Source organism: Streptomyces sp. NPDC090106 (assembly GCF_044747265.1).
Taxonomy (GTDB): Bacteria; Actinomycetota; Actinomycetes; order Streptomycetales; family Streptomycetaceae; genus Streptomyces.
The window spans coordinates 56,201-112,522 of record NZ_JBIVDS010000019.1; the positions used below are offsets into that span (position 1 = coordinate 56,201).

A 56,322-nucleotide genomic window follows, 5' to 3' on the forward strand; every position below is an offset into this window, starting at 1 on the left:
CTCTCACAGCACTCTCTCTTGCTTACCGCATCCCTATGGTCATCCATGATGCGGACGTCGCGCCAAGTGGATAGACGCCGCGCGGGGGGTTTGTGACGGTACTGGTGCAGAGCGAATCCGTCGAGGGCCCAGCATTCCCAAGGGGCGTTCCTCGTACGGCTGCTGACTGTGAGTGAAATATGATTCTTCACGGCGTATGGGTGACGGGCGGGGCGTACGGGTGAACAGGGTGGTGGATACGATGCCGCAGCTGAACGCCGTAAGCGCCCCGGGGGATCACCATGTTCGGAATCGTCAGACCGTGCAGCCACCGTCTCGGTGAGCGTCTCAAGACCGAGTGGATGGCGCATCTGTGCGGGCTGTGTCTCGCCCTGCGCAAGGACCACGGCCAGTTCGCGCGGATCGTCACCAACTACGACGGGCTGCTGATATCGGTTCTGACGGAGGCTCAGACCGCGCGGACCGACCGGGGACGGCGTACGGCGGGGCCGTGCCCGTTGCGCGGGATGCGCACCGCGTCCGTCGCGAACGGCGAGGGCGCGCGGCTGTCGGCGGCCGTCTCGCTGGTGCTCGCCTCGGCCAAGGTCCGTGACCATGTCGCCGACGGGGACGGGCTGCTGGCCCACCGGCCCGTGGCCCTCGCCGCGCGCCGGGTCGCCTCGGGCTGGGGCGCCGCGGGTGCGCGCAGCGGCTCGGCGGTCGGCTTCGACACGGGACTGCTCGTCGATGCCGTCGACCGGCAGCTCGGCATCGAGACCCTCGCCGGACCCGGGACGCCGATCCTGACGGTCACCGAACCGACCGAGACGGCCACGGCCGCCGCGTTCGCGCACACCGCGGTGCTGGCCGGGCGGCCCGGCAACGCGCTGCCCCTCGCCGAGGCCGGCCGGCTCTTCGGACGGCTCGCGCATCTGCTGGACGCCGTGGAGGACCGGGAGACGGACGCCGCGTCGGGCGCGTGGAACCCGCTGACGGCGACGGGGACGTCCCTGGCGGAGGCCCGGCGGCTGGCCGACGACGCCCTGCACGGCATCCGGCTCGCGCTGCGGGAGACGGAGTTCGAGGACGCCCGGCTCGCCCATGTGCTGCTCGTGCACGAGCTGCGGAACTCCGTGGACCGCGCCTTCGGCACGTCCTCGTGCGGACACGGTGACGGACACGCCGACGGGCAGGGGGGAGCGTCGGCCGTCGCGGACCCGGCGCTGATGTCCTCGCCGTACGCGCCGCCCGGGCCCGGTGGTCCGGGTGGTCCGGGATGGCAGCCCCCGCAGCCGCCCCGCCGGGACCGGCGCGGGCTGCTCGCGGGCTGTGCGGTGTGGCTCGGGCTCGCCTGCACCTGCCAGATGTGCTGCGGGGAGTTCGAGGACCCGTGGAGCAGACAGCGCAGGGAAGGACTGTGTCAGCAGTGCGACGGCTGTGGCGACTGCTGCAGCGGCTGTGGTGACTGCTGCAGTTGCTGCGACTGCTGCGGGAACTGCTGCGACGGCTGTGACTGCGGCTGCGACTGCTGAGCGCCGGTTGAGGGGAAGCGCGTGTGAAGGCGGGGAGAAGAAGGAGAAGAGCAGGCAGCGGGAGAAGGTCGGCTCAACAGGAACAGGACCACACTCGACCGAAGTCGATGTGGGAGCGCGTGACCAGACGCTGCTGCGCATGCATGGGGCAAGTGGAACAGGCATCCGGTTGGTCCGTCAACGAATTGAGACGTACGGCTCACAGTTCGGACAGCCTTGACAGTGAGGGGAAACGAGCACGTAGTCTCGACGGGCGGCCCTGCTGAGGGGCTCGGCCGCGCTGTTCCTGTGTGAAGGCATTCCACCGAGTTCGTCTCGATTCGTCGCGACTCGACGCCATGGAGCCTTCCCATGTCCTCCGACATCCTTGTCAACACCTCCACCGCGCGGAACACCGTCGCTCTGCGGGGCGTCCCGCCGCGCCGCTTCTCGCTGGTGATCGTCGGGGCCGGGCCGCGGGGGACCGGCCTGATCGAACGGATCGCCGCCAACGCGCCCGAGCTGTACGACGGTTCGGGCCTCGACATCCATCTCGTCGACCCGCACGCGCCGGGCTCCGGGCGCATCTGGCGCGCCGCCCAGTCGCCGCTGCTGTGGATGAACTCGCACGCCGAGGACATCACGATGTTCACCGACGAGACCGTGCGCATGGAGGGCCCCGTGCGCCCCGGCCCCACCCTGCACGAATGGGCCGGCGTCGACGGCCGCACCTTCGCGGACCGCCAGCTCCAGGGCGCCTATCTGCGCTGGGTGCACGAACAGGCGGTGGCCGCGCTGCCGTCCACGGTCCGGGTCCACCACCACCCGAGACGGGCCCTGCGGGTCGACGGGCCGCGCGAGGGCCGCCAGCAGGTCTGGCTGGAGGGCCGCCCCCGCCCCCTCCTGGCCGACCTCGTCGTCCTCGCCCTCGGTCATCTGGACGCCGAACTCGACGACGAACAGGCGGACCTGGCGCGGTACGCCCGCGAGCACGACCTTGTCCACCTGCCGCCCGACTTCACCGCCGACAGCGACCTGTCCGCCCTCGCACCCGGCGAGCCCGTCCTCGTCCGCGGCTTCGGACTCGCCTTCGTCGACCTGATGGTCCTGCTCACCGAGGGCCGCGGCGGACGCCACGAAGGGGACACCTACCTGCCTTCCGGGCGGGAACCGGTGCTGTACGTCGGATCGCGGCGCGGAGTGCCGTACCACTCGAAGATCGGGTACGAGTGGACGGGGGAGAGGCCGCCGCTGCCCCGGTTCTTCGGGCCCGCCGAGGTCGACGAACTCCTCGCCCGGCCGGGCGGGTTCGACTTCCGGCGCGATGTGTGGCCGCTGGTGGAGAAGGAACTGGGGTTCGCCCACTACCACCGGCTGTTCGCCGAGCACCCGGACCGGACGGCCCTGGGATGGGCCGAGTTCGAGGCCCGCTACGCCGCCGGCACGGACCTGGGCGCCCTGGTCGCCGCCGCCGTCCCCGACCCCGCCGACCGGCTCGACCTCACCGCGCTCGACCGGCCCCTCACGGGGGCGCGGTACGACTCCGCGGAGGAGTTCCAGGACGCCCTGCGCGGCTACGTCGAGGACGACCTGGGACGCCGTCACACCCCCTCGCACAGCCCGGACCTGGCGGTCTTCCTCGGGCTGCTCTCCGTCTACGGGCAGCTCGTCCGGCTCGGCGACATCGGGCCCTGGTGGCACGGCTTCTTCAGCTACCTGGCCTCCGGGCCGCCCGGACCCCGGCTGCGGCAGATGCTCGCGCTGTCCCGTGCCGGACTCCTGAGGTTCGTGGGCGCCGACATGGCCGTCACCGCCGAGGACGGGGTGTTCCGGGCGACGAGCACGACCGTCCCCGGCGCCGTCGTCGAGGCGCGGGCGCTGGTCGAGGCGCGCCTGCCGGACCCGACCGTCGGACGGGCCCGGGACACCCTGCTGCGCGAGCTGGACGGCGCCGTCGAGACCCCGGACGGGCTGCTGCGCGTGGACCCCGCCGACGGCCGGATCCTGGACGGCGCCGGCCGGCCCCACCCGCGGCGCTTCGCCCTCGGCCCGTACACCGAGGGCCGCGCCCCCGGCGCCTTCACGCGGCCCCGCACCGGCGGCCCCGCGTTCCGGCAGAACGACGCGACGGCACGGGCCGCGCTGCGGCTCCTGAACGCGCTCGCCGGCACCGGGGAGCCCGACGCGAGCCCCCGGAACGTCGCGTGACCCGCCCCGCGCGGGCCCTCCGGCGCGCCGCGGCCGTCCCCGTACCCGATCACCCGCGCCGCGACCGCACCCGGGCGCTCCTTCCGAAGGTGCCGTGATGCTGCATCTCTCCGCCGGTATCGACCGGCCGTCCGCGTACGACGCCGACGGCTACGTCGAGCTGGCCCGGCTCGCCGAGCAGGGCGGCCTCGACTTCGTGACGCTGGACGACTCCTTCGCCCGCCCCGGGCCCGACGCGCTCGCCGTGCTGTCCCGGGTGGCGCCCGCCACCGGCAGGATCGGTCTGGTGCCGACCGTGACGACCACGCACACCGAGCCCTTCCACGTGCAGGCCGCCGTCGCCACCCTCGACTGGATCAGCGGGGGCCGGGCCGGCTGGCGGCTCGACGTGTCGGTCACCGAGGGCGAGGCCCGGCTCTTCGGGCGCCGGCACGCCGCGCCCGTCGACGCGTTGTGGCGGGAGGCGGGCGAAGTCGCCGACGCCGCCGGGCGGTCGTGGGACAGCTGGGAGGACGGCGCCGGGACCCGGGGCCGGCCGGCCGGACGTCCCATCGGCCGGGACCGGCTCCACCACGCCGACCTCGCGGGCGGGACCTTCCCGGTCCGCGGCCCCTCGATCGTGCCCCGCCCCCCGCAGGGCCACCCGGTCCGCGTGGTCGACGCCACCGAGGGGCACCCCCGCGCCGTGGCCGCCCGGTACGCCGACGTGGCCCTCGTACGGGCCGCGAGCACCGCGCACGCCGCCGCCGTCCGCACCGAACTGCGTTCGCTCGCCGAGCGGTTCGGACGGGACCCCGGTGAACTGCGCGTCCTCGTCAGCCTCCTCGTCGATCTCGGGGGCGGCGAGCACGCGGCCGAGCCCGGGCACGGCGGCGGCGGACCCCGGCCGACCGCGCAGGGTCCGCTGTACCGGGGCGGCCCCGTCGACCTCGCCGACCTGATGGCGTCCTGGCACGGCGAGGGCGTCGCCGACGGCTTCCATCTCACGCCCGTCGAACCCCGCCGCGACCTGGAGCGCCTCGTCAACGGCACGGTGGCGCTGCTCCAGCACCGGGGGATGTTCCGCACCTTCTATCCGGGCAGCACGCTCCGTGAGCACCTGGGACTGGCCCGGCCCGCCAACCGGTACGCGAGGGACGCCTCATGAGCGTGCGGAAGCAGATCCATCTCGCGGCGCGCCTCCCCGGCGTCGACGGGACCACCGTCCGGGCCGATCCGCGCTCGCGCTCCCCGATCGCGTTCTCCTCCCTCGCGCATCTCGCCCGCACCGCCGAACGCGGCCTGTTCGACTTCTTCCTGCTCGGCGATGAGCTCGGGCCGCGCGAGCACACGGGCCGCGTCCACGGCCCGGATGCGGCCGGACGCCCCGAGCCGGTCACCGTCCTGAACGCGCTCGCCGGTGTGACAGAGCACCTCGGGCTCGCCGCCACCGTCGACGTGACCTTCGACGAGCCCTACGGACTGGCCCGCAGGTTCGCCACCCTCGACCATCTCAGCGGCGGCCGGGCGGCCTGGAACCCGGTGACCTCCTCCGTCGCCCGGGCCGCCGAGTTCGTCGCCACGGCAGGGGAGTTGTGGGACTCCTGGACGCCCGAGGGGGAGGCCAGGCCGTTCGCGCACCGGGGGCGGCACTTCGACATCGCGGGCGCGTTCGGGGTGCCGCGCTCACCGCAGGGGCATCCGGTCGTCATCCAGGCCGGGGACCGCGAGGAGGAACGGGAGTTCGCCGCCGCCACGGCCGACGTGGTCCTCTCCCGGCACAGCGCGCTGGAGGCCGGGCAGGTCTTCTCCGCCGACGTCAAGCGCAGGCTCGCCAGGTACGGGCGCGGCCCCGGCGACCTGAAGATCATGCCGGGGGTCGGCGTCGTCCTCGGTGACACCGCCGCCGAGGCACGTGAGAAGGCGGCCGAGATCCGGCGCCAACAGGTCACACCGCAGGCCGCGTTGCTCACCCTGGAGCGGATCTGGGGCACCGACCTCTCCTCGTACGACCCGGACGGGCCGCTGCCCGAGACCGACCCGCTGCCCGAGACCGACCCGGTGCCGGGGATCACGCAGGGGCGGACCCGGCGCGCGGACACCGTCGCGCTCGCCGAGAAGTGGCGGGCCCTGTCCAAGGAGAAGGGGCTGTCGATCCGGCAGACCGTGATCGAGGCGGGCGGCCGGCCGCTCTTCGTCGGCACCCCGGGGGCGATCGCCGCCGAACTCGACGCGTTCGTGCGGAAGGACGCCTGCGACGGCTTCGTCCTCGTCCCGCACCTCGCTCCGGGCGGCCTCGACGACTTCGTCGACCAGGTGGTGCCGCTGCTCCAGGAACGGGGCGCGCACCGCACGGAGTACGGGGACACGACCCTGCGCTCGCATCTCGGGCTCACCGGTCCGGCAGGGGAGGACTGAGCGCGCGAACGGCCTCCCGGGCGGTGCGCGAGGGGCGTTTTTCGGCGAGGCGGCGAGGGACCGCGCGCCGCCCGCCCGACTGGCCCCGCACGCCGCGTCCCCGCCTTCCCGCTGCCAGGCAATACGCCGGACAACGCCTGTGCCGCAAGGGATCTGCGGCTGCTTCGAACGGCCGTCGAAACTTGGGAAACTCATGGGTGGTTCAAAGGTTGACGGCCGAAAGGCGCCCTTGCGCCTACCGGGCGGTCGGCCGAATACTCCCCCTCAGCGCTTGTCAGGGGCACGGCGTGTTCGAAATCCGGACGCCCGGACTCCCGGCTGCGCCTCACGGGCCCCGACCCCACGCGGGCCCCCGGCTTCCCTGGGAGGGAACGAAAAGTGAGGATCAAGCGCACCACCCCCCGCAGTGGCATCACGAGACGGACCCGGCTGATCGCCGTCTCCACCGGACTCGTGGCCGCCGCCGCGATCGCGATCCCCAACGCGAACGCCGCGGACGTGTCCACCTTCAGCTCCACCCAGCTGAAGAGTGCGAGCGGTTCCGTGCTCAAGGCCGACATCCCGGGCACCGCCTGGGCCGTCGACAGCAAGACCAACCGTGTCGTCGTCACCGTCGACAGCACGGTCTCCAAAGCGGAGATCGCCAAGATCAAGCGGCAGGCCGGCGCCAACGCCGGGGCGCTGACGATCAAGACGACCCCGGGCAAGTTCAACAAGCTGATCTCCGGCGGCGACGCCATCTATGCGAGTAGCTGGCGCTGCTCGCTCGGCTTCAACGTCCGCAGCGGCAGCACCTACTACTTCCTGACCGCGGGTCACTGCACCGACGGCGCGGGCAACTGGTGGTCCAACTCCGCCCGCACCACGCTCCTGGGCGCGACCGCGGGCTCCAGCTTCCCGACCAACGACTACGGCATCGTCCGGTACTCGACCAGCTACCCGACGTCGTCCATCTCGGGCACCGTCGGCAGCGTCGACATCACCAGCGCCGCCACGCCCTCCGTGGGGACGACGGTCTACCGGCGCGGCTCGACCACCGGTACCCACAGCGGCCGGGTCACCGCCCTCAACGCGACCGTGAACTACGGGAGCGGCGACATCGTCTACGGCATGATCCAGACCACGGTCTGCGCCGAGCCCGGCGACTCCGGCGGTCCGCTCTACTCCAACAGCGGTATCGCCTACGGTCTGACCTCCGGCGGCAGCGGCAACTGCACCTCCGGCGGGACGACCTTCTTCCAGCCGGTCACCGAGGCCCTGAGCGCGTACGGCGTCAGCGTCTTCTAGTCGCCGTCCTCGCGTCGCCCGGTGCCCCGGCACCGCCGCGTCGCCCCCTCTGCCCCGGCTCACGAGCCGGGGCAGAGCCATTCCAGTACGGCGGGCAGCGCCTCGATCGCCCCGAAGTGACCGGCGTCCGGCTCCAGGACCGGGCGGGCTCGCGGGACGCGCCCCGCGAGCCAGGTGAAGTGACCGACCGGGGAGAAGCCGTCCAGCGCGCCCTGCCACAGCAGCACCGGGCGGGTGACGGACCCCGGGTCGAAACCCCAGCCGCTCAGCACCGCGAGATGGTCGTCGAGCCAGCCGTCCGCCGAGGTCCGCACCGCCTCGCGGTAGCCGCGCAGCAGCAGGTCGCCGACGGACGGGGCGGCCACCACCCGCCGGTCGGCGTCGGTGAGGTCCTCGCGCAGGGCCACCAGCAACTGCGCCGGGTCCCGGCGGATGTCGGCGGCCCGGGCGGCCAGCCGGCCCGCGAAGGCGAGCGGATCGGTCAGCGCCAGGGCACGTTCCTCGACCTGGGACCCGGCCATGCCCTCGAACCAGCGCAGGTCCACCGCGTCCGGCGGTGCCAGGGACGCCAGTGCCGCCACCCGTCCCACCCGTGCGGGCAGCAGCGCGGCACAGGCCAGGGCGTGCGGGGCGCCGCCCGCGCGGCCCAGGACGGCGAACCGGTCGAGGCCGAGCGCGTCGGCGAGGTCCGCCACGTCCCGCGCGGTGTCCGCGATCCGGCGCCCCGGGTCACGGTCCGAACCGCCGTAGCCGGGACGGTCGTAGGCGACGAAGCGCACCCCGGGGCGCGCGGTCATGACGGCCTCGGGCAGCGCTCCGGTGCGGGAGCCCGGGGTGTCGTGCAGCACCACCACGGGAGTGCCGTGCGGGTCGCCGTGCTCCGCGACCGTCAGCCGCCGTCCGTCCCGTGCGCGTATCGCGTCGACCACCCGTGTCCTCCGTCTCCCCATCGTGTACAGCGCGGAGTTACCGTCGAAGTACACACCTTGTGCGCCTGACGCGGACCCTGGGGGGCCGACATGGTCGAGGAGTTGGTGGCGGCGGGCGTGACACTCGCCTCCGCCGGAGCGGTGTACGTGATGGCCGCCGCCCGCGTCGTCAAGCAGTACGAGCGGGGCGTGGTGTTCCGCCTCGGCAGACTCCGGCCCGACGTGCGCGGGCCCGGGTTCACGATGATCGTGCCGGGCGTCGACAAGCTGCGCAAAGTCAACATGCAGATCGTGACGATGCCGGTGCCCGCGCAGGAGGGCATCACCCGGGACAACGTGACGGTACGGGTGGACGCCGTCGTCTACTTCAAGGTGACCGGGCCGGCCGAGGCGGTCGTCCGGGTCGAGGACTACCGGTTCGCGGTCTCGCAGATGGCACAGACCTCGCTGAGGTCGATCATCGGCAAGAGCGAGCTGGACGATCTGCTGGCCGACCGCGAAAAGCTCAACCAGGGGCTGGAGCTGATGATCGACAGCCCGGCCGTCGAGTGGGGCGTGACCATCGACCGGGTCGAGATCAAGGACGTCTCGCTGCCCGAGACCATGAAACGGTCCATGGCCCGGCAGGCGGAGGCGGACCGGGAGCGGCGGGCCCGGGTCATCAACGCGGACGCCGAGCTCCAGGCGTCGAAGAAGCTCGCCGAGGCCGCCAAGGAGATGTCCGAGCAGCCCGCCGCGCTCCAGCTCAGGCTGTTGCAGACGGTGGTGGCGGTGGCCGCCGAGAAGAACTCGACGTTGGTGCTGCCCTTCCCGGTGGAGCTGCTGCGGTTCCTGGAACGGGCGCAGCAGTCGACGCAGCAACCGGTGCAGGAGCAACGTCCCTCGTCCGAGAAGCGGTTGGATCCGGGCAGCGGAGGGTCGAATTCAGGACAGGACTAGACCTCACGGACCGCTGATGGGTTACTCGCTCGTAGTATTTGCACTGCGAAGATCCCTGGTGTGACTGTGCGCGGTCAAAGGCATGGCCGTGCGCGGGCGTGTGTAATCGCGTTCTATGTGCGTCCTGAAGTCAACCTTGTGCGCTCCCTGTGGGGTTCGGAAGAGTGGGCGCTCGTCAACCAGCCTTCCGGCCCGAGAAGTCCCCACAACGGATCGGGTCGACCCCCCACAGGAGGACGCGAGTTGAAGCACCGACGCATACCCAGGCGGCGGGCCGCCCTGGCCGGCGCGGGAATCGCCGCACTGGTCGCAGCGGGAGTCACCTTCCAGAGTGCGAACGCCAGTGAGCCCGTGCGAAGTTCCGCACCGAAGACCCTCTCGGCCCTCGCGGCCGGAAACCTCGCCTCGACGCTGGGCGAACAGCTCGGCGGCGACGCGGCGGGAACGTACTACGACGCGAAGAGCAAGTCCCTCGTCGTCAACGTCCTCGACGAGGCCGCCGCCTCCGTCGTGGAGAAGGCCGGCGCCGAGGCGCGGGTCGTCCGGAACTCCCTCGCCGAGCTGAGGAGCGCCGGCACCTCGGTCCGCGAGGCCGATGTCCCGGGCACCTCCTGGGTGACCGACCCCACCAGCAACAAGGTCGTCGTCACCGCCGACCGGACCGTCTCCGACGCCGAGTGGGCCTCGCTCACCAAGGTCGTCGACGGACTCGGCGGCACGGCCGAACTCCAGCGCACCAAGGGGGAGTTCAAGCCCTTCATCGCCGGTGGCGACGCGATCACCGGGGGTGGCGGGCGCTGCTCCCTCGGCTTCAACGTCGTCAAGGGCGGGGAGCCGTACTTCCTGACCGCGGGGCACTGCACCGAGGCGATCTCCGAGTGGTCGGACTCCAGCGGCGTCATCGGCACGAACGAGACGTCCAGCTTCCCGGACAACGACTACGGGCTCGTCAAGTACACCTCCGAGGTCGAGCACCCGAGCGAGGTGAACCTCTACGACGGGTCCGCGCAGGAGATCACCGGCGCGGCCGACGCGACGGTGGGCATGTCCGTGACGCGCAGCGGGTCGACGACCCAGGTGCACGACGGGACCGTCACCGGGCTGGACGCCACCGTGAACTACGGCAACGGGGACATCGTCAACGGGCTGATCCAGACCGACGTGTGCGCGGAGCCGGGGGACAGCGGCGGGTCGCTGTTCTCGGGAAGCAGCGCGGTCGGACTCACCTCCGGCGGCAGCGGTGACTGCACCTCCGGCGGGGAGACGTTCTTCCAGCCGGTGAGCGAGGCGTTGTCGGCCACGGGGACGTCGATCGGCTGACGGTCCGGTCCGGCAGACGGTTCACGCGGTGCGGGCGGGGAGGTGTTCCCCGCCCGCACCGTCCGTGTTCCGCCGCCGTGTTCCGCCGCCGGGCGGGGCCTACCGCGTCTGTTCCCGGGGCCCGCGTGCGCGCAGCATCGCCGCGGTCAGGGTGATCGCGGTGCCCGCCGCAGCCCAGGCCGAGAGGACCAGGAGCGGCGCTGTCGTGGCGTTGCCCTTGAAGTAGGCGATGGAGCGGGCGACCCAGGTGCCGGCGCCCGGGGGGAGGGCCGGGCCGATGGCGTTCCAGAACGGGGGCAGCATCGGCAGCGGGAAGGCGCCGCCCGCGCTCGGGTTGCCGGCGATGACCACGAGCAGGATCGCCAGTCCGATGCCGACGACCCCGAAGAGGCCCTGGAGGGCGAGCGTGGCCGCGCCCACCGCGAAGGTGACGAGCGCGCCCAGCCCCCAGAAGGCCATGACGCTGCCCGGCAGCGCGCCCAGGACCGGGCCCACGATCACCGCGCCGCCCAGTCCGCCGGCGATCGAGACGAGGGCCATCACGAGCAGCCGGATCACCGCGCGGCGCGCGTTGGCGGGCTTGGCGCCGGTGCTGATCGCGAGGATCGAGGCGGTCAGATAGCCGCCGACGCACCAGCCGACGACGACGTAGAAGGACGACAGCCCGTCGAAGTCCTGCGAGGAGGCCGGAGCCACGTCCACCGTGGTGAGGGTCCGCCGCTGGGAGGCTTCGAGGGCGGTGAGGTACTTCTCCAGGGTGGTGGCGAGGACCGTGCCGCCGCCGGACGCCACCAGGAGCGTGTCCTTCGTGCCGGTCGCGCGGACGACCAGCGCCCCGTCGATGTCCCGGTTCATGATCTGCTCGCGGGCCGTCGCCTCGTCGGTCACCGTCCGGGGGTCCAGCGGTGCGCCGGGCAGCTTCGCCAGCCGGGCCACCGTCTGCTCGGCCGCGGCGCGCGGCGCGACCACCCCGAACGGCACGTCCCGGGGCTTCGGGGCGTGCAGCGCCCCCACGTACGAGGCGATGAACAGCAGCTGGAGGGCGAGCACCCCGAGCACCAGCAGCGTGGCCCGCGGGGTGACCGCGTCCTTGACCTCGGAGAGGAAGCCGCCGCCGTTCGGGCCGCCGTCACGGATGCTGTTCTGTGTCATGTCCTCACAGTCCGAGGTCACGGACGTTTCCGCAGGTGGGAGGCGGCCGAACGGTTGTCGTACAGATGTTCGGAATTTGGTCTATGGTGGAGGAGAGGTAGCTGGGAACTGATGTTCGAAAACGGGAGGCGCGGATGCCAGGGTTCACGCATCTGCACACCGTCTCCGGGTTCTCCCAGCGCTACGGCGCCTCCCACCCGGAGCGCCTGGCCGAGCGCGCCTTCGAGCGGGGCATGGACGCCCTCGCCCTCACCGACCGCGACACCCTCGCGGGCACGGTCCGCTTCGCCAAGGCCTGCGCCAAGGCGGGGGTGCGCCCCCTGTTCGGCGCAGAGCTGGCCGCGCAGGAGCACGAGCCCGTACGGCGGGAGCGGCGCCGCACCCCCGTGCGCGGCGGTGCCTTCATCGACGAGTCGACACCCCGGGTCACCTTCCTCGCCCGGGACGGCGCCCGCGGCTGGGCCGATCTGTGCCGTCTGGTGACCGCGTCCCACGCCGCCGCCCGCACCGCCGGGGACACCCCGCTGCTGCCCTGGGACCGGAACCACGGCGACGGACTGACCGTGCTGCTCGGCCCCGCCTCCGACGTCGGCCGCGCGCTGGCCGCCGGACGCCCCGACCGCGCCGCCCGCCTCCTCGCTCCCTGGCGGGAACGGTACGGCGACGCGCTGCGCCTGGAAGCCGTGTGGCACGGGCGTGAGGGCACCGGGCCCGGCTCGCTGCGGCTGGCCGCCCGTACCGTCGGCTTCGCCGCGGAGCAGCGGGTGCGCCCGGTGCTCAGCAACGCCGCCCGGTACGCCGACCCCGGCCAGGGCCCGGTCGCCGACGTCCTGGACGCCGCCCGGCGGCTGGTCCCCCTCGACCCGGCGAAGGAGGGGGACTCCGGCGAGGCCTGGCTCAAGGACGCCGCCGCCATGTTCCGGGTCGCCGAACGGATCGTCGAGGCCGCGGGCTACCGGCGCGACACCGCGCACCGGCTGCTGGAGCAGACCCGGGCGACGGCCGCCGAGTGCCTGGTGGACCCCGAGGACGACCTCGGGATGGGCACCGTCCACTTCCCCGAGCCGGGGCTGGTCGGCGCGGGCCACCGCACCGCGCAGCGGGCGCTCGCCTCCCGGGCGGCGGCCGGAATGGTCCTCAAGGGATACACCGCACGGCACGCCTACTGGGAGCGGATGCACCACGAGCTGGACGTCATCGCCCACCACGGCTTCGCCTCCTACTTCCTGACGGTCGCCCAGGTGGTCGACGACGTGCGGGAGATGGGCATCCGGGTGGCCGCGCGCGGCTCCGGCGCCGGATCGCTGGTGAACCATCTCCTCGGCATCGCCCACGCCGACCCCGTCGAGCACGGGCTGCTGATGGAACGCTTCCTGTCCACCCGCAGGCCCGTGCTGCCCGACATCGACATCGACGTGGAGTCCGCCCGCCGTCTGGAGGTCTACCGGGCGATCATCGGCCGGTTCGGCACCGAGCGGGTCGCCACGGTCTCGATGCCGGAGACCTACCGGGTGCGGCACGCGATCCGGGACGTGGGCGCCGCCCTGTCCATGGACCCCGCCGACATCGACCGCATCGCCAAGTCGTTCCCGCACATCCGGGCCCGCGACGCCCGCGCGGCCCTGGAGGAACTGCCCGAACTCCGGGAGCTGGCAGGGGAGTCGCGGCGGGAGGAGGGCCGGTACGGAAGGTTCTGGGACCTGGTCGAGTCCCTCGACGCCCTCCCGCGCGGCATCGCCATGCACCCGTGCGGCGTCCTGCTCTCCGACGCCTCCCTCCTCTCCCGTACGCCGGTCGTGCCGACCAGCGGCGAGGGTCTGCCCATGTCGCAGTTCGACAAGGACGACGTCGAGGACCTCGGACTGCTCAAGCTCGACGTGCTCGGGGTGCGGATGCAGTCGGCGATGGCGCACGCGCTCGCGGAGGTCGAGCGGGCGACGGGGGAGCGGATCGACCTGGACGCCGTGCCGGCCGGTGACCCGGCGACGTACCGCCTCATCCGGTCCACCGAGACGCTGGGCTGCTTCCAGATCGAGTCGCCGGGCCAGCGGGACCTGGTCGGGCGGTTGCAGCCGGCCGACTTCCACGACCTCGTCGTCGACATCTCCCTCTTCCGGCCGGGGCCGGTCGCCGCCGACATGGTGCGGCCGTTCATCGAGGCGCGGCACGGGCGGGCGCCGGTCCGGCTGCCGCACCCGGACCTGGAGGAGCCGCTGAGGGGGACGTACGGGGTCGTCGTCTTCCACGAGCAGATCATCGACATCGTCGACATCATGACCGGGTGCGGCCGGGGCGAGGCGGACCGGGTGCGGCGCGGGCTGTCCGACCCGGAGTCGCAGGGGCGGATCAGGTTCTGGTTCGCGCAGCACGCGGCGGCCCGCGGATACGACGTGGAGACGATCCGGCGGACCTGGGAGATCGTCGAGGCCTTCGGCAGCTACGGCTTCTGCAAGGCGCACGCGGTCGCCTTCGCCGTGCCGACGTACCAGTCCGCGTGGCTCAAGGCGCACCATCCGGCCGCCTTCTACGCGGGGCTGCTCACGCACGACCCCGGGATGTACCCGAAGCGGCTGCTGCTGGCGGACGCGCGGCGGCGGGGGGTGCCGATCCTGCCGTTGGACGTGAACCGGTCGGCGGTCGCCCACCGTATCGAACTGGTGTCCGAAGAGGCGGCGGAGTGGGGGCTGCGGCTCGCCCTTTCCGACGTCCACGGCATCAGCGAGGCCGAGGCGGCGCGGATCGCGGACGGACAGCCGTACGCCTCGCTGCTCGACTTCTGGGAACGGGCCCGGCCGAGCCGTCCGCTCGCCGGGCGGCTCGCCCAGGTCGGCGCGTTGGACGCCTTCGGCGCCAACCGGCGTGATCTGCAACTCCACTTGGCCGAACTGCACCGGGGCGCACGGGGCGCGGGCGGTGGCCAACTGCCGCTGGCGGGCGGGCGGCGGACCGCGCCCGCCGGGCTCCCGGACCTGTCCTCCACCGAGCGGCTCAGCGCCGAACTGGGCGTCCTGTCGATGGACGCCTCGCGCAACCTGATGGACGACCACCGTGAGTTCCTCGGCGAGTTGGGCGTGACCGACGCCCGTCGGCTGCGCGAGGCGCGGCACGGGGAGACCGTGCTCGTCGCGGGCGCCAAGGCGGCCACGCAGACCCCGCCGATCCGCTCCGGCAAGCGGGTCGTCTTCACCACCCTGGACGACGGCTCCGGCCTGGTCGACCTCGCCTTCTTCGACGACTCGCACGAGGCCTGCGCCCACACCGTCTTCCACTCCTGGCTGCTGCTGGTGCGCGGGGTGGTGCAGCGGCGCGGCCCGCGCAGCCTCAGCGTGGTCGGCGCCGCCGCCTGGAACCTCGCCGAACTGGTCGAACTGCGGGCGGAGAAGGGCCTCGACGCGGTCGCGGCCCGGCTGGCGGAACCCGTGCCGCGCGGGACGGGCGATTCCACCGGTGGCCGGCGCATCCAGATGCCGACGGGATACGAACTGCATCCGTGGGCCGACCTGCGGCCGGCGGGCCAAGAGCCCGCACACGCGAAGAAGTTGTGGCACCAGAGCCCGGGGAGTGCGGGATGACCATCCTCTGCGTACGTTTCCAGTCGCCGCTGCCGGCGGGCGAGGCGGCCCTGCCGGGGCTGCTCGCGCTGCTGGAGGACTTCACACCGGTCGTCGAGGCGCTGCCGCCCGACGGGGCGCTGGCCGATCTGCGGGGCGCCGAACGGTACTTCGGGCGGGACGCGGCCGAACTGGCCGCGGTCATCCGGGTCCGCGCCCTCGCGCACCACGGGGTGGACTGCGCGATCGGCGCCGGACCGGGACCGCTGCTGGCCCGGATGGCGCTGCGCGAGGCCCGGCCCGGGACGACCCGCGTGGTGTCCGGGAAGGAGGCGGTGGACTTCCTCGCCGGGAAGCCGGTCGCCGCGCTCCCCGGTGTCGGCCCCGCGACCGCCCGCACCCTGTGCGAGTACGGCCTCGACACCCTCGGCCGGGTCGCCGCGGCCCCCCTGTCCACGCTCCAGCGGCTGGTCGGCGCGCGGGCGGGCCGCGACCTGCACGAGAAGGCCGGCGGCGTCGACCGCGGCCGGGTCGTCCCGAACGCGGTCTCCCGCTCCCTCGCCACCGAACGCCCTTTCGAGCTGGACGAACTGGACCCCGGCCGGCACCGCCGCGCCCTGCTCGCCGCCGCCGAGGAACTGGGCGCCCGGCTCCGCGCCGTCGACCGGGTGTGCGGCACCCTGACCCTCACCGTGCGCTACGCCGACCGCTCCGCCACGACCCGCACCCGCACCCTGAAGGAGCCCACCGCCCACTCGGCCGCGCTCATCAGGACGGCGTACGACCTGTACGAGGCCCTCGGGCTGCAACGCGCCCGGGTCCGGGCCGTCGCCCTGCGCGCCGAGGCCCTCGGCCCCGCCGAACAGGCCTCCCACCAGCTCACCTTCGACCCCGTCGACGAGAAGCTCCGCCGGATCGAGCAGGTCGCGGACCGGGTGCGCGCGAAGTTCGGCCCGCAGGCGCTGCTGCCGGGCACGCTGGCGGCCTAGGGGGTCGGTTGGCCCACGGGGGAGCGAGCACGGTGCCGTCGGGCAGGACCGCCTCCAGACCGATGGAGGATCTCCTCGCGGTTCACGGTGTGGGCCGGGGCCCTGGTCCCCGCCGGTATCTCGCCGCGCCAGGCGCACAGCTCCCTGGGGCCGCTCTTTTGGTCAAGCAGCTTGACCAGTGCGTCAAGGGTGTTTCAATGCCTCCGTGCAGAACTCCGAAGCCCTGGCCCTGACCGCCGCCCTGCTCGCCGCCGCCGGCGGGCTCACCCAGCGCATCAACGAGGGCGTCGTCGCCCGGGGGTTCGTGGACGTCAGGCCCGCGCACGGCCACGTCTTCAGTCTGCTCGCGCCGGACGGCGCCACGGTGACCGCCGTCGCCGGGCATCTCGGGGTGACCAAGCAGGCGGCCAGTCAGCTCGTCGACGAGCTGGTGCGCAAGGGCTATGTCGAGCGGCGCGCGCACCCCGGTGACGCGCGGGCCCGGCTGGTCGTGCTGACCGAGCGGGGCCGGGCATGCACCCGTGCGGCGGAGGAGGCCGCCGCGGAGGCGGTGCGGGCCTGGGTCGATGTGCTCGGTGAGGGTGAAGTGCGGGCGTTGCGTGATCAATTGGGGCGCATCGCCCCCTATGGTCCCCTCAGGCCCGCCTGGTGACGGTTCATCTGCAGCAACGCTCGCCCCTTGCTAGCGCTGCAAGTTTTTACTGTCGCGTAACTTCACAAGTGAACTACTCGTCCGTAACTTTCGAGTAAGAACAGCATCCTCGTGATCCGGATCACAGGGCGTACAGCCGTCGCACCTCCCTTGAGCCGCAAGGAGATCACACGATGCTGCCCTGGAAACGAGCGCTCAGACCCCTGGCCGCGCTGCTCCTCACCGCCGCGGTCGCCCTCGTCCCCGCCACCACCGCACAGGCCGCGAGCGCACCGAGCAGCGGCTGGAACAACTACTCCTGCAAGCCCTCCACCGCCCACCCCCGCCCGGTCGTCCTCGTCCACGGCACCTTCGGCAACTCCGTCGACAACTGGCTGGGCCTCGCGCCGTATCTGGTGACACGTGGATACTGCGTCTACTCCCTCGACTACGGCCAGCTCACGGGCGTCCCCGTGTTCAACGGCCTCGGCCCCATCGACAAGTCGGCCGCACAGCTCTCCGCCTTCGTCGACAAGGTGCTCGCCGCCACCGGCGCCGCCGAGACCGACGTCGTCGGCCACTCGCAGGGCGGCATGATGCCCCGCTACTACGTCAAGTTCCTCGGCGGAGCGGCCAAGGTGAACGCCCTCGTCGGCGTCGCGCCCAGCAACCACGGCACCACCCTCAACGGCCTCACCGCCCTGCTGGACTTCTTCCCCGGAGCGGCCGACCTGCTCTCCACCGCCACCCCCGCCCTCGCCGACCAGGTCGTCGGCTCCGCCTTCCTCACCAAGCTCAACGCCGGCGGCGACACCGTCCCCGGTGTCGCCTACACGGTCATCGCCACCCGCTACGACGAAGTCGTGACGCCGTACCAGAGCCAGTTCCTCAGCGGGTCGGGCGTCCACAACGTCCTGCTCCAGGACCTGTGCCCGCTCGATCTGTCCGAACACGTGGCGATCGGCCTCACCGACCTGATCGCCTTCCACGAGGTGGCCAACGCGCTCGACCCGGCGCACGCCACCACGACCACCTGCGCGTCGATCTTCGGCTGACCTCCGCGCCGGACCGGCGCGGACACACCTACGGGGTCTGTCCGACCTGAGCCGCCGGACAGACCCCGCCCCCCGGGTGAGGGCGTCAGCGGCCGTGCCGGCCGCCCGCCACCGCACGGCGCCGGACCGAGGCGAACAGCACCGCAGCGCCGAGCGCGAGGATCGCCGCGCCGCCCATCGCGAGATACGGGGTGCTGCCGTCGCCGCCGGTCTCGGCGAGATCCTGGGACGCGCCCGCCGCCTCCACGTCGTTCGCGTCCACCACGGGAGCGGCGGAGGTCTCGGTGGCCGTGGGCTCCGCCGACGTGGACGCGTCCTGGTCGCCGTGCCCGTGGTGCTCGACGGTCGACTTGTCGGCGCCGGCCTCGATCTGCTCCTCGGAGGGCGCGGAGGCGGTGGGCGCCGCCGTCGTCGGCGCCGGTGCCGCGGACTGCGTGCTTCCGGAACCCGTGCCGGTGCCGCTGCCGCTGCCGCCGCTCGTGCCGCCGCTGCCGCCGAACGTCACGTCCGAGCAGGAGTAGAACGCCTCCGGGCTGTCCGAGCGCTGCCAGATCCCGTACAGCAACTGGGCGCCCGAACGCTGGGGCAGCGTGCCGGAGAACGTGTAGTAGCCGTTCGTCGCGACCGGGTCGGTGGCCGTCGCCACCGGGTTCGCCAGGTCCAGATCGTCCCAGGCCAGCGGCTGCGCCGGGTCGTAGCCCGCCTTGGTGATGTACACCTTGAACGTGCCCTTGTGCGGGGCCGTCACCCGGTACTTGAAGGTGTACGCGCCGCTGCTCACGCTCGTCGAGGGCCAGTCCGCGCGGGCCAGGTCCAGGCCCTTGAACTCGTCGCTGCCGGCGCTGCACAGCTTGCCGTCGGGGATCAGCTCCTGGTGGCGCCCGCCGGCGTCGCCGATCCGGATGCCGTTCCAGTCGTAGAGCGCCTGGGTGCCGCCCGCCGCGACCGCCGCCTTGCACGCGGCCGACTTCGGGCTCTCCGGGCCCTCCGCGTAGCACTGGGCGACCCGGCTGACGGGGTCGCCCATCGTGCCGTGCGCCGCCGCGGGCACGGCGGCGAGCGCGGTCAGGCCGAGAGCGGCGGCGGTGGTGACGACGGCCGTACGGCGTGCAGGCATGCGGAGGCTCCTCGCAGAGGTTCTTGGCAGGGGTTTCTCGGGGGGATCCCGTGGGGGGCGATCAGCAAACTAGCCCCAGAAATCCCGGAAATCGCCTGCTGGGAGCGGTCGGAGGAGATCCTTATGGCGCACTTAAGGGAGTGCTCAGACTGCGATCAGGTAGCCGCCGTCACGGCGCTGCCGTCAGAGGCACGGACGACGAGACCGCCGGGGAGATCCGGCTCGCGGACCCTCTGTTCCTCGACAGCATCGCCGTCCACCCCGGCGCCCGTGGCAGAGGCGTGGGGGGACGGCTGCTGAGGTTCGTGGACGCCCACGCGCGTGCGCGCGGGCTGACGGAGGTCAGGCTCTGCACCCACGCGATGATGTGGGAGAACCGGCGGATCCACCCGAAGTACGGGTACGAGCTCGTGGAGCGGCGCGTGGACGGGTCCTGCGACCGCCTCCACCACCGCAAGCGGCTGCTCCGAGGGCGACCGCTCAGCCGTCCGGCCACCAGGTGCGGGCGATGTCCTTGCGCACCTCGGGGCGTCCGGAGGGGCGCTCCTCGGCCTCCTCGCGGATCCTGCGGGTTTCCGACTTCTTCAGGGGCTTCTGCACGGTCACGCGGCGCATGGCTGCCTCCTTCAGTGCCTACCGTGTTCCGCGTTGGCACGGAGGTAGACCCTTTGGTGGAGAGTTACTCATCGGGGCCGATCTGTCAGTGGTGACCATCACGATTTCGACTGGCTTTCGAGTGACCTTCCAGAGGGATCTGCTGGGCGGGGCGTTGTCAGTGGCGGATGCCAGGCTGGGCACCATGACGGATCACAGGGGATTCGAGGCCGCCGCGGCCGTGGATTGGAACGCGGAGGCCGCCGCCTTCGACGACGGGCCCGACCACGGGCTGCGCGACCCCGCCGTGCGCGCCGCCTGGGCCGACCGGCTGCGCTCCTGGCTGCCCGGGCGGGCCTGCGACCTGCTCGACCTCGGCTGCGGCACCGGCAGCCTGTCGCTCCTGGCCGCCGAACAGGGACACCGCGTCACCGGCGTGGACAGCTCCCCGGCGATGGTGGACCTCGCCCGCGCGAAACTAGCCGGACGTGACGCCGCGTTCCTCGTCGGTGACGCGGCGGCACCACCGGTGGGGGAGCAGCGGTACGACGTCGTCCTCGTCCGGCATGTCGTGTGGGCGCTGCCCGACCCGGCCCGGGCCCTGCGGCACTGGCGCGAGCTGCTGCGCCCGGGCGGGCGGATGGTCCTCGTGGAGGGTGTCTGGGGCGCCGTCGGCATGTCCGCCGCGCGGCTCGGCGGCCTGCTGGAGCCGATCGCCCGGGAGCTGCGGGTGGAGCCGCTGTCGGGGGACGACCTGCTGTGGGGCGGGGCCGACGACGACGAGCGGTACGCGGTCGTGGCGACGGTCTAGCCGTGACCACGGTCCGGTCGAGGCGGCGTTCCGGTCGAGGCGGCGGTCCGGTCACGGCGCCGGTCCGGTCACGGCGCCGGTCCGGTCGTGGCGCCGGTCCGGTCGTGGCGACGGTCTAGGAGAGCAGGGCCTCGAAGTCCGTGCCGCGGGCCAGCGTCTCCAGTTCGTCCAGCGCCGTCATGGCCGCCCGCGCCGCCTCGGGGTCCGACTCCGTGAGCCCGCTGCCGGCGAACTCGTCCTCGTCCAGGCGGAACACGTCCGTGCCGTCGGCGGACCGCCACAGGTCCAGGTCGAGGTCCTCCGAGACGATCACCGTGCCCGAGACACCGGCGGGGCGCGTGATGTCGCAGTACCAGCCCTTCAGGGAGCCGTCGGCCGCGCGGACCTCCTTCACCGAGTACCAGCGGTCCCGCCAGTAGTGCTCGGTGAACACGTCCCCGGGCTCGAAGCGCACGAAGCCGAAGTCGCGCACACCCGGACTCGCCCAGGCCGCGCGGACCGTGACCCGGGTGCCGTCGTCGCCGACGAGCCGCGCCGGGTAACGGATCTTCGTGCGGCCCGCCTTGATCAGGACGACCTCGAAGCCGGCCGCGGCGTCAGCCGAGTTCGCGGGCATAGCGGACCTCCGTCGCGCAGATCTCGTACCCGAACCACTTGTTGATCGCGAGCATCGGGCCGTTGCCCGTGTCGTTGCCGGTGAACGCCTCCGTGCACCCGGCCGCGCGGGCCCGGTGCAGCGAGTCGTTCTTGGCGAGCTTCGCCAGCCCCCGGCCGCGGAACGCGCGGGCCGTGCCGGTCATGACCGTGCCGTAGCGGGTCCCGCCGTCGGTGCGGGCGGCGCTGAACGCGGCGGGGCGGCCGTCGACGAGGGCGACCGTGGTCAGCTCGTGGTCCAGCAGCGGATGCCGCCAGGTCTCCTCCAGCCAGGCCTCGTAGTCGGTGAACTCGTAGTCGACGTCGCTCGGTTCGTCCGACAGCACCTCCGAGTCCAGCTCGAACAGGGCGCGCGGGTCGTCCGCGAAGTCGGCGCCCGGGCGCAGCTCGACACCGGACGGCGGGGACTGGAGCGGCGGCAGCGTGCCGTTCACCAGGTCAAGGCGCAGGAAGTGCGCGGAGCGGCTCGCCCGGTAGCCGTGCGCCTCGGCGAAGGCCCGGTTGGCCGGCCCCTCCAGCACCCAGGCGAACAGCTTCCTCGCGCCGTGCGCCGCGAGGTGCTCCTCGGCGGTGCGCACCAGGGCCGTACCGGCGCCGCGGCCCTCGCGTTCCGGGTCCACGTACACGTTGACGCAGCCCTGGCCCGGCTCCGCGCTGTCGTGCACGAGATGCACCTGGGCCGTGCCGATCACCTCGCCGTCCTCCTCCGCGACGAGGGGGCGGTAGTGGGCGTCGGTGTGCATGTGGGAGATGTCGTAGGCCAGGGAGTCCGGCGAGAAGAGGATGAACGGGAGGGCGCGGTCGCGGACCCGGACGAAGGCCTCCAGATCGGCACGGGCCTCGGGAAGAAGAGTGCGTACGGTGATTGCCATATGGCCGGAGACTATGAGCGCGGGGGCCTTTGCTGCCTCCCATTTTCCGGCGGGTGCGGGACAATCGGGCCGTGACCTTGAAGATCCGCATCGATGACAGCGCGCCGCCCTACGAGCAGGTGCGGACCCAGATCTCCGAGCAGGCGCACGCCGGGGTGCTGCCGGTGGGCTACCGGCTGCCGACCGTGCGAGGGCTCGCGGAGACGCTGGGGCTCGCCGCGAACACCGTCGCCAAGGCGTACCGGGCGCTGGAGAGCGACGGGGTGATCGAGACGCGGGGGCGCAACGGGACGTTCGTGGCCGCGGCCGGCTCCGCCGCGGAGCGGGAGCTGGCCGCGGCGGCGCAGGCGTATGTGGCTCGGGCGCGGAGGCTGGGTGTGGGGGAGGACGCGGTGGTGGCCGCCGTACGGGATGCCCTGCGCGCGGCTCAGGGGTGATCGGGGGTTCGGCGACGAGGGCTCACGCGGGCGGTGCGGGCCGGTGGGGGCTGGTCGCGCAGTTCCCCGCGCCCCTGGAACAGCGGCGCTGCGCGCCTGTTCCCTCCTCGTCACAGGTACAGGCCCGCGTCCGTTCCCTCCCGGGGTTCGGGGACGGACGTCGGGGAGGTGCCCCGGCGTAGTGCGTAGAGTTCGGCGAGGGTGGCTCCCTCGCGGTTGATGCCCTCCTCCGTGCCCAGCCAGGCGGTCGCCTCGGGCCGGGTCAGGCGGCCCACCTCGATGCGGGCGAGGCAGCGGCCGGGGCGGACCACGGCGGGGTGGAGTCGTTCGAGGTCCTCGTTGGTGGTGACGCCGACCAGCACGTTGCGGCCCTGGCCGAGCAGGCCGTCCGTGAGGTTGAGCAGCCGGGACAGGGCCTGGCCCGCCGTGTGCTTCGCCTCGCCGCGGATCAGTTCGTCGCAGTCCTCCAGCAGGAGCAGCCGCCAGCGGCCCTTGCCCGGGCCGTCCTCCTCGCCGATCGCGATGTCCATCAGGTAGCCGACGTCCGAGAAGAGACGCTCCGGGTCCAGGACGCAGTCCACCTGGCACCAGTCACGCCAGGAACGGGCCAGAGTGCGCAGCGCCGACGTCTTGCCGGTGCCCGGCGGGCCGTGCAGGAGGAGCAGCCGGCCGGCGATGTCCTCCGGGGTCGTCTTCATCAGGCGGGTCATCGCGTCGGCGACCGGTGCCGTGTAGTTCCCCCGGACCTCGTCCCAGGTTCCCGCCGAGATCTGCCGGGTCGTGCGGTGCGGGCCGCGGCGCGGGGAGACGTACCAGAACCCCATCGTCACGTTCTCCGGCTGGGGTTCGGGCTCGTCGGTCGCCCCGTCCGTCGCCTCGCCGAGGACCTTCTCGGCCAGTTCGGCGCTGGTCGCGGTGACCGTGATGTCGGCGCCCCGGTTCCAGCGGGAGACCAGCACCGTCCAGCCGTCGCCCTCCGCGAGGGTCGCGCTGCGGTCGTCGTCCCGGGCGATGCGCAGCACACGGGCGCCGTTCGGCAGCAGCGTCGCGCCGGAGCGCACCCGGTCGATGTTGGCCGCGTGCGAGTACGGCTGCTCGCCCGTCGCGAAACGGCCGAGGAACAGCGCGTCGACGACGTCGGACGGTGAGTCGTTGTCGTCGACGTTGAGCCGGATCGGCAGCGCGTCGTGCGGGTTCACAGACATGCCGCCATGATCCGTCACGGGGACGCCGAGTGCACCCGGTTTCCGTAGTGCGTCCCGAGTGCCGGATGGGGCCCTGTCCGTCCCCTCCGTCCTGTTACGGAGCTGTGCACCGAGAAGCCCTGCCCCCGTCCGCGTCCCCCCGTTACTGTTGCCCTTGATGGGACGTCATGGGTGGAATTCGGGGGCGCGGCGGTGGCGGCTCACCGCACTGCTCGGCGTGGGTGCCGTGGCTCTCGCGCTGGTCGTGACCCTGCTCAACACCCTTCCGGGGAACGGCGCGAGCACCGACGGCACCTCGAAGGACGGCGGCCGGCCGCACGGCACCCCGACCAGCACACCCGACGCGGAGACCCCCGAGGTCGGCTGGGGCTTCACCCACACCCAGTTCAGCGCCGACGAAGGCGACGGCACGGCCGTGGAGCGCGTCGAGCGGCGCCTCGCGGACGTGGGCGGACTGCCGCAGAACCAGCACGTCATGGGCTGGGGCGCCGACAACCCCGAGCCGGTCAAGGGGCGTTACGACTTCGAGGACATGGACCGGCGCGTCGACTTCATCCGCGCCTCCGGCTCCACCCCCGTCGTCACCCTGTGCTGCGCGCCCGACTGGATGAAGGGCGGCGAGGCCGGCGTCGGCAAGACCGACTGGTCCCAGCAGGCCCTGGAGACCGCCCCGGAACCCGCCCACTTCAAGGACTACGCCGCCCTCGCCGCGACCGTCGCCAAGCGCTACCCGGACGTACGCCACTTCATCGTCTGGAACGAGTTCAAGGGATTCTGGAACGACCGCGAGGCCCGCTGGGACTACGAGGGCTACACCGAGCTCTACAACCTGGTCTACAAGGCGCTGAAGAAGGTGAATCCGCAGATCATGGTCGGCGGTCCCTATCTGGTGATGGACAGCCTCGACCCGCGTTCCACGGACGCCTCCCCGACGTTCAGGGGCAGTTGGGGCGCCATGGACCAGCGGGTCCTCGACGCCTTCGACTACTGGAACAAGCACAAGGCCGGCGCCGACTTCGTCGTCGTGGACGGCTCCAGCTACACCAACGACGACGAACTGCTCCCCGACGAGTTCACCGCCACCGGCAAGTTCACCGCGGTGAGCCGCTGGGTGCGGCAGCGGACCGGTGAACTGCCGCTGTGGTGGGCCGAGTACTACGTCGAGCCCGCCGACGCCGACGACGAACGCGAGGGCTGGTCCGAGGACCACCGGGTCGCCGTGCAGGCCGCCGGCCTGATCGCCCTCGCCGAGGGCGGCACCACCTCGGCCTTCTACTGGAACCCGGAGAACGAGAAGGGCACCGACTGCGCGGGCTGTCTGTGGACCCCGACCAGCGGGAGGAACGGCGGCCGGGAACTGCCCATGTACGACCTGGTGAGCCGCTTCGGCAAGGCGTTCCCGCCCGGGACGGTGTACCGGACGGTGCAGATCGCGGCGGACGACCGGCCCGACGTCCGCGTCCTGGCCACCGACCGGACCGTCCTCGTGGTCAACACCCTCGACCGGCAGACCAGCGCCGAGGTCGACGGACAGACCTTCGCCCTCCAGGCGTACGAGGTCAAGTGGCTCACCCGCTGAGCCACTCGACCCCGCAGGACCGTGAAGCGACCGGCCCGCACCGCTACTTCATGGTCATGAACCGCTGCACCAGCGACGCCAGCAGCACCGCCAGCAGCGGCAGCGAGAACCAGAAGCTGCTCTGCATCCACCGCAGCTGACGCACCCCGGGCCGCACCGCGACCCGGACCACCTCGCGCGCCGTCAGCAGCAGCACCAGCGCCACCGCCGCGAGCCCCCCGACCACCGACCACGGCGTCCAGGTCACCTGCGGCCCGATCGGCCCCGGATCGGCCTTCGGCACCTCACCCGCGGGCTGCGTGGCCAGCCGGTACAGGGTCACGTCCTCGTTGACGAAGGCCTTCTTCAGCTCACCCCGCTTGTCGAGGTTCTGGATCAGCCGGTTCTCCCACGTCGTGGAGTAGCCGACGTCCAGTTCGAGATAGGTCACCTGACTGCGGTTGATCATCAGATACGAGTGGGGGCCCGCGTCCCTCAGCGACTTGACCAGGCCGGACACCAGCACGGGGTCGGTCGGTGCCAGGGTCGGCACGTACTCGACCTTCTCCATGTCCCGCGCCCCCCAGGGCAGCGAGGGCGTCACGTTGTCGACCGTGTCGTTGCTCAGCCACAGCAGCCGTACCGTCGGATCGTCATGCGCGTAGACGTACTCCATGGCGGCGACCTCGCCCGGCCTGATCCGCTCGAACGGCTCGTTGCCCCAACGGGCGACCAGGAAGCCGAACATCAGCAGCAGACCGGCCAGCACGGCGGCCAGGGGCGCGAGACTCACCCGGTCCTTGTCGCGTTCCTCCGCGGTGATCCCGGTGCGCGGGAACAGGGCAAGACCCATGAGCAGGGCCGCGCCCGGCAGCGCGAACATGAAGACCCTGAGGGCCATCTCGCCGCCGTAGGACTGCATGCCGAAGCCCAGGAACGGCACGAACGTCAGGACGAGCAGCGAGCGTTCGCGGTAGTGGTGGTCGCGCCGCCGCCACCAGCCCCAGCAGGCGAACGCCATCACCCCGCCGGCCAGGGCCACCCGGGTGTACAGGACCAGCTTGTGCGTGGAACTCCCGCCCTCGATCCGGCCCGACACCGACGACGAGACGTTGCCGCCGACGCCGCCGACCCCGCCGAACAGGTCGTCGAAGTGCCCCGACCAGTACGGCTCGGCCATGAAGCCCAGCCACACCGTCACCAGCACGCCGAACAGGATCGGCAGGCCCCGCAGTTCGGACTTGCCGATCAGCACGAGGACCGTCAGGACCCCCAGCATCATGAACGGGGTCAGCTGATGCGCCGGGACGCTCGCCGCGAACAGCCCTATGACGACCATCAGCAGGACGGCCCGCTGACGGCGGTCGGCCGGTTCGACCTCCGCCTCGCCCGGACGGTCCTTGACCCAGATCACCCGGGGCGCGCGGAAGTAGACCAGCAGCAGGGCCGCGAACACCAGGTACAGCAGATAGGTGAAGCCCTGCGGGGAGAAGTAGTCCTGGCCGACCCAGCCGGACAGCACGAACACCCACAGGCCCGTCCACTTGGCCCGCCAGCCCGCCCGCATCGACCGCACCAGCAGGAACATCGGCGCCAGATACAGGAGTTGGATGGCCAGCGGCCACCAGCGGATCAGCTCGGTGAAGTCGGTGACCCCGCACGCCTGCGCGACGAACGCCGCCGCCGCGAAGAAGCCCGGCCAGCTCCAGCGCGCGTCCAGGTCGGGCACGGCCGAGCCGGTGCGGTCGATGTAGTCGAGGAAGCCCAGGTGCTGCCAGGCCGTGGCGAACCGGGGCTCCGTCTCGATGAGCGCGGGCAGCGCGTGCAGCGACACGACCGTCGCGAGCAGCGTGATCAGCAGCAGCGCCTTGTGCTCCCGGCCCAGCCACAGCAGCGAAGCGAACGACACGACCAGCAGGGCCGCGCCGACCAGAGTGGGCAGCGGCAGCACGGAGACCAGCCCGAGCCCGCCCATCCGGTCCAGGTCGCTCTCGCCGAGCCGCAGCGCGGGCACCCAGTACAGCAGGAGCGCGGCGGTCAGCAGACAGCCGAGGATCACCCCGACCCGGCTGGGATGCACCCGCTCGCGCCACGACGGCGGCGGCGACTGCGCCGGTGACGACGACGGCATGGCAAGGACAGGTGCCTCCTCCCGCGCGGCGGGTACGGCGGGCCCGAACCGCGGCGCGGACTCGAACGGCGCGTCCACCTCCGCCTCCGGCCCACGCTCCGTGTCCGGCGACGCCTCCGGCCCACGCTCCGTGTCCGGCGACGCCTCCGGCCCCGGGACGGGCCCCAGCGACGCCTCCGACCCCGGCTCCCGCTCCTCGACCGGCAGCCCCACCTCGGGCAGCCGCTGCGCCCACGTCGGCCGGTGCCGCTCGGGACGCACCACGGGGAAACCGGTGGGCGGCGTTCCGGGACCCGGGCGGACGTCGGGACGGCGCTCCAGGTGGTCGAGGTCGACGTGGAGACCGAGGGCGAGGGTGTCCTGGTCCAGCGCCCAGCCGGGTCGCCGGCCCCGGGCGCGCAGCGGCAGGGTGGCCTCGCGCGACCCCAGGTCGGCGAGGTCGCCGTCGGGCGCCGCGGACTCGGGGACCGCGTCGCCGGGCGCGCTGCGCACGGTCCGGTACAGCTTCGGCGCGGCGATCGCCACGATCACCGCGAGGGAGGAGATCTCGGCGACGCCCGCCCCGGTCAGTCCCATCCGGGGGAGCAGCAGCAGCGTCAGCCCGAGCACCAGGAAGCACAACAGGCCCTGGAGCCAGGCCAGTCCGGCTGTACGGCTCTGCGCGCGCAGCACCGCGAAGTACGTCTCCATGACGACCCGCAGCACCGCGCCGACCGCGAACCAGCGCAGCAGCGGGGTGGCCGCGTCGGCGTAGCCCGCGCCGAACACCCTGAGGATCCAGGGCGCGCCGAAGAACAGCACGGCGGCCACCGGCAGCATGATCCGCGCCATCCGCTTCAGCGCGGCCCGGGTGTTGGCGGCGAGCCGGCCCGGGTCGTGCGAGCCCTCGACGGTCAGCGAGGCGCCCATGTTGATGGCGAGCAGGTTGCAGGTGCCGCCGATCGTGGTGGTGATGTAGAAGTACGCGTTGTCCTCGGAGGAGACCTGCGCGGCCACGATCACCGGCACCAGGTACACCACGGCCAGCGAGAACAGGGAGCCCGTGTAGTCGCCCGCGAGGAACCGGCCGACCTCCCGGAGCGTCGGCGGGCGCGCGGTGTTCTCCGTCGCCTTCACATGCCGGGGCACCAGGCGCCGGAACACCAGCCAGCCCAGCGGCAGCACGGACACCGCGATGGCCGCGACCCAGGACACGAAGACCCCGGCGGTGGGGATGGCCACCGCGAACGCGACGAGCAGCCCCAGCTTCACCGCGGAGAACACGGTGTTGCCCAGCGGCACCCACAGCGCGCTGCGCAGCCCGGTCAGCACCCCGTCCTGGAGCGTGAGCACGTTCCAGGCGACGACCGCCACCACGAAGCCGAGCCCCGCGACCGTCCCGCCCAGGAAGCGGTACGAGGGTCCCCACATGCCCAGAGTGAGCAGGAAGACCCCCGCGGCGAGCGCCACGAGCACCGAACTGCCCATGTAGGTGCGGAAGATGAGCCGCCCGGTGGCCCGGCCCGCGACCGGTATGAACCGGGCCAGGGCGCCGGTCAGCGTCACCGCGGTGAGCCCGGCGAGGAGCTTCATCGCGGCGATGGCGGCGGAGCCCTGCCCGACCGCGGACTCGGAGTAGTAGCGGGCCGCGGCCAGCCAGAAGCCCAGCCCCAGGACGGCGGAGATGCCCGTGTTCAGCATCAGGGCGTAGGCGTTGCGGAACAGCTGGCTGCCGCCCGGGGAGCCGCCCAGTCCGGGCAGGCGCAGACGGCGCCCCGGCGGCCGGGGCGGCGCGGTCGAGGATGCGGTGGCCTCGGGGGTGGTCGTCGTGTCAGACACGGGAACGGGTGGCCTTCCGGCGGAGCTGGCGTGCTCTTCGGACCATGGCGTATCCCTTGGTGAACGCGCGGTCCCTGGCGAAGGTGCGGGCCACGGCCCGGCCTTCGATCAGACGCTGGAACTCCTCGGCACCGGTGCCGCGCCGCACGGTCACCCGCAGCAGCGCGTACGGTCCCTGACGGCGCCGGGCCAGGCCGTTGCCGACGGCGAGGGCCTGGGCGTACCCCGTCTCCCGCACCATCCGCCGCACCCGGCGGCTGGAGTAGCCGTACGGGTAGGCGAACGAGGCCGGGACGGTGCCGAGTTCGTCCGAGACGATCTCCTTGCAGAGGATCAGCTCGCGGCGCAGGCTCTCGTCGTCGAGCTGGTCCAGCTGCGGATGCGTGTGGCTGTGCCCGCCGATCTCCACGCCCTCGGCGGCGAGTTCGCGCACCTGGCCCCAGTCCAGCATGGCGTCCAGCGCGCGCCCGTTGTCGTGCGGCCCGCGCAGCCACGCCGTGGAGACGAAGAGCGTCGAGGGGAAACCGTGCTTGGCGAGCACGGGCAGCGCGTGCCGGTGCACGCCCTCGTAGCCGTCGTCGAAGGTGACCAGGACGGGGCGCTCGGGCAGCGGGCGTCCCTCGCGCCAACTCGCCGCGAGGCGTGCCGTGGTGATCGGGGTGGCGCCCAGATGGCTGATGATCTCCATCTGCCAGGCGAACGCCTCCGGGCTCACGGACAGCTCGCGGGTCGCCTCGTTCGGGTCGGTGGCGATCGCGTGGTACATGAGAATCGGTACGGTCATCCGAGGCCCTCCTCGATCGGCGCCACCCGGAACGTGGCACCTCCCCTGCGCGCCCGCACGCTCCCGATCACGTATCCGCCGGCCGCCGTCAGCACCCCCGCGACGATCGCGCCCGCGCGCCCCGCGCCGCCCGGCCGGGCCAGCGCGGCGTCCCGCAGTCCGCGCGCCACCCCGGCGGGCAGCACCCGGGTGGTGTACCGGCGTTCGGACTCGAGTCCTTTGTCCGCGCCGACACTTCGCGCCACCAGCGCCTTGGACAGGCCCTCGGCGTAGGCGCGCGTGCGGAAGTACCCGAAGTGCTCGCGCGCCTCGGGCACCCGGTGGTGGATCACCGCCCGGTCGTCGATGAGCAGGACCGCGTCGGGCCGGGCGCGGGTGAGCCGGATGCACAGCTCCGTCTCCTCGCAGCCCAGCGGACGCTTGTCGCCGTCGCGTCCGATGCCGGTGGCGAAGCCACCCGCCGCGTCGAACGCCGTGCGCCGGAAGGAGGCGTTGCCGCCCAGCACGTTGCGCACCCGCACCCGGCCGCGGGGCAGACCGCGGTAGGTGCAGCCCACCACCCAGTCGAACTCCTCCGGGAACCAGGCCGGCCGGCGCCCGGACGCCCAGACCGGTTCCGTACGGCCGCCGACCGCCAGCACCCGCGGGTCGGCGTACCCGGCGGCGAAGTGGCGCAGCCAGTCCCGTTCGGCGACGGCGTCGTCGTCGAGGAAGGCGATCACCTCGGCGCGGGAGGCGGCGATGCCGGTGTTGCGGCCCGCCGACAGGCCGCGGGGGCCCGCGTTGGCGAGCACCCGCACGTCCGCGGCCTCCTTGTACTCCTTGGCCAGCCGGTCCAGCAACGCCGGGTTGTGGTCGACGACCAGCAGCGTCTCCCGCGCCGGGTACGCCTGCGCGGCCACCGAGGAGACCGCCGCGAGGATGTCCTCCCAGCGGTCCTCGGTGTACACGCAGATCACGACGGAGATGTCGGGACCGCTCAAGACGCCTCTCCCCGCGCCGAACCGAGCATCGGGGAGCGGTGGGCCCGCCGGCGCAGCTCACGCCGGTTGGAGCGTTCGCCGAGGATCACCCTGAGCACCCGCAGCCCGTCCCGCACGGCACGCAGATTGCTCGCGCCGTGGATGCGCAGGTACTCGTGACTGGGGATCTCCTGCACCTTCAGGCCCGCCTTGACCACCCTGATGTTCATCAGGGTCTCCACCTCGAAGCCGGTGCAGTCGAGGTCGATCTTGTCGAGGCAGTGACGCCAGAACGCGTTGTATCCGTAGCAGAGATCCGTGTACCGGGCGCCGAACTTGCGGTTGACGATCGTGCACAGCGCCCAGTTGCCGAGCTTGCGGACGAAGGTCATGTCGTCGGTGCCGCCGCCGTTGGCGAAGCGCGACCCCTTGGCGAAGTCGGCGCCGGAGACCAGCGCGGAGACGTACGAGAGGATCTCGTTGCCGTCGGCCGAGCCGTCCGCGTCGATCATCACCACGATGTCGCCGGAGCACGCCTCGAAGCCGCTGATCAGGGCATCCCCCTTGCCCTTGCCGCGCTGCCGGACGACCCTCACCTCGGGCCACAGTTCCCGGGCCACCTCGACGGTGTCGTCCGTGGAGTTGCCGTCGACCAGGACCACCTCATGGATCCAGTCGGGCAGGGTCTTGAAGACGTACGGGAGATTCTCCGCCTCGTTCATGGCGGGGATGACCACGCTCACCGGCGGCGCTATGGCCAGGTGCGTGGAGACAGGCCGGTACTTCCCGGCTGTCGAGTGATCCTGGCCCGTGGTCGCCGAGCGCAGAACAGAGCTCATGAGTCCGGTCCCTCTCGTCCGGTGGACCGCCCGCCCCTGGGCGGTCCGGCTGTTGTCCGGTTCGAAAGGGGGGTTTGTCACCTACGACATGACGAAATCGATCTCCGAGCATGCCCGGGTGAGCTGGCATAGCTGGCCGGCAGCCGGAAACGGCCACCGGTCGCGCGGCGCGACTCGGTCACGTGAACGGTCCCGAGCACGGCACCCCCCTACCGCGCCCCGCCCCGGTCCATCGCGGTCCTTGAGCCCTCCCCTAGTACCGAATGCCGAGGGACCGATGCGGGTGAGATGTACGACGGTATTGACGATTGAACCTGTATGGCAAGACCTGGAACCAGGCCTCACGTTTTTGTTTGTTTGACCGTTATGGAACCGATTTGGTTGTACGGAATCTACTGATTCCCCGAACGGATCCTGCCGAGGCGCTTCAGCATCCGGTCCGCCGGCTCGAACAGCTCCGGGCGGGACTGGACGGTGTTGCGCAGCGCCCGGACCGGCGCGCGGCGCGCGCGATGTCCGACCGCGACCGGGTGACGCCGGGTCACCCACCCCTCGGACACGGTGATCTCCCGTGTCTTCAGGGAGTCCTTGTACTCCTTCTGCCCCCGGCCCAGATCCAGGTACGCGATGCCGTCCGCGGCGGCGGCCTCGGCCATCCGCAGGTGCAGGACCAGGCCCGGGGAGTACTTCGCGTACCCGGGGTCGTACGCCGGGAACCAGCACGCGAGCACGCGTTCGCCGCGCAGGCCGAAATGCGCCGCGACCGGGGTGCCGCCCGCGTACAGCACGGACAGGACGCCGGCGAACGACTCGGACCGGGTGTGGAACAGCCGCCGCACCAGATCGGTGATCCACGCCTGTGCGAACCGGTCGCTGCGGCCGGTCCTGCGGTACTGCGCCGACTTCCAGCCCATCAGGGTGCGCAGCGCCGCCGGGTCCCGCTCGTCATGGACGTAGCGCACCTCGCCGGCGTCCCGGCCGAGCCTGCGTTCCTTGGCGAGCGTGGTCCGGGTGAACTTCGGCGCGTGGGACCGCAGATGGCCGAGATAGGCCTCGTAGCCCTGGTCGACGTCCATGACCGGGGACGGGAAGCCGCCGGTGGCGTCCGCCGCGAACGGCCTCTGTCCCTCGACCAGGTGATCGAACTCCCATACGGCGAGCCCGCAGGCCCGCAGCAGTTCCCGCGCGTCCCAGTCGAACCCGGGCCGGTGCACCAGCCCCTGGGCGTCGGAGACCCCGAGCCCCACGGCCCGGCCGACGCCGGTGAGGCTGCGCTGGAACGGGAAGAACGCGGCGGGCTCGCCGTCCTCGCGCACCACCGCGACGCGCACCCCGCGCCGGTGGTGGCCCATGGCGAGCGTGAACTCCGGTGCCAGGAAGGGGTTCGCCAGCTCGGGCGAACCCTGGAGATGCGCCTTGGACTGAAAGGCCGTCCACGACGCCCGGTCGGCGGCGCTCAGCTCGCCGGGGCGGTACACGCTGATGTCCACGTCAGGAGGTCCGTCCCGTTGTCGCGCGTGAGCCGCGGCGCCTGAGCCACAGCAGCAGGAGGAGGAGCGCGCTGATCGTGGTCACGGCCACGACCCCGCCCCGGTAGGACCAGCGGTGCACGGCGAGCATGCCCTGGGCCACCAGCATGTTGACGACCACCGACCCGGCCAGCGCGGTCAGCCATCTGCCGAGCGGCGCGAGTCCGGTGAGCGCGGCGCCGATGGCCACGGCGGGTGCCGTCAGCAGGAAGAACAGCGTGAGCGGGCCGCGCAGCGGTGAGCCGGCGCCGGCCAGCGCGAGGACCGCGCCGCACCCGCCGACGGCGGTCGCGGCGCCCGCGAGCAGCGACGACAGGTCTCCCCCCGGGAACCGTCGTGCGGGTCGGTCGGTGTCCGTTGAAGATGTCTTGATGCCTATGGTCTGCATGGGCGACTTTGCCCCCTGAAGCGCCGGATGCCGGGCTTCAATGTGGCGCAGCCGCGCGGCGGACGTCAAGACACCGAGGCCCGCTCCGCCGCTCCTGGTACGGACTAGCGGACGAGTGTTCCCCGGAGGCGCAAGTCGCCTCCGGGGAACGGTCGTTCAGATGGTGCGGTGGCGCGGGGCTACGAGATCAGCTTGAGGAGCTTGTTCGGCGAGCCGGTGCCCACGCTGGTGAGCGCGTTGGACGTGGCTCCGGCGACCAGCGCCGAGGCGACCGCGGCCGGGGTCGCCGAGGTGTGGCCCGCGAGGTAGACCGCCGCGGCGCCCGCGACGTGCGGGGTGGCCATCGACGTGCCGGAGAGCGTGGCCGTGGCGGTGTCGCTGGTGTTGTAGCCCGCCAGGATCGACGAGCCGGGCGCGAAGATGTCCAGGACCGAGCCGTAGTTGGAGTAGCTGGCCTTGGCGTCGGAGCTGGTGGTGGCGCCGACCGTGATCGCGGTGGAGACGCGGGCCGGGGAGTACGAGGAGGCGTTGGCGGCGCTGTTGCCGGCTGCGACCGCGTACGTCACGCCGCTCGCGATGGAGTTGGCGACCGCGGTGTCCAGCGAGGTGGACGCGGAACCGCCGAGCGACATGTTGGCGACGGCCGGGGTGGTGTGGTTGTTGGTCACCCAGTTGATGCCCGCGATGACACCGGCCGTGGTGCCCGAGCCGCTGTTGTCGAGCACCCGGACCGCGACGATGCTGGCCTTCTTGGCGACGCCGTACGTGGTGCCCGCGATGGTGGTCGCCACGTGGGTGCCGTGTCCGTTGCCGTCGGAGGCGGTGGTGTCGCCGTCGACCGCGTCGTAGCCGTAGGAGGCTCTGCCGCTGATCTGGGTGTGGGTGATCCGCACGCCGGTGTCGATGACGTAGACCGTCACGCCGCTGCCCGCGGTGTCCGGGTAGGTGTACGTGCCCGAGAGCGGCAGCGCGGCCTGGTCGATGCGGTCCAGGCCCCAGGGGGCGCTGGACTGCGTGGTGTCGGCCAGCTTCACGGTCTGGTTCTGCTCGACGTAGGCGACGGCCGGGTCGGCCGCGAGCTGCTTGGCCTCGGTCGCGGAGAGGGTGGCCGAGTAGCCGTTGAGGACGGTGCCGAAGGTCTTGTCGACCTTGCCGCCGTACTCCTTCACCAGCGCCTTGCCGGCGCTCGACGTCGCCTTCAGCCCGGCCGAGCCGGACTTGAGCGTCACGATGTAGCTGTCCTTGACCGCGGTGGGGGAGTCGGCGGCGAGGACCTTGCCCGTGGCCGGGGCGGCCTGGGCGGGGAGGGCGGTGAGCCCGCCCACGAGGGCGGCGGTCGCCAGGCTGGTTATCGCGGCGAACGCAAGCTTCGTGCTACGCAGTTGTGCCATTACGAGGGAGTCCTCCTCATAGGCGGCGCGCGCCGGGGTCTGGCGCACGTCAGTGGGGGTGTGCGCTTGATCGCGCGCACGGCCCGGAACGTCGCGTTCCCGTCCCAAGCTGTCGTAAAGACTGGGTCATCTCCCGGTCTGGAACAAGGGAGTTGAGGGCGCGTCAACAGATTTGTCATGTTCGCGTAATCAAACACATGGCGAACACACAGGGTCGCGGTGAGTAAGAACGGAAAAGTCTTGGCATGGACACTTCCCGTCAATGCGCGTAGTTGCTACGACGGTTGAGGCAGAGATCCTGCTAAAGGGAGGTTCCATGAGACGTTCCCGACTTGCCGTATACGTCACCTCGCTCCTCCTCGCCGCCGGCGCCGTCCTCACCGGGACGGCCGGCGCGGCGCAGGCGGCGACCGGCCCCTACGTGGCCCTCGGCGACTCCTACTCCTCCGGGGTCGGCGCGGGCAGCTACATCTCCTCCAGCGGCGACTGCAAGCAGAGCACCAAGGCGTACCCGTACCTGTGGGCCGCCGCCCATTCACCCTCGTCGTTCAGTTTCAAGGCCTGCTCGGGCGCTCGAACGAGTGATGTCCTGGCGAACCAGCTGGGCACCCTGAGCACGAGCACCGCACTGGTCACCCTCTCCGTCGGCGGCAACGACGCCGGGTTCTCCGACGTGATGACGACCTGCGTCCTCCAGTCCGACAGCTCCTGCCTCTCCCGGATCAACACCGCGAAGGCGTACGTCGACTCGACGCTGCCCGGCCGGCTCGACAGCGTCTACTCCGCCATCGCAGGCAAGGCCCCGAACGCCGAGGTCGTCGTCCTCGGCTACCCCCGCTTCTACAAGCTCGGCACCACCTGTGTCGGACTCTCCGAGACCAAGCGGGCCGCCATCAACGGCGCCGCGGACTACCTGGACGCGGCCGTCGCCAAGCGCGCCGCGGACCACGGCTTCACCTGGGGTGACGTGCGCTCCACGTTCACCGGCCACGAGCTCTGCTCCGGTAGCGCCTGGCTGCACAGCCTCAACCTGCTCAACATCGGCGAGTCGTACCACCCGACGGCGGCCGGACAGTCCGGCGGCTATCTGCCGGTCCTGAACAGCGTGCTCTGACCCGTCATCCGTCCGACGAAGGAGAAGGGGAGGCCCCGCCCGTCGGGGTCTCCGCCTCGCAGGTCACCGAGAACGCCACCGAGTTGGACGTCGCCTTCTCCGGTTCCTGGACCTCCACGCTCACCGCGTTCCGGAACGTCCCGCTGTCGTCGTTCGTCGTCGCCACCGCCGTGTCCGTCCTGGACGTGCCGCCACCGGCCGGGAACGACAGCGTCTTCCAGCCCGGGTCCATCGGCCCCCCGTTCTTCAGCACCCAGCGGTAGCGCACCTCGGCGGGCAGCCGGGTCACCGTGATCGTCGCGGTGAAGGACGGCGCCTCGCCGCCCGGCGGCGGACAGGCCCCGGTGTACTCCGTGTTCGTCCCCGTCACCGACACCTTCACGTCCTGCGCGGGCGCGGTAGTCCGCGGGCTCTCGCTCCTGCTCGACGAGGGCGGCGGGGCCTCCTCGCCGGTGTCCGTCTCCGTGGGCCCGGTCTTCCCCTGTGACGAACTGGTCCCGCCGCCCTCGTCGTTCCCGTCGCCGCCGCCGTCCCCCCGGTTCAGCAGCGCGTACGTCAGCCCCGCGACGGCCAGCGCCAGCGCGGTGACACCCGCGACCAGCACCAGGCCGGCACGCCGGTTGCGGTCGGGTCCGGCGGTCCGTGTCGCAGCGGGCTGCGTGGGCTGGGTGGGGGTGGCCGGGTAGGGCGCCGGCTGCGGCTGCCGGGCGGCGATCGTCGGCGGGTACGGGGCGGCCGGCGGCGGGCTGTCGGCCCGCAGGGTGCCTCCGGCGGCGACGATCCGCAGCTCCTGCTCGGCCCGTTCGGCGCTCAGCCGTTCGGCCGGATCCTTGCGCAACAGGCCCTCGATGACCGGCGCGAGAGCACCCGCCCGGACCGGCGCGGGCAGCTCGTCGTCCACGATCGCGCGCAGCGTGTTCAGCGGCGTGTTCTGCCGGAACGGGGAGTTGCCCTCGACGGCCGCGTACAGCAGCACGCCCAGCGACCACAGATCCGACTCGGGGCCCGGGGTGCGGCCCAACGCCCGCTCCGGGGCGAGGAACTCGGGGGAGCCGATCACCTCGCCGGTCATCGTCAGCGCCGAACTGCCCTCGACCATGGCGATGCCGAAGTCGGTGAGGACCACCCGGCCGTCGTTCGACATCAGCACGTTGGCGGGTTTCACGTCCCGGTGCAGCACCCCCGCGTCGTGCGCGGCCCGCAGTGCCGCCAGCACCTCGGCGCCGATGTGCGCGGCCCGCTGGGGCGACAAGGGCCCCTCCGCGTCGAGGAGTTCGGCGAGGGAGATGCCCCGCACCAGCTCCATCACGATCCACGGCCGCCCGTCCTGCGCGGCCACGTCGTACACCGTCACCACATTGCGGTTGGCGACCCGCGCCGCCGCCCACGCCTCGCGTTCGAGGCGGGCGTACATCCGCTCGACCTCCGAGGTCTGGAGTCCGGCGGGCGCGCGCACCTCCTTGACGGCCACCTCGCGGTGCAGCACCTCGTCGCGGGCCCGCCACACCGTGCCCATCCCGCCCTCGCCGAGCGGGGACAGCAGACGGTAGCGACCGGCGATCACACGTTCACGGCCCGGTTCTTCGGACACGGGCGTCCCCCATTCGAAACTCCGCGCGACTTCACGATTCCGCTCGACCTGGCGTCATTTCTCCCCAAAAGTAGCTCAGCCGAACGCGGATGCCGCCCCCTTGAGCACCAGTCCCGCGCCGAGCGCCACGACGAGCAGCGCCGACATCAGCGGGGCCGACCTGCGCACGAGCGCCGCGAACGGATGCGTGGTCCAGCGAGGGCGCCGCTCCAGCAGCCGGTTCATCCCGGTACCCAGCCGGACGACGGCGAATCCCGCCGCGGTGAGGGTGAGCGCGAGGCCGACGCCGTACGCGACGACGAGCAGGAAGCCGAACCACGCCTGGCCGAGCGCCATCGCGCCGACGAGCACGACGACCGCCGAGGGGCTGGGGACGAGCCCGCCCGCGAAGCCCAGCAGGATCGTGCCGCGGAGGGTGGGGGCGACGGAGTGGGAGTGCGTGAAACCACCGTGCGTGTGGGTGTGCGTGTGGGGATGGGGGTGGTCGTGGTCGTGCGGGTGGTGCTCGTGGTCGTGCTCGGGGTGCTCGTGGGTGTGGGGGCCGGGTTCCGACGCGGTGGGCGCGGAAGCGGCGGCCACCAGGGCCAGTTCGCGTGCGGGCGCCTTCACGGGCGCGTGCGTGCCGCCGCCGGGCCCGTGGTCGTGGCCGTGCCCATGCCCGTGCCCGTCCCCGTGGTCGTGCCCATGGTCGTGATCGTGCGTGTGCCCGTGCCCGTGTGCCCGGTTGTGCCAGGCCCGTCGTACGAGGGTCAGGCCCGCGCCCGTCACCAGGGCGCCGCTCGCGATGCCCAGCCAGGTGATGACCGAGGGGGCCGCGCCGGAACCGGCCGTGACGAGAAGGCCCAGGGCGACCACACCGAGGGTGTGGGTGACGGTGACGGACGCGGCCAGCGGCATGACGTCCTTGAGGCGGGCCCGGCCGCCCCGGGCGGTGGCGACCGCCGCCATCAGGGTCTTGCCGTGGCCCGGGGCCAGCGCGTGCAGCGCGCCGAGGGCGACGGCGATGAACAGGGCGAGCGCCGCGAAGCCGAAGGTCAGGTCGTGCCGGGCGACCAGGGAGTCCAGCGCCCTGGTCCAGCGGTCGGCGCCGCGCGGGAGGACCGAGGCGGCGGGAGCGTCCTCCTCGGCCTCGGCGAGAGCGGGACCGCCTGGACGGACCCGCAAGGAGGCGGTCGCGGTGTCCGCGGGGGAGGACAGCAACTCCTGCGGATAGCTCGTCAGTTCACCGGAGACCGACTCGGTCGGCACGTCCGACCCGGTCAGGGTCGTCCGGTCGCCGCGCGCGGTGATCTCCCGCCAGCCGGGCCCGGAGTCGCCGCCGGCGCCGCGGAAGACCAGGGACACCGGCGCGTCCTCCGGCAGCGGCGCCGTCAGGTCGCACTCCACACGCAGGGTGTCGAGCCCGGCCTGCCCGGGCCGCACCACGGCCTTGCTGCTCCTGACGCCGAGCGTGGCCGCACGGCCGTCGACGGTGACCTCGCTGCCCTCGGCCGCGCTCGCGCAGCGGGCACGGGCCCAGCCCGCCAGGCCCCGCTCCTCGATGTCCGGCTTCGCCTGGGTCGCCGGGATCTCCGCGAGGTCCTCGACGTGATGGACGCGGAGCTGCCCCGGGGCGGTGACGAGACCGTCGTACCGGTTCACGGTGAAGTTGCCGAGAGGGTGCGCGCTCGCACCACCTGAGGGGACGAGCACGAGCGCGCAGACGGCCGTCAGGACGGCCGCACCGGAGGCGAACAGACGACGTGACCTCACTGGCCCGCCTCCAGATCCTTGAGCGCCTTGCGGGCCTCGCCGGCGCCCAGGGGCGAGAAGCCGGGGTTCAGCTTCAGCGCCGCTCCGAGATGGGTGCGGGCGTCCTCGGCGTGGCCGGTGGCGCGTTCGATGATGCCGCGGTGGTAGAGGAACGCGGCGCTGCGGTACCCGGTCGCCGTGGCCTGCCGGGCATAGGTGAGGGCTTCCTCGTCCTCGCCGTTGACGTGCAGCGCCCAGGCGAGGGCGTCCGCGGTGTGCACGGTGTGCCGGCGGGCCCACTCGGCGCGGGCCGCGCGCAGCGCCGCGGCCCTGTCGCCGTGGTCGGCGGCGGCGAGCGCGGTGTCCAGGTCGGCGTTGACGCCGTTGGCGCGGGCCAGCGCGGTCCAGGCGTCGACCAGCGCGTACTGGTCCGCGGCCTTCTCCTTCTCGCCGCTCAGCTCGTACAGCTCGCCGAGTTCGACCAGCGGGCCGGGCAGCGGATAGCGCGCCACGACCAGTTCAAGGCCCTCGACCGCGGCGGCGCGGTCACCGCTCGCGGCCTGCGCCCGGGCCCGGCCCTCCAGGGCGGGCAGATAGTTCTCGTCGGCGGCCAGCGCCCGCGCGTAGTGGCCGAGGGCGGTGTCGTAGTCGCCCTGGTTCCAGGCCAGCTGGCCGAGCTGGGAGGCGACGTACGCCACGTCGCCGGGCGCGCTCGCCGAGGCCAGAGCCTGTTCCAGCACCCGCTCGGCGGTCTTCACGTCACCGCGCAGCTCACGCACGTACGCGTACCGCGTGAAGACGGGGACGCCCGGCTTGCGGTCGTCGGCGGTGTCGGCGGCCTTCGCCGCGTCGGCGTAACGGCCGAGCTCCACCAGCGCGTCCACGCGGGAGGACAGGGCCCGTTCGTTGTAGGGGTTCTGCTTCAAGGTGGCGTCCGCGAACGTCAGCGCGTCCTTGAAGTCGTGCCGGGCCGCCGCCAGCGCGGCCTGCCCGGCCAGGGCCTGCTCGTTGGCGGGCTCCAGCTTCAGCGAGCGCTTGAGGGCCTTGTCGGCCTGCGGGTATCGGGAGGGGTCGCCCTTGGTGCGGGCCTGCTCGACATAGGCGAGCCCGAGGGTGGCCCAGCTCCCGAAGTCCCGGGGCTGGGAGCGGAGATGGGCCTGGAGCGAGGAGATGCTCGCGTCCAGGTCACCGCTGGTGAGCATGGCCGGTGACACCGCGCTCGGCGCGGACGCCACGGTCGTACCGCCGTCGCCGTCGTCCAGTGCGCCGACGGCGATGGAGCCGGCTGTCAGCGCGATGGCCAACAGAACGGCCGAGGCGCCGAGTTGAACGGCTTCCTTCCTGCGCGGGACCATGCCCTCTCCCAGTTTCAGCGTGCGATGTGTGTCAAGGACGTGCAGTGCGGTGCAGTGCGGTGCAGTGCGGCGCGGCCCGCGCCGTGGGGGATGGGTTACGAGCGGGCCGCGCCAGTCGAGGGGGCGTCCTAGTACGCCCCGCGCCGCATCCGGCGCCACCACATCAGGCCCGCGCCGATCAGGACGATCCCCGCGGCACCGGCTCCGGCCGACGCGGCGATCAGGGTGGTGTCGTCCGTACCGGTGCCGGCGGGCTGGAGCGCGTCGCCGAGCTGGTTGCGGACGTCGGCGCCGTCGGTCGTGCCCTTGGCGAGCGGACCGCGCGAACCCTCGGTGGGCAGGGCGACGTACGGGAAGGACTTCTCGAAGTCCTTGTCGTTCTTGTCGACCGCGTCACCCAGGTCGTTCTTGGCACCCAGGAGTTCACCCTCGACGACCTGGAGCGACGCGTCGATCACGTCGTCCGTCAGCCGGCGTCCGTTGGGGAACCCCGCGTTGTCGCCATCGAGCACACCGAGCCGCTTCGGAGAATCGGTGGGCTCGATGGACGTGTTGAGGCGCAGCTCTTCGGCCGCGCGGACATGGGGCGGCTGGTTCAGCCCCTCCACACCCTTGAGGAACACGTCCACGAGGTCGTTGCGCGGTTCGTCCGGCGCGTCGATCTTGTAGATGGCCTCGATGAGCTTGGGCAGCTCGGGGTTGGTCACGTTCTTCAGGAACTGCTTGTCGTCCCAGGGCGAGGACGCGTTGAACTTGTCCTTGTCCTTCAGCGGGTTGACGACCTCGTTCACCAGCGGCATGCCGAGGCGCGAGACCTGTGAGTAGTAGCCCTGGGCGTTCTTGCGCTGGGTCGTGGACCAGATGCCGATGATCGGCTGGTCCTTCGACTCGGTGAGCATGTCCGTCGGGACCTGGAGGGCGATCGAGTTGACGTTGTAGCCCTTGAGGGTGTCGTTGCCGACCTCGGTGAGGTTCCCGCCGTACAGCAGGTCGAAGACGCGCAGGTCCAGGAAGAACGGGTCGTCGGCCTGGCCCGCGAACGACGTGGCGTCGTTGGGGAGCTTGTAGACCGCCTGGTCGCGCAGCTTCTCGTAGTTCGGCATGGACGCCTTGCCGACGTTCGACGGTGCCACCGGAACGTCGTCGGCGACCTTCGTCTTGTACTTGACCTTCTGGTTCTTGAGCTGGAACAGGTCGATGTCGTACGTCTGCGTGATGTTCAGGTCGGGGTCGTCGAGGCTCTCGACCACACCCGTGTTGTACAGGAACGTCTTCTTGTTCTTGATGTGCGTCTTGAAGGTGAAGCGGTAGAGCAGCTCGCCCTGTCCGTCACCGTTGTTGTCGATGTGGATGTCGTACTGCGCGTCCTCGGCGAACTGGTAGAAGTTCGGCCCGCCCGCGGGGTCCTCGAAGGGGATCCAGTTGGCGATGATGGTCGTCGAGTCCGGCTTGTCCGGGCTGACGAACGCGTACACATCCGTGTTGTCGTACTGCGGGTCGCCCGAGATGAGCGGGGCCTCCCGGTGGCTGGAGGCGGAGGCCGCCCCCGGTTCCAGCGCGGTCACGCCGGCGGCTGCGAGCCCCCCGGCGGCCAGCGCACCACATATGAGGGTCGCGACGCTCCTGCGCCTCGCACCGCTCCTGGAGTTAGGTGTCATGCCGTCCGTCCTCAGTCCCAACTTGCCTGACGCTCGGAGATTCGGCACCGGCGGCGGGGCGGATTGGTCGAACCTGAAAAGTTTTTCGAGACGGCGGTGAGACACATTTCTCTGCCCGCGGACCCGCGTTTTCGGCCCGGAGATCCGTACCCCATCCGGAGGTGGGTTCGTTGCGAATACCTCGTGGGGCGGGAAGGCCCAGATGCGGCTTCGCGGGAGGGGGAAGCGACTTGGAAGCGGACGAACTGCTGGTGCTCGTCGCCGGCGGTGACCAGAAGGCGTTCGAGGAGCTGTACGGACTGGTGTCGGGACCGGTGTTCGGTCTGGTGCGCCGGGTCGTGCGCGATCCGGCGCAGTCCGAGGAGGTGGCCCAGGAGGTCCTCCTCGAACTCTGGCGCTCCGCCGCCCGGTTCGACCCCGCCCGGGGCAGTGCCCTGTCCTGGGTCCTCACGCTCGCCCACCGCCGCGCCGTCGACCGGGTGCGCAGCGCCCGCGCGGCCGGCGAACGGGAGCAGCGGGTCGCCCGCAGGTCCCACCACCCCGCCTTCGACCAGGTGACCGAGGAGGTCGAGGCCGGACTCGAACGCGAGTGGGTGCGGCGCTGCCTGGAACGGCTCACCGACCTCCAGCGCCAGTCCGTCACCCTCGCCTACTACGACGGGTACACCTACCGTGAGGTGGCCGAGCGGCTGTCGCTGCCGCTGGGCACCGTCAAGACGCGGATGCGCGACGGGCTGACCCGGCTGCGCGAGTGCCTGGGAGGTGTGGCATGAGTCTTCTCGGCCGCATGCTGGGCCGCGAGAACCCCCACTCGCTGGCCGCCCCCTATGCCCTGGACGCGCTGGAGCCCGCCGAACGGGCCCGCTTCGAGAAGCACTTGAAGGGCTGTCCGGTCTGCGCCGCGGAGGTGCGCACCTTGTCCGAGGACGCCGTCCGGCTCGCCTGGTCGACGGCCGCCCCGGCCCCGGCCGCGATGCGCGACCGGGTCCTGGCCGCGGTCCGTGCCACCCCGCAGGAACAGGCGCCCGGGACCGCGCGCCGGCGCGAGCCGCAACTGCCGCCGCACGTCTGGGGCACACAGCAGCCCCCGGCACGCGTCCGTGCGCCCCGCGAGCGCCGTCCGCTGTTCGTGCCCTTCGCCACCGCCACGGCCGCCGCCGCGCTCGTCGTCGCCTCGCTCTTCGCCGTGCAGGCGAACAAGACGCAGGAGGAACTGAACGCCGCGCGGGACCGGGCGAGTGAGATCGCCCACGTTCTCGCAGCTCCGGACGCGCGTGCGAGCACCGGGAAGGACGCCGAGGGCCGAAGCATCGGCGTGATCGCCTCCGCGTCGGAGGGCAGCGCGGTGGTCACCCTGAGCGGATACGACGACATTCCCGCGGACAGCGTGAACCAGTTGTGGCTCATGCGCCCCGGCGCGCAACCGCGCTCCCTCGGGCTCTTCGACGCCGACACGCCCTTGGTGGCGGCCGGTCTCGACAAGTCGTCGACGTCACTCGCTGTAACCGTCGAGCCCGACGGGGGCTCAGTACAGCCCACCAGCCAGCCGGTTGTCCAACTCGCCCTGAAATCGGTTGGATTCGGAGAGTAATCAAAGAGGCGTCGTCAACACCCTTACGGGGAAGGTGAATCCTGTGACCTCGATACACGAGTGCCCCCTGGGGGCGATAGGGTTACCCTGCCCGGGCCGGGTGGACTCGTACGGGTGGGGAGTGACATGGAACAGATAACAGTGCGCAGGGCGAGGGTTCCTGCCATCACGTGCGGGAGCAGCGCGACCAGTTCGCGCCTCGACCGCCATCTCTCGGTGCTGTCGGGCCCTGCCGTGCCCCAGCAGAAGACGGCCGAGGCGACCACGCTGATGCGTGAGCTGACCGCCCGTGAGCCCGTGCGCAAGCAGAGCGACCAGGGGCAGCGGGTCCGCAGGGTCTCGCTCTTCGCACCGCTGCGCCGACTGCGTCGATCGCTGTTCGGCGGGCACTGAGCCTCATCCGCTCCACAGCTCACGATCCGCGCTCGGGCGGCCACACCGGTCCGGCAAGGTGCTGCGCTCAGTAGTCCGTCATCCCCACGGCATGCAGCACCGTCCGGTGTGTCCGCCCTGCGCGGATGTCTCTCCCCGGCCCCCTTCCCGTGTGTGCGCCTCCCCGCGCGCCACACGCCTCACCGCGCGTAACGGCGTTGTCGTACCCGCCTGTTGACGCGCCGACGTCACCGTTCCCCGTGCGCGTACCGACGCACGGCGAGCGGTACGCACACCGCGAGCAGCACCGCGCACCAGGCCAGCGACCCGGCGACCGGGTGTGCCACCGGCCAGGCCGCCTCCGTGGGGACGGGGGCGTTGCCGAACAGGTCCCGCAGGGCCGTGGTGAGCGCGCTGATCGGGTTCCACTCGGCGAGGGTGCGCAGCCAGCCGGGCAGATCGCCGGTCGGGATGTAGGCGTTGGACAGCAGCGGCAGCATGAACGTGGCGCTGCTGAGCTGACCGGCCGCCTCCTCGCTGCGGGTGAGCAGCCCGAGCCAGATCCCGGCCCAGGCGCAGGCGAACCGGAACAGCAGCAACAGCCCGACGGCGCCCGCGGCTTCGGGCCAGGACCCCTCGATCCGCCACCCCACCGCGAGCCCGGCCAGCAGGAACGGCACCGTGCCCACGGCGGTGACGAGCACGTCCGCGACCGCCTGTCCGAGCGGTACGGCGGCCCGGCCGACCGGCAGGGTGCGCAGCCGGTCCGTCACGCCCCGGTGGACGTCCTGGGCGGCCTGGAACATCCCCGTCATGATCCCGTTGGCCGCGGTCGCCACCAGCAGCCCCGGTACGAGGAAGGACCGGTACTCGGCGCCCGGCACGGCCAGCGCGCTGCCGAGGACGTAACCGAAGAAGAGCAGCATCGTGATCGGCATGGTCTGGGTGAGGATCACCAGCGCCGGGTTGTTGCGGACCCGCAGCAACTGGCGTCCCAGCATGGCCGTTCCGCCGAGGGTGAGCGTGTTCACGCGGCGACCTCCGTCCCGCTCGTCAGCCTGAGGAACACGTCGTCGAGGGTGGGCGGGCGCAGGCTCGCGTCCATCAACGGCACTCCGGCGGCGTCCAGTTCGCGCACCAGCCGGGGGAGCGTGAGAGTGGTGTCCCGGGTGAGGGCGCCGACCGCGTCACGGGACCGGTCGAACGCCGGCTCGCCCCCGGTCAGCCGGTCGAGCACGCCCGCCGCCCGCGTCAGGGCGCCCGGGTCCGCGACGACCACCTCGACGTAGGTCCCGATGACCGCCTTGAGGTGCGCGGGCGAACCCGTGTGGGCCACCCGGCCGCGGTCGACGAGCGCGATGTCGTCGGCGAGCCGGTCGGCCTCCTCCAGGTACTGGGTGGTCAGCAGGACCGTCGTGCCGTCCTGCCTCAGGTCGCGGACGGCGTCCCACACGGCGTTCCGGCTCGCCGGGTCGAGGCCGGTGGTGGGTTCGTCGAGGAAGAGCACCTCGGGCCGTCTGACCAGGCTCGCCGCCAGGTCGAGACGGCGCCGCATCCCGCCCGACCAGGTCGACGCGGGCCGGTCGGCGGCCTCGGTCAGCCCGAAGCGGTCCAGCAGTTCGGCGGCCCGCTCGGCCGGGTCCCGCATCCGGTGCAGCCGGGCGAACAGCCGCAGGTTCTGCCGTCCGGTCAGATCCCCGTCGACCGACGCGTACTGCCCGGTCACGCCGATGACACGCCGGACGACCGCGGCCTCGCGCACCAGGTCGTGGCCGGCGATCCGCGCCGACCCGGAGTCCGGGCGCAGCAGGGTCGTCAGCAGCCGGACCGCGGTCGTCTTGCCCGCCCCGTTGGGCCCGAGGACCCCGCAGACCGTGCCCCGGGGCACCGCGAGATCCAGCTCGCGCAGCGCGTGCACCCCGCCGAACCGCTTCCCCAGACCTTCACTAAGTACAGCGTACGTAGAAGTCATGCCGCGACCATAGCGCACTACGTACGCCGTACGTAACTACGATGGTGGCCGAGGTGATGATCCATGGCGGGCCGAGCGGCCGTACCCGAAGTGATCTGGGCGCGCCCCGAGCGGGCGGGCCGGGGGCCGAGACCGGCGTACACCCGCGCCGACATCGCGGCGGCGGCCGTCCGGCTCGCCGACGCGGGCGGGCTGGACGCGGTGTCGATGCGGCACGTGGCGGGCGAGCTGGGCTGCGGCACCATGTCGCTGTACAACTACGTCCCCCGCAAGGAGGACCTGCACGAGCTGATGCTCGACGCGGTCGGCGCCGAGCACGAGATCGCCGAACCCAGCGGCGACTGGCGCGCCGACATGCTCCGCAACGCGCAGGAGACCCGCGCCATCATGCTCCGGCACACCTGGGTGCCCCGGCTGATGGCCGGTGTCCACGGCTTCAGCCCCAGCACCCTGCGGTATCTGGAGCACTGCCTGGCCTGTCTGGAACCGCTCGACCTGCCCTACCGCGACAAGACGGAGCTGATCGCCCTGCTCACGGGCGTCGTGTCGGCCCACACCGGCAACGAGATCGCCACCGCCGAGCGGACCCGGGCCGTGCCGTGGTCCGAGGAGGAGGAGAACGCGGTCCGGATGGCCTACCTCGGCGGCCAGGTCGCGACCGGTGCCTACCCGCGGCTGGCGGCGGCGTTCATGGAGCAGGCGGGTGAGCCGGTGGACATGGCGGCCGTGCTGCGGCGGGCGCTGGAGCGGGTGCTCGACGCGTTCGATCCGGAGCGGTGCTGAGGGCGCCGCGGCGCTGAGGGCACGGCACGTCTTCCCGCGCCCCCGCCGACCGGCCCGGGCCGGTCACAGCAGGCCCAGCTGGCCCTCCGGACCCTCCTCGTGGTGATCGAGCACCGAGGCCGGCCTCCTCGCCGCGTTCGGGACCGGCAGGACGCCCGCCGCGCGCAGGTCGCGAGCCGTGATCCGGGAGGCCGGCTCGTCCTCCAGGGCGGGCACGTCCGCCAGCAGCGCCAGGACCGTGATCAGCTCCAGCAGCTCCGACGTCCAGCTCTGGGGCCAGGTCGCCGGGCGGATCGCCGCCAGCGTTCCCGGCTCCGGCTCGGCCGTCCGCTCGGCGAACCACTGCTCCAGGACCCGCACCCCGCCGACCTCGAAGTCCCAGGCCTGGGGCGGCACCGGGGAGACGCGGCCCTCGTCCAGCAGCAGCGTCTCCTCGTCCCGGTCGTACAGCACGGTTAGCGGGCGGGACGGCAGCGGCGCGCGGACGTAGGGGCGCCGCCCGCCCGGCAGTTTGGGACGTTCCCCGTCGCGGCGCATGAGCCAGAGCGTCCGGTGCCCCGACTCCACGCCGTGCGCCCACAGTCCGGGATCGCCGGTGAGGGGGACGGTGAGGTCGGCGCGGGCGGCGAACAGGATCCAGGCCAGGACGTCCAGGGGGTCGGGCACGGTGCCGAGCCGGGCGCCGAGGTGATCCCGCAGTCCCGGCGCGAGGTTGGGTTCCGTGCCGTCGGGACGGCGGAACAGGGGGCGGACGCGGCCGGGGCGCAGCAGGGGCAGGACCGAGCTGGCGAGCAGCCGGTCCGCCAGCTCCACCACGAACACCTGCCGTCGGCCGGTGACCCGCCACAACTCCGGTCGGGCGGCGTCGATCAGCCGGTGGTCGGGGATCAGCCACTGCTCGTCGAACGGCGCGTGCAGGACACGCACCGGCTCCGCGCAGGGGCCGCCCGCCCGGACCAGTTTCTCCGTGCCGGCCGCGCGGCCCGGGAGCTGACCGACCGCGGACCGCAGGGTGCGGGAGCGCGTCGGCTCGAACAGCGCCTCGCGGTCGGGTCCTTCGGCCTTGACGAGCGCGTCCCACCGGGCTTTCAGGGATGCCGCGTCGGGGCCCGCCGGCCACCCCCGGCCCAGCCGCGGCGGTGCGACGGACCACGGCATGAGGTCCGCGAGGAGCGGAGCGTCGTCGGGCGTCACGCTGGGCATCGTACGACCTGCCCGGGATCGCGGGGTCAGGTGGCGTCCAACGTCACCGTGAAGGAGAAGCGGTCGCCCCGGTAGTTGATCACCGCCACGTCCAGGACGCGCCCCTGTGTGTCGTAGGTGACGCCCGTGTAGTGCAGGATCGGGCTCAGCAGGGGCACTTGGAGCAGCCGGGCCGTCTCCGGGTCCGCGAGCCGGGCCTCCACGGTGTCCGTGATGCGGCTGATGTCCGCGCCGACGGCGTCCCGCAGCACCTTGGTCATCGGCCAGCGCGCCAGGTCGCCCGGGTCGATCCGGGCGGCGAGTTCGGGACGCACCCAGTTGCGGGCGTGGTTGGTCGGCTCGCCCGTCTTCTCGTCGGCGCGCAGCCGGTGGTACGTCGCCACCTCGTCCAGGTCCGGGAAGTACTCGGCGAGTTCGGGCGGGACCGGCCCCGTGCCCCGCTCCAGCAGCTCCGTCGCCATCCCCGACTGCTGGGCGACGATCGCGTCGACCGAGCCGAGCAGCCGCACGGGCGCGGTGCGCAGGGCGCCGGGCTCTATGAAGGTGCCGCGGCGCCGGTGGCGGGTGATCAGCCCCTCGTCCTCCAGCTCCTTCAGCGCCTGCCGCATGGTCAGCACGCTCACGCCGTAGTGGCCCGCCAACTGCTCCTCGGTGGGCAGCCGGAGCGGATCGCGCGGCGTGCGGCCGAGGATCGAGGCCCGCAGGGACTGCGAGACCTGGTACCAGAGCGGCAGCTTGCGGTTCAGGACGATCGAGTCCGGGGCGAAGGAGGTCACGGGCTATCCGTACCGGTCGTACGCGATCAGTGCAACGGAGCGGGCGCGTTCACGGGGCCGGCCGGAAGTGGCGTTCCAGGCCCTGCCACACGTCGTCGTAGTGCCGTTGGAGGTGGTCGGCGCCGGCCGCGTGCGCGGTCAGGGCGATCGGCCAGCGGGTCTCGAACATGAACGCCAGTCCGTCGTCCACCTTCTGCGGCTTCAGCTCGGCCGCGCTCGCCCGGTCGAAGGTCTCCCGGTCGGGGCCGTGCGCGGACATCATGTTGTGCAGCGAGCCGCCGCCCGGCACGAAGCCCTCCGCCTTGGCGTCGTAGGCGCCCTCGATCAGGCCCATGTACTCGCTCATCACGTTCCGGTGGAAGTAGGGCGGACGGAAGGTGTCCTCGGCCACCAGCCAGCGCGGCGCGAACACCACGAAGTCGACGCCCGCCAGACCCGGGGTGTCGGAGGGGGACGTCAGCACCGTGAAGATCGACGGGTCGGGATGGTCGTAGGAGACGGACCCGATCACGTTGAAGCGGCGCAGGTCGTAGACGTAGGGGACGTGGTTGCCGTGCCAGGCGACGACGTCGAGGGGGGAGTGGTCGTAGGTGGCCGTCCAGAGGTTGCCGCAGAACTTGTTGACCACCTCCACCGGGCCCTCCACGTCCTCGTAGGCCGCGACGGGAGCCTTGAAGTCCCGTGCGTTCGCGAGGCCGTTGGCGCCGATCGGGCCGAGGTCGGGCAGACGGAAGGGGGCGCCGTAGTTCTCGCAGACGTAGCCGCGCGCGGAGCCGTCCAGCAGCGAGACCCGGAAGCGCACGCCGCGCGGGATCAGCGCCACGTGGCCCGGCTCCGCGTGCAGCAGCCCGAACTCGGTGTGCAGCAGGAGCCCGCCCCGCTCGGGGACGATCAGCAGCTCGCCGTCCGCGTCGCTGAACACCCGGTCCATGGAGGCGGTCGCGTGGTAGAGGTGCACGGCCGTGCCGGTGCGCTGCGCCGCGTCGCCGTTGCCGCCCAGCGTCCACAGACCGGCGAGGAAGTCGGTGCCCTCGGCCGGTTCCGGCAGGGGGTTCCAGCGCAGCCGGTTGGGGTCGGGGACGGACTCCGTGAAGGGCGCGGTGCGGATCCAGCCGTTCACGGTGTGCGTGAACGGCGGGTGCGCGGCCGAGGGGCGGATCCGGTACAGCCAGGAGCGGCGGTTGTGGGCGCGGGGCTCGGTGAACGCGGAACCGCTGAGCTGCTCGGCGTACAGACCGAGCGGCGCGCGCTGCGGGGCGTTGCGGCCCTCGGGGAGCGCGCCGGGCACCGCCTCCGAGCTGTGCTCGTTGCCGAAGCCGGACAGATAGGCCAGCCCTTCCGCCGTCTTCCGCCGGTCCCCGGTCATGATCGCTCCCTTGCGGTCCTGAATCCGTACCTCTGATTCCTATGGGACACCGTAGGATTGCGGTTGCTCCGGCGCAAGACCTCCTCATCGGGGAGGAGGAAGAACCCGACTCCAGGGGGATCCGCCGTCCGCACGTCCGTTCTACGCTCCGGTCATGACGTGGACGAGGGCACTTCCGGGCGCGCTCGCGGTCTGTGTCCTGCTGCTGGCCGGAACCGCGAGCTGCGGCTCCGACGACCCCGCGAAGCCGGAGACGATGGCGTCGCCCTCACCGGTGGGCAAGGTCCTCGACGACACCGACGAGGAGGGCCGGCACTACCGCGAGGTCGCCGGGGAGAACGCCCCCGAGGTCGACATCGAGGTCCAGCCGGAGGCCGGCGACAGCTGGGACGTCCGCCTCACCCTCGCCAACTTCCGCTTCACCCCGCCCGGTTCGACCCAGAAGGCGGTCGCGGGCCGCGGCCTCGCCTATCTGTACGTCGACGACGTCCTCGTCTCGCGGCTGCGCAGCGCCGACTGCCGCATCCCGGGCGACCTGGTCTCGCGCGGCACCCACACGGTCACCGTGCGGCTGCACGCCGACGACGGCACGGTGTGGGTCGTGGACGGCGACCCGGTGGAGAGCGAGGCCGACATCACGGTCTCGGACGGCGACAATCTGAGTGCACCGGCCAACGATTTCCGTACCGGGGGGCGAGGTTCACCGGAGACCGCCGGAAAGGCATCATGAAGCCCGTGCCCCCCACGACATCGCTACGCCGAGCGCCCGTGCAGCGGCGCAGTGCCGAACGGCTGACCAGGATCCTGGACGCCTGCGCCGAACTCCTCGACGAGGTCGGCTACGACGATCTGAGCACCCGCGGTGTGGCCCAGCGGGCCGGGGTCCCCATCGGCTCGGTCTACCGCTTCTTCGGCAACAAACGGCAGATGGCGGACGCGCTCGCCCAGCGCAACCTGGAACGCTTCAGCACCGAGGTCGCCGGACGTCTGGAGCGGGCCGACGGGGGCTGGCGGTCCGCCCTGGACGCCGTCCTGGACGAGTACCTCGCCATGAAGCGCAGCGTGCCCGGCTTCTCCCTCGTCGACTTCGGCAACCAGATACCCGTCGGCGCCCGCCGCTCCGAACCCAACCACCGCGTCGCCGACCGCCTCACCGACCTCCTCTCCGGCTACCTGGACCGGGAGCCGGACGACGACCTGCGCCGCACCTTCCTCGTCGCGGTCGAGACCGCCGACACCCTCGTCCACCTGGCCTTCCGCGTGGCCCCCGAGGGGGACGAGCGGATCATCGGGGAGGCGCGGCAGATGCTGCGGGCGTATCTGGCGCGGGTGCTGGACTGAACGGCGGTCCGGGGCCGGGGGTCGCTCCGCTCCGGTGACCGGCGGATTTCCGACCGCACCCCCGTCGCCCCTCCCCGGCATGCCTACCGGTCGGTATGCTCGGCGGTGACCGGCACCGCTGCCCCGGGAGGACCCGTGTCCCGCACCGCTCTGCGTATCTGCCCCCTGTGCGAGGCCACCTGCGGCCTGACCCTCACCATCGAGGGGACCCGGGTGACCGGGGCGCGCGGAGACCGCGACGACGTGTTCAGCCGGGGGTTCATCTGCCCCAAGGGCGCGTCCTTCGGGGCCGTCGACTCCGACCCGGACCGGCTGCGCGCACCGCTCGTGCGCCAGGACGGCGAGCTGCGGGAGGCCACCTGGGAGGAGGCGTTCGACGCGGTCGCCGCCGGTATCAGGCCGGTCGTCGAGCGGTACGGGCCGAACGCCGTGGGCGTCGCGCTCGGCAACCCCAACGTGCACACGATGGCCGGCGCCCTGTACCCGACCGTGCTGCTCGCCGGGCTCGGCACCCGGAGCATCTTCAGCGCCTCCACCGTCGACCAGATGCCCAAGCACGTCTCCAGCGGGCTGCTGTTCGGGGACGCCAACGCCATCCCGGTGCCCGACCTCGACCACACCGACCACCTGCTCCTGATCGGCGCCAACCCGCTGGAGTCCAACGGCAGTCTGTGCACCGCCCCCGACTTCCCCGGCAAGCTCAAGGCCCTCAAGGCGCGCGGCGGCACCCTCACCGTCATCGACCCGCGCCGCACCCGGACCGCCCGGCTCGCCGACCGGCATCTCGCCATCCGGCCCGGCGCGGACGCGCTGCTGCTCGCCGCCATGGCCCAGGTGCTCTTCGCGGAGGGCCTCGTCGACACGGGCGCGTTGGGACCGCTGCTCACCGGGCTCGACGAACTCCGCGAGGAACTGCGGGACTTCACCCCGGAGGCCGTCGCCGACGCGTGCGACATCGACGCGGCCACCATCCGCACCCTCGCCCGCGAGCTGGCCGCCGCGCCCACCGCCGCCGTCTACGCCCGCATCGGCAGCTGCACCGTCCCGCACGGCACCCTCGCGAGCTGGCTGGTCGACGTCCTCAACGCCCTCACCGGCAACCTCGACCGGCCCGGCGGCGCGCTCTTCCCGCAGGCCGCCACCGACCGCACCCCCCGGCCCGCCGGACCCAGCCACGGCTTCGCCCTCGGCCGCTGGCACTCCCGGGTCGGCCGGCACCCCGAGGCCAAGGGCGAACTCCCGATCTCCGCGCTGGCCGAGGAGATCGACACCGCGACCCCCGAGGGCGAGCCGATCCGGGCCGTCATCACCGTCGCCGCCAACCCCGTGCTGTCCGTGCCCGACGGCGACCGGCTCGACAAGGCGCTCGGCGCGCTCGACTTCATGGTCAGCGTCGACCCCTACCTGAACGAGACCTCACGGCACGCCACCGTCGTCCTGCCGCCGCCCCCGCCTTCGCAGAGCCCCCACCACGACTTCGCGTTCAACACCCTCGCCGTGCGCAACCAGGTCCGCTACACCCGGCCCGCCGTACCGCTGGAGCCCGGCCGGATGGCCGAGACGGAGATCCTGGCCCGGCTGATCATCGCCGTCACCGGCATGCACGGCGCCGACCCGTCCGCCGTCGACGACATGGTCATCGGCCAGACCCTCGGCAAGGCGGTCAAGGAGGCCCACTCACCGGCGTACGGCCGTGACCCGGGCGAACTGGCCGGGCTCCTCACCGGGGTGAGCGGACCGGAGCGGCGGCTCGACCTGATGCTGCGGCTCGGCCCCTACGGCGACGGGTTCGGCGCCCGGCCGGACGGGCTGAGCCTGGAGCGGCTGCTCGCCCACCCGCACGGCATCGACCTCGGGCCGCTCACCGCCCGGCTGCCGCAGCCGCTGAAGACGCGCAGCGGTACCGTCGAGCTGCTGCCGCAGCCGATCGTCGACGATCTGCCCCGGCTGCGGGAGGCGATGCGGCACCGCGCCGAGGGGCTCGTCCTCGTCGGCCGCCGCCATCTGCGCTCCAACAACAGCTGGATGCACAACGTCCCCGCCCTCACCGGCGGCACCAACCGCTGCACCCTGCACATCCATCCCGAGGACGCCGAACGGCTCGGCATCGCCGACGGGGCTCCCGTGCGGGTCAAGGGCGCCGGGGGCGAGGTCGTCACCGAGGCGGAGGTCACCGACTCCGTGCGCACCGGCGTCGTCAGCCTGCCGCACGGCTGGGGCCACGACCGTCCCGGCGCCCGGCTGAGCCATGCCGCGACCGACCCCGGCGTCAACGTCAACCAGCTCCTCGACGGCAGCCTCCTGGACCCCCTGTCGGGCAACGCCGTTCTCAACGGAGTGCCCGTGGAATTGGCCGCGACCGTGGCGCTGTGAGCAGCGCAAAGCTGTGACCAGCAGTTTTGCGCTTATTGCTCGCATGTCAATGTCTTGTTAACACTGCTTGACGCGACCTAACGTCATCGCACCGCCGGCCCTGGTGGGAGTTCAAGGGCGAACGTTAGGTGTCCACACATGCTGACCATCCTCGGCTTCGCCATGATCGCGACCTTCCTGGTCCTGATCATGCTGAAGAAGATGTCGCCGATCGCGGCGCTCGTGCTGATCCCGGCGCTGTTCTGCGTCGTCGTCGGGAAGGGCGCCCACCTCGGTGACTACGTCATCGAAGGCGTCACCAGCCTCGCCCCCACCGCGGCGATGCTCATGTTCGCGATCGTCTACTTCGGAGTGATGATCGACGTCGGCCTCTTCGACCCGATCGTCAAAGGGATCCTGAGGTTCTGCAAGGCCGACCCGCTGCGGATCGTGGTCGGCACCGCCGTCCTCGCCGCGATCGTCTCGCTCGACGGCGACGGCTCGACCACCTTCATGATCACCGTCTCGGCGATGTACCCGCTGTACAAGCGCCTGAAGATGAGCCTGGTCGTGATGACCGGTGTCGCCGCCATGGCCAACGGCGTGATGAACACCCTGCCCTGGGGCGGCCCCACCGCCCGCGCCGCCACCGCGCTCAAGCTCGACGCCAGCGACATCTTCGTCCCGATGATCCCGGCCCTCCTGACCGGCCTCGCCTTCGTCTTCGTCCTCGCGTACGTGCTGGGCCGGCGCGAGCGCAAGCGGCTCGGCGTGCTGACGCTGGACGAGGTGCTGGTGGAGGAGAAGGAGACCGTGCTGGTGGGCGCCGGCGGCGGCACGTCGCAGACGCCCGGCGGCGGTTCCGGCACGGCCTCCGGCGCGGCCTCCGGTTCCGGTGCCGACGCCGAGGAGCAGGACGAGCGCTTCCAGGCCCTGGACCCCGACCGCCCCACCCTGCGCCCGAAGCTGTACTGGTTCAACGCGCTGCTCACCGTCGCGCTGCTCACCTCCATGATCATGGAGTGGCTGCCGATCCCGGTGCTGTTCCTGCTCGGTGCCGCGCTCGCCCTGACCGTCAACTTCCCGCACATCCCGGACCAGAAGGCCCGGCTCGCCGCCCACGCCGACAACGTCCTGAACGTCTCCGGCATGGTCTTCGCCGCCGCCGTCTTCACCGGCGTCCTCCAGGGCACCGGCATGGTCGACCACATGGCCACGTGGATGGTCGACGTCATCCCCGAGGGCATGGGCCCGCACATGGCCCTGGTCACCGGCGTGCTGAGCCTCCCGCTCACCTACTTCATGTCCAACGACGGCTTCTACTTCGGTGTCCTGCCCGTCCTCGCCGAGGCCGGTGCCGCGCACGGGGTCACGCCGCTGGAGATGGCCCGCGCCTCGCTCGTCGGCCAGCCGCTGCACATGTCGAGCCCGCTCGTGCCCGCCGTGTACGTCCTGGTCGGCATGGCCAAGGTCGAGTTCGGCGACCACACGAAATTCGTGGTCAAGTGGGCCGCCCTCACCTGCCTGGTGATCCTCGGGGCCGGAATGCTGTACGGAATCATCTGATCCGTTTCGTCGGTTCGACCGCTCCGCCTCCGAACTCCCGAGGAGAACCTCATGACGCCCGGTGGGAACCGCGGCTGGCTGCTCCGCCTCGTCATCGCCTTCAGCTTCGCGCAGGGGGCGGTGTCGATGGCCCGGCCCGCCGTCTCCTACCGGGCGCTCGCGCTGGGCGCGGACGAGACGGCGATCGGCGTCATCGCCGGTGTCTACGCCCTGCTCCCGCTGTTCGCCGCGGTCCCGCTCGGCCGCAGGACCGACCACGGACGCTGCGCCCCGCTGCTCCCGCTGGGCGTGGTCCTGATATCCGGCGGCTGCGCGCTCAGCGGCCTCGCCGGCTCCCTGTGGACGATGGCGGTCTGGAGCGGGGTGATGGGCCTCGGCCACCTCTGCTTCGTGATCGGCGCGCAGTCGCTGGTCGCCCGCCAGTCCGCTCCGCACGAACAGGACCGCAACTTCGGCCACTTCACCATCGGCGCCTCCCTCGGCCAGCTCGTCGGGCCCATCGCCGCGGGCGCG

At 72.3% G+C, this 56,322-nt stretch carries 47 protein-coding genes and 2 pseudogenes (1 of these 49 running past the window's edge); 25 read left to right on the top strand and 24 right to left on the bottom strand.

The annotated features are described in order from the left end of the window. Positions 1-281 precede the first annotated feature (281 nt). From ACIPSE_RS41880 to ACIPSE_RS41900, 5 genes are all read left to right on the top strand, one after another. Positions 282-1,511 carry a DUF5685 family protein gene (locus tag ACIPSE_RS41880; RefSeq protein ID WP_401674061.1) on the top strand — a complete coding sequence of 410 codons (1,230 nt, stop codon included), beginning with the start codon at positions 282-284 and terminating at the stop codon, positions 1,509-1,511. A gap of 351 nt (positions 1,512-1,862) precedes the next feature. Continuing rightward, positions 1,863-3,698 carry an FAD/NAD(P)-binding protein gene (locus ACIPSE_RS41885; RefSeq protein ID WP_401674063.1) on the top strand — a complete coding sequence of 612 codons (1,836 nt, stop codon included), beginning with the start codon at positions 1,863-1,865 and terminating at the stop codon, positions 3,696-3,698. A 97-nt stretch (positions 3,699-3,795) separates the two neighbouring features. Next, positions 3,796-4,845, top strand: coding sequence for an LLM class flavin-dependent oxidoreductase (locus tag ACIPSE_RS41890; RefSeq protein ID WP_401674066.1), 1,050 nt, complete (start codon positions 3,796-3,798; stop codon positions 4,843-4,845). Further along, positions 4,842-6,095, top strand: coding sequence for an LLM class flavin-dependent oxidoreductase (locus ACIPSE_RS41895; protein ID WP_401674069.1), 1,254 nt, complete (start codon positions 4,842-4,844; stop codon positions 6,093-6,095). The genes ACIPSE_RS41890 and ACIPSE_RS41895 overlap by 4 nt, the downstream gene beginning before the upstream one ends. A 378-nt stretch (positions 6,096-6,473) precedes the next feature. Then, positions 6,474-7,382 (top strand): S1 family peptidase, encoded by a 909-nt coding sequence (locus ACIPSE_RS41900; protein ID WP_401674072.1) that lies wholly within the window; start codon positions 6,474-6,476, stop codon positions 7,380-7,382. A gap of 59 nt (positions 7,383-7,441) precedes the next feature. Here the strand turns inward: ACIPSE_RS41900 and ACIPSE_RS41905 are convergent, their stop codons facing one another. Further along, positions 7,442-8,311 (bottom strand): alpha/beta fold hydrolase, encoded by an 870-nt coding sequence (locus ACIPSE_RS41905; RefSeq protein ID WP_401674075.1) that lies wholly within the window; start codon positions 8,309-8,311, stop codon positions 7,442-7,444. Between the two features lie 90 nt (positions 8,312-8,401). Between ACIPSE_RS41905 and ACIPSE_RS41910 the strand changes: the two genes are divergently transcribed. Continuing rightward, positions 8,402-9,250: a slipin family protein gene (locus tag ACIPSE_RS41910; RefSeq protein ID WP_401674077.1), complete on the top strand. Its 849-nt coding sequence runs from the start codon at positions 8,402-8,404 to the stop codon at positions 9,248-9,250. A gap of 243 nt (positions 9,251-9,493) precedes the next feature. Next, positions 9,494-10,570: a S1 family peptidase gene (locus ACIPSE_RS41915; protein ID WP_401674080.1), complete on the top strand. Its 1,077-nt coding sequence runs from the start codon at positions 9,494-9,496 to the stop codon at positions 10,568-10,570. 99 nt (positions 10,571-10,669) lie between these two features. On the opposite strand, the gene ACIPSE_RS41920 is transcribed toward ACIPSE_RS41915, so the two are convergent. Beyond that, positions 10,670-11,722 carry a DUF3533 domain-containing protein gene (locus ACIPSE_RS41920; protein ID WP_401674082.1) on the bottom strand — a complete coding sequence of 351 codons (1,053 nt, stop codon included), beginning with the start codon at positions 11,720-11,722 and terminating at the stop codon, positions 10,670-10,672. 134 nt (positions 11,723-11,856) lie between these two features. Here ACIPSE_RS41920 and ACIPSE_RS41925 point away from each other — a divergent pair, with 134 nt between their 5' ends. Both ACIPSE_RS41925 and ACIPSE_RS41930 read left to right on the top strand, forming a co-directional pair. Beyond that, positions 11,857-15,294, top strand: coding sequence for a DNA polymerase III subunit alpha (locus tag ACIPSE_RS41925; protein WP_401674085.1), 3,438 nt, complete (start codon positions 11,857-11,859; stop codon positions 15,292-15,294). Beyond that, positions 15,291-16,262 (top strand): DNA polymerase thumb domain-containing protein, encoded by a 972-nt coding sequence (locus ACIPSE_RS41930; protein WP_401674089.1) that lies wholly within the window; start codon positions 15,291-15,293, stop codon positions 16,260-16,262. The genes ACIPSE_RS41925 and ACIPSE_RS41930 overlap by 4 nt, the downstream gene beginning before the upstream one ends. Positions 16,263-16,324: 62 nt before the next feature. Here ACIPSE_RS41930 and ACIPSE_RS41935 read toward each other — a convergent pair. Next, positions 16,325-16,417 (bottom strand): annotated as a pseudogene (locus ACIPSE_RS41935) (cupin domain-containing protein); the annotation flags it as partial. A gap of 50 nt (positions 16,418-16,467) precedes the next feature. On the opposite strand from ACIPSE_RS41935, the gene ACIPSE_RS41940 reads away from it, so the two are divergent. Then, a complete protein-coding gene (locus ACIPSE_RS41940; RefSeq protein ID WP_401674091.1) occupies positions 16,468-16,914 on the top strand; it encodes a MarR family winged helix-turn-helix transcriptional regulator in 447 nt (148 codons plus the stop codon). Positions 16,915-17,087: 173 nt separating this feature from the next. Next, the gene (locus tag ACIPSE_RS41945) at positions 17,088-17,948 is read left to right on the top strand and encodes an esterase/lipase family protein (RefSeq protein WP_401674093.1); all 861 of its coding nucleotides are present in this window, start codon (positions 17,088-17,090) and stop codon (positions 17,946-17,948) included. Between the two features lie 85 nt (positions 17,949-18,033). On the opposite strand, the gene ACIPSE_RS41950 is transcribed toward ACIPSE_RS41945, so the two are convergent. Beyond that, the gene (locus tag ACIPSE_RS41950) at positions 18,034-19,065 is read right to left on the bottom strand and encodes a lytic polysaccharide monooxygenase (protein ID WP_401674096.1); all 1,032 of its coding nucleotides are present in this window, start codon (positions 19,063-19,065) and stop codon (positions 18,034-18,036) included. A 188-nt stretch (positions 19,066-19,253) separates the two neighbouring features. Between ACIPSE_RS41950 and ACIPSE_RS41955 the strand changes: the two are divergent. Next, positions 19,254-19,532, top strand: a pseudogene (locus ACIPSE_RS41955) (GNAT family N-acetyltransferase); the annotation flags it as partial. A 13-nt stretch (positions 19,533-19,545) separates the two neighbouring features. Here the strand turns inward: ACIPSE_RS41955 and ACIPSE_RS41960 are convergent. Continuing rightward, entirely contained in the window at positions 19,546-19,680 is a 135-nt protein-coding gene (locus tag ACIPSE_RS41960) for a hypothetical protein (protein WP_401674099.1), read from the bottom strand. Positions 19,681-19,864: 184 nt separating this feature from the next. Here ACIPSE_RS41960 and ACIPSE_RS41965 point away from each other — a divergent pair, with 184 nt between their 5' ends. Further along, the gene (locus ACIPSE_RS41965) at positions 19,865-20,470 is read left to right on the top strand and encodes a class I SAM-dependent methyltransferase (protein ID WP_401674102.1); all 606 of its coding nucleotides are present in this window, start codon (positions 19,865-19,867) and stop codon (positions 20,468-20,470) included. A gap of 115 nt (positions 20,471-20,585) precedes the next feature. On the opposite strand, the gene ACIPSE_RS41970 is transcribed toward ACIPSE_RS41965, so the two are convergent. After that, positions 20,586-21,086, bottom strand: a complete 501-nt coding sequence (locus ACIPSE_RS41970) for a DUF402 domain-containing protein (protein ID WP_401674104.1) — start codon at positions 21,084-21,086, stop codon at positions 20,586-20,588. Then, positions 21,067-21,996 carry a GNAT family N-acetyltransferase gene (locus ACIPSE_RS41975; RefSeq protein ID WP_401674106.1) on the bottom strand — a complete coding sequence of 310 codons (930 nt, stop codon included), beginning with the start codon at positions 21,994-21,996 and terminating at the stop codon, positions 21,067-21,069. Before ACIPSE_RS41975 ends, ACIPSE_RS41970 begins: the two co-directional genes overlap by 20 nt. A 71-nt stretch (positions 21,997-22,067) precedes the next feature. Here ACIPSE_RS41975 and ACIPSE_RS41980 point away from each other — a divergent pair, with 71 nt between their 5' ends. Then, a complete protein-coding gene (locus ACIPSE_RS41980) occupies positions 22,068-22,433 on the top strand; it encodes a GntR family transcriptional regulator (protein ID WP_401674109.1) in 366 nt (121 codons plus the stop codon). Between the two features lie 110 nt (positions 22,434-22,543). Here ACIPSE_RS41980 and ACIPSE_RS41985 read toward each other — a convergent pair whose 3' ends face one another. After that, positions 22,544-23,638, bottom strand: a complete 1,095-nt coding sequence (locus ACIPSE_RS41985; protein WP_401674111.1) for a DUF5925 domain-containing protein — start codon at positions 23,636-23,638, stop codon at positions 22,544-22,546. A gap of 157 nt (positions 23,639-23,795) precedes the next feature. Here ACIPSE_RS41985 and ACIPSE_RS41990 point away from each other — a divergent pair, with 157 nt between their 5' ends. Next, positions 23,796-25,217, top strand: coding sequence for a xylan 1,4-beta-xylosidase (locus tag ACIPSE_RS41990; protein ID WP_401674113.1), 1,422 nt, complete (start codon positions 23,796-23,798; stop codon positions 25,215-25,217). A gap of 43 nt (positions 25,218-25,260) precedes the next feature. Here ACIPSE_RS41990 and ACIPSE_RS41995 read toward each other — a convergent pair whose 3' ends face one another. The 7 genes from ACIPSE_RS41995 to ACIPSE_RS42025 all read right to left on the bottom strand — a co-directional run bounded on the left by ACIPSE_RS41995 (position 25,261) and on the right by ACIPSE_RS42025 (position 35,038). Beyond that, entirely contained in the window at positions 25,261-29,145 is a 3,885-nt protein-coding gene (locus ACIPSE_RS41995) for a lipopolysaccharide biosynthesis protein (protein ID WP_401674115.1), read from the bottom strand. After that, complete coding sequence (locus ACIPSE_RS42000) at positions 29,138-29,929, bottom strand: polysaccharide deacetylase family protein (protein WP_401674117.1); 792 nt, start codon at positions 29,927-29,929, stop codon at positions 29,138-29,140. Before ACIPSE_RS42000 ends, ACIPSE_RS41995 begins: the two co-directional genes overlap by 8 nt. Further along, positions 29,926-30,912: a glycosyltransferase gene (locus ACIPSE_RS42005; protein WP_401674120.1), complete on the bottom strand. Its 987-nt coding sequence runs from the start codon at positions 30,910-30,912 to the stop codon at positions 29,926-29,928. Before ACIPSE_RS42005 ends, ACIPSE_RS42000 begins: the two co-directional genes overlap by 4 nt. After that, positions 30,909-31,730: a glycosyltransferase family 2 protein gene (locus ACIPSE_RS42010; protein ID WP_401674122.1), complete on the bottom strand. Its 822-nt coding sequence runs from the start codon at positions 31,728-31,730 to the stop codon at positions 30,909-30,911. Before ACIPSE_RS42010 ends, ACIPSE_RS42005 begins: the two co-directional genes overlap by 4 nt. 392 nt (positions 31,731-32,122) lie before the next feature. Then, positions 32,123-33,220, bottom strand: coding sequence for a GNAT family N-acetyltransferase (locus ACIPSE_RS42015; RefSeq protein ID WP_401674125.1), 1,098 nt, complete (start codon positions 33,218-33,220; stop codon positions 32,123-32,125). 1 nt (position 33,221) lies between these two features. Then, on the bottom strand, positions 33,222-33,647 hold the full coding sequence (locus tag ACIPSE_RS42020) for a hypothetical protein (RefSeq protein WP_401674128.1): 426 nt from the start codon (positions 33,645-33,647) through the stop codon (positions 33,222-33,224). A gap of 179 nt (positions 33,648-33,826) precedes the next feature. Next, complete coding sequence (locus ACIPSE_RS42025; RefSeq protein ID WP_401674130.1) at positions 33,827-35,038, bottom strand: S8 family peptidase; 1,212 nt, start codon at positions 35,036-35,038, stop codon at positions 33,827-33,829. A gap of 316 nt (positions 35,039-35,354) precedes the next feature. Between ACIPSE_RS42025 and ACIPSE_RS42030 the strand changes: the two genes are divergently transcribed. Next, entirely contained in the window at positions 35,355-36,152 is a 798-nt protein-coding gene (locus ACIPSE_RS42030) for an SGNH/GDSL hydrolase family protein (RefSeq protein WP_401674133.1), read from the top strand. 4 nt (positions 36,153-36,156) lie between these two features. Here the strand turns inward: ACIPSE_RS42030 and ACIPSE_RS42035 are convergent, their stop codons facing one another. The 4 genes from ACIPSE_RS42035 to ACIPSE_RS42050 all read right to left on the bottom strand — a co-directional run bounded on the left by ACIPSE_RS42035 (position 36,157) and on the right by ACIPSE_RS42050 (position 42,487). After that, on the bottom strand, positions 36,157-37,743 hold the full coding sequence (locus tag ACIPSE_RS42035) for a protein kinase (RefSeq protein WP_401674135.1): 1,587 nt from the start codon (positions 37,741-37,743) through the stop codon (positions 36,157-36,159). Positions 37,744-37,818: 75 nt separating this feature from the next. Next, positions 37,819-39,495: a nickel transporter gene (locus tag ACIPSE_RS42040; RefSeq protein WP_401674138.1), complete on the bottom strand. Its 1,677-nt coding sequence runs from the start codon at positions 39,493-39,495 to the stop codon at positions 37,819-37,821. Continuing rightward, complete coding sequence (locus ACIPSE_RS42045) at positions 39,492-40,829, bottom strand: tetratricopeptide repeat protein (protein ID WP_401674140.1); 1,338 nt, start codon at positions 40,827-40,829, stop codon at positions 39,492-39,494. Before ACIPSE_RS42045 ends, ACIPSE_RS42040 begins: the two co-directional genes overlap by 4 nt. A gap of 128 nt (positions 40,830-40,957) precedes the next feature. Then, on the bottom strand, positions 40,958-42,487 hold the full coding sequence (locus tag ACIPSE_RS42050) for a DUF4331 domain-containing protein (protein WP_401674142.1): 1,530 nt from the start codon (positions 42,485-42,487) through the stop codon (positions 40,958-40,960). Between the two features lie 230 nt (positions 42,488-42,717). Here ACIPSE_RS42050 and ACIPSE_RS42055 point away from each other — a divergent pair, with 230 nt between their 5' ends. From ACIPSE_RS42055 to ACIPSE_RS42065, 3 genes are all read left to right on the top strand, one after another. Continuing rightward, a complete protein-coding gene (locus tag ACIPSE_RS42055; protein ID WP_401674145.1) occupies positions 42,718-43,260 on the top strand; it encodes a sigma-70 family RNA polymerase sigma factor in 543 nt (180 codons plus the stop codon). Next, positions 43,257-44,078 carry an anti-sigma factor domain-containing protein gene (locus tag ACIPSE_RS42060; protein WP_401674148.1) on the top strand — a complete coding sequence of 274 codons (822 nt, stop codon included), beginning with the start codon at positions 43,257-43,259 and terminating at the stop codon, positions 44,076-44,078. Before ACIPSE_RS42055 ends, ACIPSE_RS42060 begins: the two co-directional genes overlap by 4 nt. Before the next feature lie 126 nt (positions 44,079-44,204). Continuing rightward, the gene (locus tag ACIPSE_RS42065) at positions 44,205-44,471 is read left to right on the top strand and encodes a hypothetical protein (RefSeq protein WP_401674150.1); all 267 of its coding nucleotides are present in this window, start codon (positions 44,205-44,207) and stop codon (positions 44,469-44,471) included. A gap of 227 nt (positions 44,472-44,698) precedes the next feature. Here the strand turns inward: ACIPSE_RS42065 and ACIPSE_RS42070 are convergent, their stop codons facing one another. After that, on the bottom strand, positions 44,699-45,451 hold the full coding sequence (locus ACIPSE_RS42070; RefSeq protein WP_401674273.1) for an ABC transporter permease: 753 nt from the start codon (positions 45,449-45,451) through the stop codon (positions 44,699-44,701). 26 nt (positions 45,452-45,477) lie between these two features. After that, positions 45,478-46,422: an ATP-binding cassette domain-containing protein gene (locus ACIPSE_RS42075; RefSeq protein ID WP_401674152.1), complete on the bottom strand. Its 945-nt coding sequence runs from the start codon at positions 46,420-46,422 to the stop codon at positions 45,478-45,480. Positions 46,423-46,485: 63 nt separating this feature from the next. Here ACIPSE_RS42075 and ACIPSE_RS42080 point away from each other — a divergent pair, with 63 nt between their 5' ends. Beyond that, positions 46,486-47,205, top strand: a complete 720-nt coding sequence (locus ACIPSE_RS42080; RefSeq protein ID WP_401674155.1) for a TetR/AcrR family transcriptional regulator — start codon at positions 46,486-46,488, stop codon at positions 47,203-47,205. 63 nt (positions 47,206-47,268) lie between these two features. Here the strand turns inward: ACIPSE_RS42080 and ACIPSE_RS42085 are convergent, their stop codons facing one another. The 3 genes from ACIPSE_RS42085 to hmgA are packed head-to-tail and all read right to left on the bottom strand — an operon-like array spanning position 47,269 to position 50,550. After that, the gene (locus ACIPSE_RS42085) at positions 47,269-48,408 is read right to left on the bottom strand and encodes a type ISP restriction/modification enzyme (RefSeq protein WP_401674158.1); all 1,140 of its coding nucleotides are present in this window, start codon (positions 48,406-48,408) and stop codon (positions 47,269-47,271) included. 26 nt (positions 48,409-48,434) lie between these two features. Beyond that, on the bottom strand, positions 48,435-49,184 hold the full coding sequence (locus ACIPSE_RS42090) for a GntR family transcriptional regulator (protein WP_401674160.1): 750 nt from the start codon (positions 49,182-49,184) through the stop codon (positions 48,435-48,437). A gap of 49 nt (positions 49,185-49,233) precedes the next feature. Beyond that, positions 49,234-50,550: a homogentisate 1,2-dioxygenase gene (hmgA, locus tag ACIPSE_RS42095; protein ID WP_401674162.1), complete on the bottom strand. Its 1,317-nt coding sequence runs from the start codon at positions 50,548-50,550 to the stop codon at positions 49,234-49,236. Positions 50,551-50,704: 154 nt separating this feature from the next. On the opposite strand from hmgA, the gene ACIPSE_RS42100 reads away from it, so the two are divergent. The 5 genes from ACIPSE_RS42100 to ACIPSE_RS42120 all read left to right on the top strand — a co-directional run. Next, positions 50,705-51,280, top strand: coding sequence for a hypothetical protein (locus ACIPSE_RS42100; RefSeq protein WP_401674165.1), 576 nt, complete (start codon positions 50,705-50,707; stop codon positions 51,278-51,280). Next, complete coding sequence (locus ACIPSE_RS42105; protein WP_401674167.1) at positions 51,277-51,891, top strand: TetR family transcriptional regulator; 615 nt, start codon at positions 51,277-51,279, stop codon at positions 51,889-51,891. The genes ACIPSE_RS42100 and ACIPSE_RS42105 overlap by 4 nt, the downstream gene beginning before the upstream one ends. Positions 51,892-52,026: 135 nt before the next feature. Next, a complete protein-coding gene (locus ACIPSE_RS42110) occupies positions 52,027-54,264 on the top strand; it encodes a molybdopterin oxidoreductase family protein (RefSeq protein WP_401674170.1) in 2,238 nt (745 codons plus the stop codon). 138 nt (positions 54,265-54,402) lie between these two features. After that, entirely contained in the window at positions 54,403-55,809 is a 1,407-nt protein-coding gene (locus ACIPSE_RS42115; RefSeq protein ID WP_401674173.1) for a CitMHS family transporter, read from the top strand. A 51-nt stretch (positions 55,810-55,860) separates the two neighbouring features. After that, positions 55,861-56,322 carry the start of an MFS transporter gene (locus ACIPSE_RS42120; protein ID WP_401674176.1) on the top strand. It continues 771 nt past the right edge of the window, so the window shows 462 of its 1,233 coding nt (coding positions 1-462); the start codon lies at positions 55,861-55,863; its stop codon lies off the right edge, out of view.

What these genes read in the sequence shown, in the direction of transcription:
- ACIPSE_RS42115 (WP_401674173.1), top strand. Translation starts at nt 54,403, where the DNA reads ATGCTGACCATCCTCGGCTTCGCCATGATCGCGACCTTCCTGGTCCTG.
- hmgA (WP_401674162.1), bottom strand. Translation starts at nt 50,550, where the DNA reads ATGACCGGGGACCGGCGGAAGACGGCGGAAGGGCTGGCCTATCTGTCC.
- ACIPSE_RS41990 (WP_401674113.1), top strand. Translation starts at nt 23,796, where the DNA reads ATGGGACGTCATGGGTGGAATTCGGGGGCGCGGCGGTGGCGGCTCACC.
- ACIPSE_RS42050 (WP_401674142.1), bottom strand. Translation starts at nt 42,487, where the DNA reads ATGACACCTAACTCCAGGAGCGGTGCGAGGCGCAGGAGCGTCGCGACC.
- ACIPSE_RS42075 (WP_401674152.1), bottom strand. Translation starts at nt 46,422, where the DNA reads ATGACTTCTACGTACGCTGTACTTAGTGAAGGTCTGGGGAAGCGGTTC.
- ACIPSE_RS42025 (WP_401674130.1), bottom strand. Translation starts at nt 35,038, where the DNA reads ATGGCACAACTGCGTAGCACGAAGCTTGCGTTCGCCGCGATAACCAGC.
- ACIPSE_RS41880 (WP_401674061.1), top strand. Translation starts at nt 282, where the DNA reads ATGTTCGGAATCGTCAGACCGTGCAGCCACCGTCTCGGTGAGCGTCTC.
- ACIPSE_RS42020 (WP_401674128.1), bottom strand. Translation starts at nt 33,647, where the DNA reads ATGCAGACCATAGGCATCAAGACATCTTCAACGGACACCGACCGACCC.
- ACIPSE_RS42080 (WP_401674155.1), top strand. Translation starts at nt 46,486, where the DNA reads ATGGCGGGCCGAGCGGCCGTACCCGAAGTGATCTGGGCGCGCCCCGAG.
- ACIPSE_RS41925 (WP_401674085.1), top strand. Translation starts at nt 11,857, where the DNA reads ATGCCAGGGTTCACGCATCTGCACACCGTCTCCGGGTTCTCCCAGCGC.
- ACIPSE_RS42100 (WP_401674165.1), top strand. Translation starts at nt 50,705, where the DNA reads ATGACGTGGACGAGGGCACTTCCGGGCGCGCTCGCGGTCTGTGTCCTG.
- ACIPSE_RS41975 (WP_401674106.1), bottom strand. Translation starts at nt 21,996, where the DNA reads ATGGCAATCACCGTACGCACTCTTCTTCCCGAGGCCCGTGCCGATCTG.
- ACIPSE_RS41920 (WP_401674082.1), bottom strand. Translation starts at nt 11,722, where the DNA reads ATGACACAGAACAGCATCCGTGACGGCGGCCCGAACGGCGGCGGCTTC.
- ACIPSE_RS42085 (WP_401674158.1), bottom strand. Translation starts at nt 48,408, where the DNA reads ATGCCCAGCGTGACGCCCGACGACGCTCCGCTCCTCGCGGACCTCATG.
- ACIPSE_RS41985 (WP_401674111.1), bottom strand. Translation starts at nt 23,638, where the DNA reads ATGTCTGTGAACCCGCACGACGCGCTGCCGATCCGGCTCAACGTCGAC.
- ACIPSE_RS41970 (WP_401674104.1), bottom strand. Translation starts at nt 21,086, where the DNA reads ATGCCCGCGAACTCGGCTGACGCCGCGGCCGGCTTCGAGGTCGTCCTG.
- ACIPSE_RS42060 (WP_401674148.1), top strand. Translation starts at nt 43,257, where the DNA reads ATGAGTCTTCTCGGCCGCATGCTGGGCCGCGAGAACCCCCACTCGCTG.
- ACIPSE_RS42000 (WP_401674117.1), bottom strand. Translation starts at nt 29,929, where the DNA reads ATGACCGTACCGATTCTCATGTACCACGCGATCGCCACCGACCCGAAC.
- ACIPSE_RS42010 (WP_401674122.1), bottom strand. Translation starts at nt 31,730, where the DNA reads ATGAGCTCTGTTCTGCGCTCGGCGACCACGGGCCAGGATCACTCGACA.
- ACIPSE_RS42070 (WP_401674273.1), bottom strand. Translation starts at nt 45,451, where the DNA reads ATGCTGGGACGCCAGTTGCTGCGGGTCCGCAACAACCCGGCGCTGGTG.
- ACIPSE_RS41950 (WP_401674096.1), bottom strand. Translation starts at nt 19,065, where the DNA reads ATGCCTGCACGCCGTACGGCCGTCGTCACCACCGCCGCCGCTCTCGGC.
- ACIPSE_RS41885 (WP_401674063.1), top strand. Translation starts at nt 1,863, where the DNA reads ATGTCCTCCGACATCCTTGTCAACACCTCCACCGCGCGGAACACCGTC.
- ACIPSE_RS41910 (WP_401674077.1), top strand. Translation starts at nt 8,402, where the DNA reads ATGGTCGAGGAGTTGGTGGCGGCGGGCGTGACACTCGCCTCCGCCGGA.
- ACIPSE_RS41945 (WP_401674093.1), top strand. Translation starts at nt 17,088, where the DNA reads ATGCTGCCCTGGAAACGAGCGCTCAGACCCCTGGCCGCGCTGCTCCTC.
- ACIPSE_RS42105 (WP_401674167.1), top strand. Translation starts at nt 51,277, where the DNA reads ATGAAGCCCGTGCCCCCCACGACATCGCTACGCCGAGCGCCCGTGCAG.
- ACIPSE_RS42045 (WP_401674140.1), bottom strand. Translation starts at nt 40,829, where the DNA reads ATGGTCCCGCGCAGGAAGGAAGCCGTTCAACTCGGCGCCTCGGCCGTT.
- ACIPSE_RS41895 (WP_401674069.1), top strand. Translation starts at nt 4,842, where the DNA reads ATGAGCGTGCGGAAGCAGATCCATCTCGCGGCGCGCCTCCCCGGCGTC.
- ACIPSE_RS41890 (WP_401674066.1), top strand. Translation starts at nt 3,796, where the DNA reads ATGCTGCATCTCTCCGCCGGTATCGACCGGCCGTCCGCGTACGACGCC.
- ACIPSE_RS42065 (WP_401674150.1), top strand. Translation starts at nt 44,205, where the DNA reads ATGGAACAGATAACAGTGCGCAGGGCGAGGGTTCCTGCCATCACGTGC.
- ACIPSE_RS41930 (WP_401674089.1), top strand. Translation starts at nt 15,291, where the DNA reads ATGACCATCCTCTGCGTACGTTTCCAGTCGCCGCTGCCGGCGGGCGAG.
- ACIPSE_RS42030 (WP_401674133.1), top strand. Translation starts at nt 35,355, where the DNA reads ATGAGACGTTCCCGACTTGCCGTATACGTCACCTCGCTCCTCCTCGCC.
- ACIPSE_RS41965 (WP_401674102.1), top strand. Translation starts at nt 19,865, where the DNA reads ATGACGGATCACAGGGGATTCGAGGCCGCCGCGGCCGTGGATTGGAAC.
- ACIPSE_RS41960 (WP_401674099.1), bottom strand. Translation starts at nt 19,680, where the DNA reads ATGCGCCGCGTGACCGTGCAGAAGCCCCTGAAGAAGTCGGAAACCCGC.